This is a genomic window from Poseidonocella sp. HB161398 (assembly GCF_005870025.1).
GTDB lineage: Bacteria > Pseudomonadota > Alphaproteobacteria > Rhodobacterales > Rhodobacteraceae > Mangrovicoccus.
Genome location: NZ_VATA01000053.1, coordinates 1 through 43,218, shown reverse-complemented (window position 1 = coordinate 43,218; position 43,218 = coordinate 1). Strand labels below are relative to the sequence as shown.

The window sequence follows — 43,218 nt, the reverse complement described above, 5'->3', positions numbered from 1 at the left end:
ACCGCGCTCGGCATACCCGTCACTGTGGCCGTAGGATAAGTCCGTCCGGGGAAAGGGGAACCGCGCTCAGCCCCCGATTTGTGCAACAAGGCCCACTCAGGAACGTTTCGGCAGAGTTTATCACGGACAAGAAGCTTTCACCTACTGAAAGCGAATGTTCGATTGCAGAGAATTCCGTGAAGTTTCCGCCGAGTGTACTGGTCTTGTCGGCAACTTCGCTTGTGCTTAGCTCTTCCACCCTGTCATTTAGAGACTTTTGAATGGAGTTCATATTCGTCCGCAGGAGGAAGAATTGAGCCATATCGCCCAGTGTGACCGATCCCATCTTAAATCCTCATCAGCCAGTCAAGCATCTCGTCAATGGTCTCCACGACCCGAGCATTTGCGGCATAGGCCTGTTCGATAATAAGCAGGCGTTGCATTTCCGCGTCTGTGTCCACCCCGCCGGCCAGTTCCAGCTGCTTGAGGCTGTCATACTGCACCTGCGAAAACACCAGAACTTGCTCGGCAAGTTCCAGTGAACTGCCGATATGGGAGTTCAGGTCAGCGGCAAGGGTCGCGGCCGTGCGGGCGGTGCCGCTGAATGCGCCGGAACTCGGGATCGCCTGGTCGGTCAGCGCGCCTGAAAGCCGGATCAAAAGGGCCGATCGCCCCTCGGGACCTTGGCTCGCTGCCCCCAACCCGTCACGGAGTCGCCAGACCTGTCCCCCCTGAGCCGGGTCCACAAGCGCATTCATCTCGATCCGCTGCGCCAGCCCGGTTTCGTCCGCGGAATTGAACTTCGCCCCGCCATCAGTCAGCAAGCCCGGCGCCGTAGCCGCAAGCGTGACATCGACCGACGGGTCCTCGAACCGCTCGATCAGGTCGCGTGCGAACCCATCCAGCTTGGCCTGGAGCTCCACGGAGGAGTCATCCCTGACGTCGAACAGCCCCTGAAGCGTTCCTCCGGCGATGGCGCTCGACGAACTGCCGGTATCGACTGCCCTGCCGTCGATTTCGAGCCCGGAAAGCGTTCCGCCGGAAAGCGTCATATGGGCCGTTATCGTCGCGGTTTCGGAAAAGCTGACGGCAACTGCCTTGCCGTCGAGAAGAAACTGTCCGCCGCGCGTCATCAGGGCAATCGCGCCGTTCGGACGGTCGATCTCCGTCACCGGCACGATCTTGCCAACCTGGTCAACCAGAGCCTGCCGCTGATCCAGCATGGCAGACACGTCATGATCCAGAACGACATGGCGCTGGATCGACTTGTTGAGCTTCTCGATCTGCTGCAGCGCGGAATTTAGAGACTCGACCTGGGTGCCGATATCTGAGTCGGCACGCATGCGTTCGGTCTGGACCGCTCTTCCCAGCGTGTTCAGATGCTCCGCCACCGAGGCAAGGTTGCTCGTGACTGCCAGAAGCTGAGGCGCGCTCTCCGGGGCACGGGTCGCCTCGGCCAGCGAAGCTTCGAGCTGGGCGATCCGGTCCGATAGCGACCCGGCTTCGTCCGGAAGGCCCACGGCGCGCTGCATGCGGGTGAAGAAGGTCTCGCCGGTCGAGGCATAGGCCAGTTCCGCCTCGAGCTTGCGCCGGTCCGAGATGAGGATCTTGTCGACCATGCGGGTGATGCCCAGGACCTGGACGCCGCCCTCGTCCCCGGCCGACCGCGGGGCGAGGACGGCCTGGCGGACGCCGTAGCCCTCGGTCATGGCGTTCGAGATGTTCGAGGCGGCCACATCGGCCAGGCGGGAGCTCGAGGTCAACCCCGAGAGGGCATTCGATAACGCACCTGATAAACTCATGATCTAAGGGCCCTTCCGGCTGGCCTGTTCAGCGCTTGATATTGGTGGTTTCCTGCAGCATCTCGTCCACGGTCTGGATGACCTTGGCGTTGGAGGTATAGGCCCGCTGCGTCTGGATCAGGTCGGTCAGCTCGTTGGCGACGTCAGTCGCGGATTCCTCGCGGGCGTAGCTGACGATGTCGCCGGTCGGGCCGTCGCCGGCATCCCAGAGGAAGTAGGACCCGCTTTCGTTCGAGATCTGGTAGGTCTGGTTGTCGAGCGAGACCAGGCCGTTCGGGTTCGGCATGTCGACCAGCGGGATCTGGTAGATCTGGCGGGTGATGCCGATGTCGTAGAGCGCGTGGACATACCCGTTCGCATCGACCTCGACCTGGATCATGTTGCCGACCGCGGAGCCGTCCTTGGAGATGTTGACCGGGGCGAAATTGTCCGCGAGCTGGGTGATCCCGTCTGCATCGTTCAGCTGCCCGATCGTCACTTCGATCGGCCCGCCCGCGACGGGGATCTCGATCGTGCCATTCGTGGCGTCATAGGTCCCGCCGGTCACCGTGGTCACAGAGGCAAGCGTGCCGCCGGCCGTGCGCGTGTCGTTGAAGGTCATCACGTATTCGCCGATGACCGTCGAAGACGGGATCGTCGCGGAATCGGTGATGACCATCGACCATTCATTCGAGGCCAGCCCGCCTGAGGCCGCGGTGGGACGGAACTCGAAATTCAGCGATTCAGACGTGCCGAGGTTATCGAAATACTCGATATTGAGGACCTCGTAATCCTCGGTCGGATCGATGCTCGCGAGCTCCGTCGAGGTGGCCGGCAGGTTGAGGCCCAGGGACATCTCCGTGGTCGGCTCGCCGCCAAACTGGTTGACGTTGATCTTGATCGGCTCGAGCCCGTCATGCGTGTCGCGCGGATAGGTCGGGATCGTGCCGTCGGGATCGGCGGGCCAGCCCAGAAGAACCAGCCCCGTCTCGCTTTTGAGATAGCCCTCCTCGTCCGTCCGGTAGGAGCCGGTGGTCGAGAGCATCATCGGGAACTCGCCATTGTCGACCTTCACCGCGGTTTCGGTCGTGACCGGCAGCATGCCGCGGCCGCGCACGGCCAGGTCGGTCGAATTGCTGGTGGTGATCAGCGGGCCCGCCTCGTCGATCAGCCGCCGCGTCGTGACCCGCACCCCGCCTGCCGAATAGCTGCCCCCGGTGCCCGAAATGACCATCGAATGGAAGTCCGCATCGGCGCGCTTGTAGCCATAGGTGCTGGAATTGGCGATATTGTCGGAGATCGTCGCGAGCTTTGTCGCGTTCGCGTTTAGCCCCATGACTCCCGCATTCAGGGAGGAGGAAATCGTCATCGGCTGCGCCTTTCTGCTTCAGCTGGAACTGTCCCCCTGAACCTATCAATCTTGAGCTTAATGCCGCGCTAACGGATACAATTGGACCGATAATCCGGTCAGATATCATTCCGCAGGAGGGTGATCACGATGCGGTTGTTGCGCAGTGCCATCGGGTTCGGGACGGCGTGCTTGCGATCGGCGAAGCCGGTCACTTTCTGTATCCGCTTCGCCGGAAAGCCGTAGCGCTCGATCATCTCGCGCGCGACCTGCGCGCGGGCCATGGAGATCTCCCAGACCGGGTTGTCGGCCACGACCAGGGGCCGGGATGCCAGATGCGCGGATACCGAAATGTCGTTGCTCGCGATCCGCGACGCCTCGAGGATATGGCGGACCGCGACGCGCAGCTCGTTGGTGGGATCGTTGCTGCCCGGCCAGAAGAGCTGCACCTCCGGCGTCTCGAAGATCTCGAAGACGAGGCCCTCCTCGGTCAGCCGGCTGATGACATGGCGCATCTTCTGCAGCTGCGCCATGCTCTCGCCGCCGCGGGCCTGGAGCTGCTCCAGCAGGTCCTTGGCATCCTGGAGCCGCGCCTCGCGCGAGCCCTCCTGCACCGGTTTCGCGCTGGTATCGACGCCGAGCGCGCCGCGCGACTGATTCTCCGTGGTCGGCCGTTCCAGCGAGGCGCCGGAGCCGGTCTGGGGCATCACGTCCTCGGAGAACACGCTGTCGCCCCAGAACTGGCCGTCACCGCCGCCCGAGACCTTGTTGATGGGTATCGTCGGCGAGAAATAGTCCGCCAGGCCCTTGCGCTGCTTCTCCGTTGTGGCGTTGAGCAGCCACATCAGCAGGAAGAACGCCATCATCGCGGTGACGAAATCCGCATAGGCGACCTTCCAGGCACCGCCGTGATGGCCATGCCCGCCGACGACCTTCTTTTTCTTGATGATGATCGGTGCGAGATTTTCGGTCGACATGTTTAGAACCTGACGCTGTCGCCCGACTGACTATCAGCGAGCAATAAATGCAGGCTTAACCAACACGCGGCGTCAGGTCCGGCAGCAGGCCCCGGACATGCGAAGGCCAGGCCCGTTTCCGGACCCGGCCCTGGATGTTCGCCCTGGCGGCTATCAGCTGCCGGAGGTCGAAGAGGTGGTCGAGGTGGTGGTGCTCGACGAGGAACCGCTGCCGCCCAGGCCGATCAGGGCTGCAGCAACAGCTGCGGCTGCGGTGCTGATGCCGACCTTGGCTTCGCCGCTGAGCTCGTCACCGGCACCCGCCTGGGTCACGGCGATGCTCGCCGCTGCGCCGTTGGCGGACTGGGCTTGGGCAAGGCAGGGCGCAGCCATCGCTGCGAGAAGGGCAAGTGCTGAAAGCTTCGACATGACGTACTCCAATCAATAGGACCTGTTTGAGGATAAACTAACACAAAAGTAATTCGAGTAAACGATTGCTTGCCGGAGGTTTCGGCTCATCGCGGCGTTTTGGGCGAACTTGTTGCCGCAGGGACGCTCATGACAGCCCGACCTGCGCGCCGAGCCGGTCGAGCCTGTTCGGACTGCTCAAGTTTTGGGTCCTTTTTGCCATGATTTCAGCGAAAGCATGCCGGTCTTCCTCCGGCAGGCTGGCGCCGAGCCCGGCAAGATATGATTCGCTCAGCTCCGCACGCTCGGCGAGGTCGAGTTTCAGGAGCGGCACGCCGAGCTCCAGCAGGGCGGCGGGGGCGCGGTGGGTGACATTGCCCGCGACGCACCATTCCGCGGCCATTTCCGGGCCCTGCGCCGGATCCGGCGCGGCAGCAAGTTCGGGGCGTTCCGCCACTCTCTGGCGGATCACGTCGCAGCTGGCGATGGTCTCGCGCGTGAAGCCGGCCCGTTCCAGCTGCCGCGAGAGGGCGATCTCGCCCAGGATCACCGTGGCCGGGCGCAGCTCCGTCGGGCGGTAGCGTTCCCAGAAGCGGCGGAAGCGCGGATCGCGGACGCAGCGGCCGGAGAAGGACAGGCAGAAGGAGGTCTGGTGCGGGCGCAGCTCGGTGCTCTCGGTCGCGCTGCAGATGTCGCTGGGACTCTCGAGCAGCCTGCGGACGAAGCCGTCGAGCCCGGACGAGACGCAGAACACGCTGTCATTGATGAGGACGAGCCGTTCCAGATCGGGGGCGATGCGCCGGACGAGGTGGATGCCGCAGCGGTAGCTTCCGAAATCCCGGCCGAAATTGCGCCGCTCGACATAGCAGTCGACCGGCAGGCGGACGCCGCCCGAGGCGAGGGACCCGGCATTGACGGAGATGACATAGGCGCCCTGGCGGCGCAGTGCGAGGATCAGGCCCAGCGTGTCGGCTCGCGGGCGGCCGTCCTGGTAGAGCGCGACGAGCGCCACGGGACCGCCGCGATAGGGCTCCTGCCAGAGCGGCACGGCCGCCTGCCCGGTTCCCCGCAGGCGGCGCAGCAGGTCACGCAGCACGAAGGCAGGCAGCAGGAGCAGCCGCATGAGCCAGAGACGCACCGTACAATCCTCATGAATAACTTAACCTTTTGTTAACATAAGGCGAGCACCTGGTCCAGCCGCGCAAAGCGGCGCGCTCTCTCTGCGCGTGCGTCCTTTTAGCCGTGGGCCGAGCGCAGGTTTATTTGCTACCGCTAGGCCGAGAATAAGATGGAGTGCCGCTGTGCATGTAGAGAAGACCGATCTCCCAGGGGTGTTGCACCTGGTGCCGAAACGGTTCGGCGACAGCCGTGGATTCTTTTCCGAGGTCTATAACAAGAAGACGGCCGTGGAGATCGGAATTCCCATGGAATTCGTGCAGGATAACCACTCGCTCTCGCGCGAGGTCGGTGTCGTGCGCGGCCTGCATTTCCAAGCGCCCCCCCACGCCCAGGACAAGCTCGTCCGCGTCGGCGCGGGCCGGGTGCTCGACGTCGCCGTGGACATCCGCAAGGGCAGCCCGACCTACGGCAAATGGGTCGGCGTGGAACTCTCCGCCGAGCGCGGAAACCAGCTGTTTATCCCGGCCGGCTTCCTGCACGGCTTTGCCACGCTCGAGCCGGATTCCGAGCTGCTCTACAAGTGCTCCGACGTCTACGCGCCCGACTGCGACGGCGCGGTTCGCTTCGACGATCCCGATATCGGCATCGACTGGGGAATGGACATCTCCGCGGCCATCCTGTCCGACAAGGATGCCAAGGCGCCGTATCTCAAGGACTTTGACAGTCCGTTTGTCTACGAAGGTTGAAGGTAATGAAAATTCTGGTAACCGGCGGTGCCGGGTTCATCGGTTCTGCAGTTGTCCGCCTGGCCGTCGCCCGCGGCCATTCCGTTGTGAATGTCGACGCCCTCACCTATGCCGCCTGCCTCGACAACGTCGCTTCGGTGGCCGACAGCCCGCTCTATGCCTTCGAGCAGGCTGACATCTGCGACGGCGCGGCGCTCAAGCGCATCTTCGACACCCATAAGCCCGACGCGGTCATGCACCTGGCGGCGGAATCCCATGTCGACCGCTCGATCGACGGCCCGCGCGCCTTCATCGAGACCAACATCATGGGCACCTACGAGATGCTGCAGGCGGCCCGCGCCTACTGGACCGAAGCCGGCAAGCCCGAGAGCTTCCGCTTCCACCACATCTCGACCGACGAAGTCTTCGGCTCGCTGCCGCATGATCCCGAGGTGAAATTCACCGAGGACACGCCCTACGACCCGCGCTCGCCCTATTCGTCCTCGAAAGCCTCCTCGGACCACCTGGTCCGCGCCTGGCACGAGACCTACGGGCTGCCGGTCGTGCTGACCAACTGCTCGAACAACTACGGCCCCTTCCACTTCCCCGAGAAGCTGGTGCCGGTCATCATCCTCAACGCGCTGGCCGGAAAGCCGCTGCCGATCTATGGCGACGGCTCGAATGTCCGCGACTGGCTGTTCGTCGAGGACCATGCCGACGCGCTGCTCCTCGTCGTCGAGAAGGGCGAGCTGGGCCGCTCCTACAATATCGGCGGCGAGAACGAGAAATCGAACCTCGACCTGGTCAAGACGCTCTGCGCGATCCTCGACCAGAAGCAGCCGAAGGCCTCGGGCTCCTATTCCGACCAGATCACCTTCGTCACCGACCGCCCGGGCCATGACGCGCGCTACGCGATCGACCCGAGCCGCATCCGCGAGGAGCTGGGCTGGAGCCCGTCGGTCACCGTCGAGGAAGGCCTGGAAAAGACCGTGCAGTGGTATCTCGACAACGAGACCTGGTGGCGTGCCCTGCAGGACCGCCAGGGCGTCGGCGAGCGCCTCGGCAAGGCCGGCTGAGGAACACCCATGAAACTCCTTGTCTTCGGCCGCAACGGCCAGCTCGCGACGGAAGTCCAGCGCCGCGCAGGCGGACATGTCCTTGACGTGCAGGGCAGCGACAGCGCGGACTTCACCGATCCGGCCGCCTGCGCCGCGATCGTCGAGGCCAGCGATGCCGATGCGGTGATCAACACCTCGGCCTACACGGCAGTCGACAAGGCCGAGAGCGACGAGGACACCGCGCGGCTGGTGAATGCCGAGACCCCGGCGCGGCTCGCTGCCGCGGCGGCGGCCAAGGGCATTCCCTTCGTCCATGTCTCGACCGACTACGTCTTCGACGGCACGGGCGAGACGCCCTTCGCGACCGGCCACCCGACGGCGCCGCTCGGCGCCTACGGGCGCACCAAGCTGGCCGGCGAAGAGGCGATCCGCGCCGCTGGCGGGACGCATGCGATCCTGCGCACTTCCTGGGTGGTCTCCTCGCATGGCAACAACTTCGTCAAGACCATGCTGCGGCTCGGCCGCGAGCGGGACCGGCTGACCATCGTCGCCGACCAGGTCGGCGGGCCGACCCCGGCTGCCGCACTGGCCGATGCCTGCCTGGCCGCCGCCGAGCAGCTGGCCGCGGATCCCTCGAAGACCGGCACCTACCATGTCTCCGGCGGTCCCGATGTCAGCTGGGCCGATTTCGCCCGCGAGATCTTCTCGCAGGCGGGGATCACCTGCGAGGTGGCGGACATCCCCTCCTCGGACTTCCCCACGCCGGCAAAGCGGCCGCTGAATTCGCGCATGGACAACAGCGCGACCGAAGCCGCCTTCGGCCTGAAACGGCCGGACTGGAAAGCCGGGCTTGCCGACATCCTGGCGGATCTGGCCGAGCAAGACGCGTGATCGGATGTCCCGGAGTCTGAGATATGCTGCCGGGACCTTCCGCCCCATCGCGGAGAACCTGACCCACGGGTTCGCGGCGCAGCACGCGCTGGAATTCTACCGGGCGAAGGCGGTCTACACCTTCATCCCGAAGAATGCCTGCTCGACGCTGCGCTTCGCGCTGGCGCGCGCCAACGGCGCGGTCAGCTCGCCGGTGCAGATCGACTGGATCCACCACAACAACTACACGTTCCAGGCGGACCAGCGCTCGCTGCAGCAGGCGGACTTCACCTTCACCGTGCTGCGCTGCCCGTTCCGGCGGCTGGTCTCGGTCTTCCTCGACAAGATCGTCAACCGCTACCACAATTTCTGGTTCGCCTTCCCGCAGGAAGACGGGCCGATCATCCCCGGCGACGTCACCTTCCGGATGTTCGTCGACCGGCTCGCCCGCTCCAAGCTGAGCGCCGACATCCACTGGCGTCCCCAGGTCGATTTCCTCGTCTACGAGGAATACGACCGCTGGATTCCGCTGGAGGGCTTCTCCTCGCACCTGCCCGCCCTGTCGCAGCGCCTCGGCCAGGAGATCCTCGACACCCGCGCGCTTCTGCGCCACGACACCAGCCGCTTCGAGCCCGCCCCGGACGGCCGCTATGCAGACACCCCGATCCGCGAGATCGAGGCGATGCAGGCCAGGGGCATCGCGCCCCGGGGCCGCCAGCTCTACGACGAGACCCTCGCCGGACTCGTCGCCCATCTCTATCACGCCGACCTTTCCCTCTATGTCGAGAAATTCGGCACCGAGAGCGTTCTCTTCCCCCGCTTTGCCGGGGGAGCAATCGACCAGTAGGAGTAAATTCAGTGACCCAGCGCAAAGGCATCATCCTCGCAGGCGGTTCCGGCACCCGGCTCTACCCGATCACCCGCGGGGTGTCGAAGCAGCTCTTGCCGATCTACGACAAGCCGATGATCTACTTCCCGATTTCCGTGCTGATGCTGGCCGGCATCCGCGAGATCGCGATGATCACCACGCCGCAGGACCAGGAGCAGTTCAAGCGCACGCTGGGCGATGGCAGCCAGTGGGGCATCAAGCTGGAATACATCGTCCAGGCCAGCCCCGACGGCCTCGCGCAGGCCTATATCCTGGCCGAGGACTTCCTTGACGGCGCTCCCTCCGCGATGTGCCTGGGCGACAACATCTTCTTCGGCCACGGCCTGCCGAAGCTCTTGGCCTCGGCCGACAGCAAGGATGTCGGGGGCACCGTCTTCGGCTACCGCGTCGCCGATCCGGAGCGCTATGGCGTGGTCAAGTTCGACGGCGACGGCAAGGCCGAGCAGATCATCGAGAAGCCCGAAGTGCCGCCCTCCAACTACGCGGTCACCGGCCTCTACTTCCTCGACGGCACCGCGCCCGAGCGCGCCAAGCAGGTGAAGCCCTCGCCGCGCGGCGAGCTGGAGATCACCACGCTGCTGGAAATGTACCTGCATGACGGCACGCTGAGCGTGGAGACCATGGGCCGCGGCTATGCCTGGCTCGACACCGGCACCCATGGCTCGCTGCTTGATGCGGGCAACTTCGTGCGGACCCTGACCGTGCGCCAGGGCCAGCAGGTCGGCTGCCTCGAGGAAATCGCCTACGAGCAGGGCTGGATCGACCGCGAGCAGCTCACCGAGGCCGGAAACGTCTACAAGAAGAACGATTACGGCAAGTACCTGCTCACCCTCGCCAAGGAGTGAGCCACACGGTTGCCTCGAGCGACGGCGCGCCCCATGTCTTCGGACGGGCGCGCCAAATGCGCTTTGGAGGTGATTGACATGCGATACCTGGTCCTCTCTGCGGCGCTGGCCGCTGCCCCCATGGCGATGGCCCAGACCCAACCCGATCCCGAGACGGAGTTCCGTCTCGAGGAGATGGACGGCGCCCCCTACGAGGGCGACGTGACCCTGGTCTTCCCCGAGGAGGAACGGATCGCCGGACAGGGCCCCTGCAACCGCTTCATGGGCCGCGTGGTCTGGGACGGCGAGTCCATGTCCATCGGTCCGCTCGTCGCGACGATGATGGCGTGCCCCAATCTCGATGCCGAGAAGACCCTGCTGAAGGCGCTCGAAGCGGTCGAGACCGGCGTGCTGACCGGCGACGAGCTCCTGCTGACCACTTCCGAGGGCGGCACGCTGCTCTACCGCGCGGACGCCGCGCCCGAGTGATCCCGGCCGAGCAGCGCGACCAGCCGCTCCCGCGAGGCGGGGAAGGGCCGGCCGCTCCATTGCGGCGTCACGTGCTTCTTCAGGAAATGCCCCGTGGTCGAGAGCGCCTGCGCGATCTCGCCATCCGGGGCGGGCCCCTGCCCCTTCAGGCAGTCCGGCAGCGGCAGCAGCCGGTCCGCCCAGTCGCCCGCCGCCTGGCGGCTGACCGCGCGGCCGGTGCGCGGCGAGACGAAGCAGAGCTCCTCGTTGGTGCCGCGCACCGCGCAGCGGTCGAGCTCCAGCCCGTAGCCGAGCGCCTCGAGCAGCGCGAGCTCCCATTGCAGATAGGCCAGCGTCCAGGCCGGGGTCAGCGGCATCACGTCGAGAAGCGCCGTCGTGCGCTCGTAGAAGCCCGGCAGGTTCAGCCGCTCGGGCAGCGCATAGGCCAGGAGCCCGGTCACGGCCGAAAGCCCCGCCAGCGTCATCCGGTCGTTCATCAGGAGCGCGGCGCGGTCCCGCTCCAGCTCGGCGGTGAAGCTGCCCATATGGCCCTCGAGCCGCGCCCGCCAGTGCAGCGCCAGCAGGTTGCCAGGCTGCAGCACCGGCGACATGCGGCGGCTCTGCCCGCCGCGCAGGATGCCTGCATGGCGGCCGTGCCCGGGGGTCAGCACCTCGAGGATCGCCGCATGCTCGCCATGCGGACGGCTTGCGATGAGGATGCCCGGTCCCTGCCATTCCATGGCGACAAGATAGGCGCGCGGCTGCGGGGATGGAAGCGGCTCAGCCCCGCCCGGCCATGATCCGCGCCAGATCGGCCGCGCCGCGCGCGCCGAGCCCGTCGATCACCCCCTGGCGGTCGGCGGCATCGCGGTTCTGGCTGAGCTTCGACTTCGCCAGCACCCGCTCCGGCGCGATCCGCAGGGCGACGATGTTGCCGAGCATCCCTTCGATATAGCCGGCGGGCGCATCGGCCATCTTCCAGGCGGCATCGCCATTGGCCTGCCGCTCGTGCGTCCGGGTCAAGAGCGCCACCGCCTGCCGCTTGGCCTGCGGCTCATGCGAGAAGGAGATCCGGCCATGGACATGCACGGCCTGGTAGTTCCAGGTCGGCACCACTTGGTGGTGCTCTGCCTTGCCGGGATAGTCATTGGCCGAGACATAGCCGTCGGCGCCGCGGAAGATGGCCAGCACCTCCTGCCCCTCGGCGATCAGCCGGTGCATGTCATTGGCCAGCGCCGCATGGCCGATCAGCGTCCCGTCCGGCGCGGCCAGGAGCGGCAGGTGGTTCGCCGCCAGCCCCTCCGCCGTCATCGCCACCACCGCGGCCAGCGGCGCGCCCGCCAGCACCTCGGCAATGGCGGCAGGGTCGCGTTCCTCGAAATGCGGCGGGATGTACATGGCGCCCCTCAGGCCAGCGAGGGGTCGTCGAGCAAGCAGCGGCCGTCGCGGCTCTCCAGCTCGATCACCCACAGATCGCGGTCGCGCCCGGTCTCGCGGGCGATCCGCGCGTCGATCTCGAATTCCGGCTCCTGCATGGTGCGGACCCAGTCGCGCCGGTCCGCCATCAGGTCGTACTGCCGTTCCCAGAGCTCCGCCGTGCCGTCGAGCCGGGCGACCTTGACCCAGACCGCCCCGGCCGTGGCATCGCCCTTCTGGACGACATAGGCCGGGATGTTCTCCAGCCCCAGGCGGGTCATGTAGGCGCCGACCCAGACCCCGGTGGCCAGACGGCTCACAGGTCGCCGTCGCGGAAGTCGAGCCCCATCTCGCCATAGCGCTCGGCCTCGTCCAGCCAGTTCGGCCGCACCTTCACCTGCAGGAAGAGATGCACCCGGCGCTCCAGGAATTCCTCCAGGTCGACCCGCGCCGCCTGGGAGATCGCCTTGATCGTCTCGCCGCCCTTGCCGAGCAGGATTCCCTTGTGGCCGTCGCGGGCGACATAGATCACCTGGTCGATCCGGGTGGAGCCGTCCTTGCGGTCCTCCCAGGACTCGGTCTCGACGGTCAGCTGGTAGGGCAGCTCCTGGTGGAGCCGCAGCGTCAGCTTCTCGCGCGTGACCTCGGCGGCGATCATGCGCATCGGCAGATCGGCGATCTGGTCCTCGGGATAGAGCCAGGGGCCCTTCGGCAGCTCGGCGGCCAGCCAGTGGCGCAGGTCGTCGACGCCATAGCCCTTCTCGGCCGAGATCATGAAGGTCTTGGCGAAGGCGAAGCGCTCGTTCAGCTTCTGGGTCAGCGACAGCAGCACCGGCGCCTCGACCCGGTCGATCTTGTTGATGGCCAGCGCGACCGGCTGCGCGGTGCCGCGCTCCGCCAGCGACTCGAGGATGCGCTCCACCCCCTCGGTGACGCCGCGATGCGCCTCGACCAGAAGGACGATCAGGTCGGCATCCGCCGCCCCGCCCCAGGCCGCGGCGACCATCGCGCGGTCAAGCCGGCGGCGCGGGCGGAACAGGCCCGGCGTGTCGACGAAGACGATCTGGCTGTCGCCTTCCATCGCGACGCCGCGGATCCGCGCGCGGGTGGTCTGCACCTTGTGGGTGACGATCGAGACCTTGGCCCCGACCATGCGGTTGAGCAGCGTGGACTTGCCGGCATTGGGCTCGCCGATCAGGGCGACGAAACCGGCCCTCTGGCTGGTCATGACTTCGATCCTTTCAGCCGCGCCAGCAGATCGCGCGCGGCGGCCTGTTCGGCCTGGCGCTTCGATCCGGCACTGGCCGTCGCAGTCTCGCCCGAGTCGAGCCTTACGGCAATCCTGAACTGGGGCGCGTGGTCCGGTCCTTCGCGGCCGGTAATCTCGTAATGCGGCGGGGTCTGGCCGCGGGCCTGGGCCCATTCCTGCAGCGCCGTCTTGGGATCGCGGGCATCGGCCTTGACCGAAGTGATCCGCCCGCCCCAGAGCCGCAGCACCAGCTCGTGCGCGGCGCGGAAGCCGGCGTCGAGATAGACCGCGGCGATCACCGCTTCCAGCGCATCGGCCAGCAGCGCGTCCTTGCGCCGCCCGCCCGAGAGCATCTCGGACCGGCCCAGCCGCAGCACCTTGCCCAGCTCGATCTCGCGGGCGACATCGGCGCAGGTCTCCTTGCGCACCAGCGCGTTGAAGCGCGGCGCCAGCACGCCCTCGGCCGCCTTGGCATCGGCGCCGAGCAGCGCCTCGGCCATCACGAGCCCCAGCACCCGGTCGCCCAGGAACTCCAGCCGCTCGTTATTCGGCTGGGTCTGGGACGAGACCGAGGCATGGGTCAGCGCTTCCTTCAGAAGGGCGGGCTGGGAGAACTGGTGCCCGATGCGGGCGGAGAAGGCTTTGGTATCCTGGGACTGGCTCACTCGAGCGCCTTGAAGAAACGGTCCTTGCGCCAGGTCCAGAAGTAGAAGATGGACCGGCCCGCGGAGGAGAACATCACCCGGTCGGCACGGCCGACCAGGTTCTCGAAGGGGACGAAGCCGACGCCATGCGCGGTCTGCGGCACGCGGCTGTCATTGGAGTTGTCGCGGTTGTCGCCCATGAAGAAGAAATAGCCGTCCGGCACGGTATAGACGCCGGTATTGTCCAGCGACGTGGTGCGCGTGTCGAGGATATAGTGGCTGCGGCCGCCCGGCAGGGTCTCGCGCAGGCGGGTCTTGACGCAATCCGCGCCCATCCCGACCATGCCGTTCGAGCAGATCGGCACGCCGCCCATCGGGCCCTGCGGCTCGAAGGTCTCGACGAAAGTGCCCGCATCCTCGGTCTTCACTTCCTCGCCATTGATCCAGAGGCGGCCGTTCTTCATCTGGATCTGGTCGCCCGGCAGGCCGATCAGCCGCTTGATGAAGTCCTGGCCGGTCACCGGATGGCGGAAGACGACGATGTCGCCGCGCTCGGGCTCTTTGGCCATGATGCGGCCGTCGATGAAGGAGCACATCGAGGCGAAGGGGCAGGAATACTGCGAATAGCCATAGGCCATCTTGTTGACGAAGAGGAAATCGCCGATCAGCAGCGTGTCCTTCATCGAGCCCGAGGGAATCCAGAAGGGCTGGAAGAACAGGGTGCGGAACACGCCTGCGATCAGGAGGGCGTAGACGATTGTCTTGACGGTTTCGACAATCCCGCCGTCCTTCGATTTAGCTGCCATGGCGGTCTGTCCTCTCCGCATTATCCCGGCGCTTCTTGCGCACCGGGCAGTGCACTGTCAAGTTGCCGCGCCCGGCAGGTCAAGCGGGCGTGACCCCCAGGACAACCGCTTGGCCCGGCGTCAGCTTTCCAGGGGACGCGCCTCGATCACGACGAAGGCCTGCGCCCAGGGATGGTCGTCGGTCAGGGTGACATGCACCACCGCCTCGTGGCCCGGCGGGGTCATCGCGGCCAGCCGCTCCGCCGCCCAGCCGGTCAGCTCCATCACCGGCTGCCCGGTGGAGAGGTTGCGCACCGCCATGTCCTTCCAGGAGATGCCCATGGCGAGCCCGGTGCCGAGCGCCTTGGAGCAGGCCTCTTTCGCCGCCCATCGCTTGGCATAGGTGCCGACGACATCGCGGCGCCGCTCGGACTTGGCACGCTCGGTCTCGGTGAAGACGCGGGTCTTGAACCGGTCGCCATGGCGCTCCAGCACCCCGGCGATCCGCTCGATATTCGCCAGATCCGTGCCGATGCCCAGGATCATGCCCGTTCGGCCGCGACGCGGCGCGCCACCGCGCGGAAGAGCAGGTAGCCGACGATCAGAAGCGTCGCGGAATAGATCGCGATGGTCCCGAGGAATTTCAGCAGCAGCCCCGGCGGCAGCGAGCCCGGGGTCGCCCCGGCCAGCAAGAGCCCGATCACCCCGAGCCCGAGGAAAGTCAGCGTGCCCCAGATCGCCATCGACACGGCGCTGCGGCGGCACAGCGCATCGCCCGGCGGCACCCCGCCCGAGCGGCGGCCGCAGAGATTGCCCTCGATCCCGACCGCGGCGGCGATTGTCAGCACGCCGATGGCGGCCTGCGGCAGGCCGAAGCCCGCCAGATGGCGCAGCGTGCCGTTGAGGATGGCGATGACGATCGACAGGCCGATCAGCGAAAGGGCGAAGCGCAGCGGCTGGAAGGAATAGCTCATCTCCGGGCCTCAGGCGCGCGCGGCGTCCATCAGGCGGCGCATCTCGCGGATGGCGCCCTCGAGCCCGGCGAAGATCGCCTCGCCGATCAGGAAATGGCCGATATTCAGCTCGCGCATCTCCGGGAAGGCCGCGACCGGCGCGACCGTGTCATAGGTCAGCCCGTGCCCGGCATGGACCTCGAGCCCCAGCGCATGGGCATGGGCGGACATCGCGCGCAGGCGTTCCAGCTCGGCATCGCGCTCGGCGAAGCGGCCCTCGGCATGGGCGTCGCAATAGCCGCCGGTATGCAGCTCCACCACCGCCGCGCCGATCCGGGCGGAGGCCTCGATCTGGGCGGCATCGGCGGCGATGAACATCGACACGCGCGACCCGGCCTCGCGCAGCGGCGCGATGTAGTCCCCCAGCCGTGCCTCGTCGCCGGCCACGTCGAGCCCGCCCTCGGTCGTGCGCTCCTCGCGCCGCTCGGGCACCAGGCAGACGGCATGCGGGTGGATGCGCAGCGCGATCGCCTGCATCTCGGCCGTCGCGGCCATCTCGAAATTCAGGGGCACCGACAGTCCCGCGGCCAGCCGTTCGATATCGGCGTCGCGGATATGGCGGCGATCCTCGCGCAGATGCGCGGTGATGCCATCCGCCCCGGCCGCCTCGGCCAGCTTGGCCGCGCGCAGCGGATCGGGCACCGCCCCGCCGCGGGCATTGCGCACCGTGGCCACGTGATCGATATTCACCCCGAGGCGCAGACGCTCTGTGGCCATGACGGAATCCCCTTGCTTGTGCCGCCTTGCGGGTAGCGCGGGAGCAAGGGCGGAGGCAAGCGCCAAGGCCGCCGCAGCGGCCCCTGCCCCCCGGCTACTTCACCATGGCGCCCGAGCGGATCTTCAGCCGGGCCTGCAGCTTCTGCTTGAGCAGCCGCGACCGGCGCCGCTGGTAGGCGTCGATCACCGGATGGGCCAGCGCATAGGCCGCGCTTGCCACGATCAGCCCGTTGATCGCCCCGCCCAGCATGTAGGGCACGAAGATCTCGTGATTGAATTCGGCAAGGTTTTCCCAATGCGCCTCGGTGCCATTGAAGATCGACATCATGTTCCACCAAAGTTCGCCGCTGGCTTTCTTGAAGGCCAGCATCAGAACGTGGAAATGGAAAAGCGACTCCCGCCCGAGGAGAAAATTGCCGGTGAACATGCTTCCGGCGGCAATCAACGGAAACGTCACTGGATTGCCGATGAAAGTTGAAAAAATTGCAGCGACCACATTTCCGCGCAAAAGCCAGGCGATGAAACCGGCCATGAAGAAATGCAGACCGAAAAGCGGCGTGAAGCTGATGAAGATGCCCGCCGCCATTCCGCGCGCGATCCGGTGCGGCGGGTCGGGCAGGCGCTTCAGCCTGTGGTACATGTAGTTGAACGCCCGGCCCCATCCGCCCGGCGGATAGACCGCCTCGAGGATGATCCGTCCCGTTCCGCGTTTTTCCCGGCGCTTGAACACCAAACTTCACCCTACGCCTTGACCGCCCGGAAGGCGGATCACCCCAAGCCGTTCATTTCCTTGTGCTTCGCGCCGCCGCTGCGAAGCCCTCATCCGCACCGGAAGGCGCGGCTCAGGAGATTTCCCCGGATTCCCGTTGCCGACGGACCTCTGCCACGTTGGTATCTGCCTCGAGAGCGGTCATCACGCGATGAAGATGTTCCACGTTGCTGACCTCGACTTCAAGCATGGCCCTGTAAAAATCCGGTTTCCGCGCGACGAATTCCACATTGGATATGTTGGCCTTCTGCTCGCCGATCAAGGTGCAGACCCGGCCCAGGACCCCGGCATCGTTGGACATCGTGATCTCCAGCTCGACGCCGAAGGCGGCCGAATGGCGCCCGGGCTGCCAGTGGAGGTCGACCCAGCGGTCCATCTGGTCCTCGTAATCCGCCAGCCGGGGGCAGTCGATCGCATGCACGACCACGCCTGTGCCCGGCTGGGTGATGCCCACGATCCGCTCGCCCGGGACCGGACGGCAGCAATTGCCCCGCGCCCAGCTCTGGTCCTCGTCGAGGCCCAGGACCGCGCGGCGCATCTCGACCAGCTCGCCCTCGGCCTCGGCCAGTTCGGGATAGACGGCGGTGACGACCTTGCGCGCGGTGATCTCGCCCGAGCCCAGCCGCGACAGCAGCTCCTCGTGGTCGCTGCCCAGGCCGAGATTGCGCGCGGCGGTCATCAGCGACTTGTCGGTGGCCTTCTTGTCGATATTGGCGAAGGCGCCGCGCACCAGTTCGCGGCCGAGCTTGATGAAGCGGTCCCGCTGCGCCTCGCGCAGCGCACGGCGGATGGCGGATTTCGCCTTGCCGGTCACCGCGATGTCGATCCAGGTCACCTGCGGGCTCTGTCCCTCGGCGGTGATGATCTCCACCGACTGGCCGTTCCTCAGCCGCGTCCACAGCGGCACGCGCGCGCCGTCGACGCGGGCGCCGACGCAGGCCAGGCCGATGCGGGTATGGATGGCGAAGGCGAAATCCAGCGGCGTGGCGCCCTTGGGAAGCTTGATGACCTCGCCCTTCGGGGTGAAGCAGAACACCTTGTCGGCGTACATTTCCAGCTTCACCGTCTCGAAGAACTCGGCGACATCGGTCCCGGCCTCGAAATACTCGGCCAGCCCGCCGACCCAGGCGGCCGGATCGACCGAATAGGGGTTCTCCATCGGCTCGCCGTCCTTGTAGGACCAGTGCGCGGCGACGCCCTTCTCGGCGACCTCGTGCATCTCGCGGGTGCGGATCTGCACCTCGACGCGCTTGCCGTCACGGCCCAGAACGGTGGTGTGCAGGCTGCGGTAGCCGTTCACCTTGGGCTCGGAAATGTAGTCCTTGAACCGCCCCGGCACCGCGCGCCAGCGGCGGTGGATCGCGCCGAGCGCGTGGTAGCAGTCCATCCGGGTCTCGGTGATGACGCGGAAGCCGAAGATGTCGGACAGCCGGTTGAAGGTCTCCTCCGTGTCGCGCTGGCCCATCTTGCGCCAGATCGAGTAGGGACGCTTGGCGCGGCCGTAGACCGTCGCCATGATGCCTTCCTTGGTCATCTCGCCCGAGATGTCGTAGCGGATCTTCTCGACCTCGTTCTCCGCGGTGCCCTTCAGCCGCGCCATCCGGCGCAGCACCGACAGGCGGGCATCGGGGTTGAGCACCTGGAAGGAGAGGTCCTCCAGCTCGTCGCGCATCCACTGCATGCCCATCCGGCCGGCCAGCGGCGCGTAGATGTCCATGGTCTCGCGCGCCTTCTTGACCTGCTTCTCCTGCGGCAGCGACTTGATCGTGCGCATGTTGTGGAGGCGGTCGAAGAGCTTGACCAGGATGACGCGCATGTCCTTCGACATGGCGACGAAGAGCTTGCGGAAGTTCTCGGCCTGCTTGGTCTCGGTGGAGTTGAGCTGGAAATTCGTCAGCTTGGTGACGCCGTCGACCAGATCCGCGATCTCGGCCCCGAAGAGCCGGACGATGTCGTCGCGGGTGGCGGTGGTGTCCTCGACCGTGTCGTGCAGCAGCGCGGTGATCAGCGTGGCGTCGTCGAGCCTCTGCTCCGCCAGGAGGCCCGCCACCGCGACGGGATGCACGATATAGGGCTCGCCCGAGCGGCGGAACTGCCCCTCATGGGCGTCCAGAGCATAGGCATAGGCCGCGCGCAGGCGCGACTCGTCGGCGCGCGGGTTGTAGGACCGGACCCGCGCGACCAGATCGTCCACCGGCATCAGCGGCTCGTGCCGTGCCGGCGGCGTGCTGACCAGGTTATCGCTCAGATTGGGCTTCCATCAATGCGCGCAGGAGCTTCTCGTCGGTCATGTCGTCGTCATCGGGCTTGTCGTTCTCGACGCCCATGAGCAGCGACATCGCGTCGTCCTCCGGCTCGTCCACCTCGATCTGGGTCTGGTGGCTCGCGATCATCCGCTCGCGGAGCTCCTCGGCGCTCTGCGTTTCCTCGGCGATCTCGCGCAGCGAGACGACCGGGTTCTTGTCGTTGTCGCGATCGACGGTCAGCGGCGATCCGCTGCTGAGCTCCCGCGCCCGGTGGGCGGCGAGCATCACCAGTTCGAACCGGTTCGGCACTTTGTCCACGCAGTCTTCGACAGTGACTCGAGCCATGTGATTCGTCCTTGATCCTCGTTTAGGGAAGCATGCCTTATAAGGAGGTTCTGTCCGGATCACAAGGCTGCGGGTGACACGCCGATTTTACCTCCCGTCGCAATTTTACCTCCCGCCCAGGGTGCAGGCTCTGCGTCCCTTGCACGCAAGGCAGATTGGTGTTCACTTGATTTTAATGCATTATTGGGACCTATCGCAGTCATGCGCAAATTCTCGCTGGGAAATAAGCTCCCTCTGGACTATCATTTTTATTACGGGGTATTTTATTGCCGCCCTGGGCGAACGCGGCGGAATGTCAAATCCGGTTGCGGCAAGCTTGCTTTTCACTAAGTTTGCAGCGTTGGCCTGACGCTTCCAGCAACAGCTCAGGCGACACATTTGGGAAGGGACTTGAATGTTTTATAGAGACGAACGGCTCGCGCTGTTCATAGATGGTTCGAACTTGTATGCCGCCGCCAAAGCGCTGGGGTTCGACATCGACTACAAACTGCTGCGGCAGGAATTCATGCGACGGGGGAAACTCCTGCGTGCATTCTATTATACTGCGCTCCTGGAAAACGACGAGTATTCGCCGATCCGCCCCCTTGTCGACTGGCTGCACTACAACGGCTTCACGATGGTCACCAAGGCGGCGAAGGAATACATCGACAGCCAGGGCCGCCGCAAGGTGAAGGGCAACATGGACATCGAGCTGACGGTCGATGCCCTCGAGCTGGCCCCCTATGTGGACCATGTGGTCCTGTTTTCCGGTGACGGCGACTTCAAGCCGCTGATCGAGGCCCTGCAGCGCAAGGGGAAGCGCGTGTCGGTGGTTTCGACGATCCGGTCACAGCCACCGATGATCTCCGACGACCTGCGTCGCCAGGCGGACAACTTCATCGAACTCGACGAACTGCGCGACGTTATCGGACGTCCGCCGCGGGACGCCCGGCCTTCCGACAATGCGACTGTCTCGGAAAGCTCCGAAGCCTGAACAGCCAGGGCCGCGGGCTGGTGACAAGTCCGCGGCCCCGGCCTATGTTCCGGTCAGTGATGCCATGAGCCAGTGACCGGAAACCCCATGCAGACGCCGCCCCTCAAACTCTACCTCGCTGCGCCGCGCGGATTCTGCGCCGGCGTCGACCGCGCCATCAAGATCGTCGAGCAGGCGCTCGAGAAATGGGGCGCGCCGGTCTATGTCCGCCACGAGATCGTCCATAACCGCTATGTCGTCGACGGGCTGCGCGCCAAGGGCGCCGTCTTCGTCGAAGAGCTCGACGAATGCCCCGACGACCGCCCGGTGGTGTTCTCCGCCCATGGCGTGCCGAAATCCGTGCCCGCCGCCGCCGCCAAGCGGCAGATGCTCTATGTCGACGCCACCTGCCCGCTGGTCAGCAAGGTCCATATCGAGGCCGAGCGCCATGCCGAGGAAGGCCTGCAGATCATCATGATCGGCCATGAGGGCCATCCCGAGACGATCGGCACGATGGGCCAGCTCCCCGAGGGCGAGGTGCTGCTGGTGCAGACCGTCGCCGATGTGGCCGGGGTCGCGCCGCGCGATCCCGAGCGGCTGGCCTTCGTCACCCAGACGACGCTCTCGGTCGATGACACGGTCGATATCGTCGCCGCGCTGCGCGCGCGCTTCCCGGCGATCATCGGGCCGCACAAGGAAGACATCTGCTACGCCACCACCAACCGCCAGGAGGCGGTGAAGGCGGTGGCGCCCAAGGTCGATGCGCTGCTGGTCGTCGGCGCGCCGAATTCGTCGAATTCCAAGCGGCTGGTCGATGTCGCGCGCCGCGCGGGCTGCAGCTATTCGCAGCTGGTCGAGGGCGCGGACCAGATCGACTGGCGCGCGATCGAAGGCGCCCGCGCGATCGGCATCACCGCCGGCGCCTCGGCGCCCGAAGTGCTGGTCAACGAGGTCGTAGACGCCTTCCGCGCGCGCTACGACGTGACCCTCGAAGGGGTGGAGACCGCCACCGAGACGGTGGAGTTCAAGATCCCGAGGGTGCTGCGGGAGCCTGCATGAAGGACACCTACGGCACCAGGTTCGACCAGATCCCGCCCCTGGCGCTCTGGCTGGGCCTGGCCGGACTTGCCCCCTTCCTCTGGGGGCTGCTGACCGGGCTCTCGCCCGCGCTCTTCGATTTCGGGCTGGACGTGCTGGGGCCGCGCTTCGTCGGGCTGCACCTGCAGGTCTCCTACGGCACGGTGATCCTCTGCTTCCTCTCGGGCGCGCTCTGGGGCTTTGCCTCGCGCAGCGCCGGGCCCTGGCGCAATACCGGCCTGGCGCTCAGCGCCCTGCCCGCGCTCTGGGCCTTCCTCTTCGTCGGCGGCGGTGCCGAGCGCGCGGCCGTGGTGCTGATCGCGGGCTTCGTGCTGCAGCTCGGGCTCGACATGCTCTTCGACCGCCAGGGGCTGACCCCGCCCTGGTGGATGCGGCTGCGCAACCTGCTGACCCTGCCCGCCGTCGCCTGCCTGACCGCCGGGCTGCTGGCGTGACGGGGGCCGACGCCCGCACCCTCGCCCTTTATGACGCGCAGGCGCGCGACTATGCCGAGCGCTTCGGCGGCACGCGGCCGTTTCCGCGGCTGGAGGCCTTCCTCGACCGTGTGCGCCCCGGCGGCCGCGTGCTCGATCTGGGCTGCGGGCCCGGCCATGCCGCCGCGCGGATGCGCGAGCGCGGCTTCCTGCCCCTGCCACTCGACGCCTCTTCGGGCATGGCCGCCGAGGCGAAGCGGCGCTACGGGCTCGATGTGACCGTCGCCGGGTTCTCCGCCATCGCGGAGCTCGGCCGGTTCGACGGGATCTGGGCGCATTTCAGCCTGCTCCATGCCGAGGCGGCGGCCCTGCCCGGCCATATTGCCGATATCCATGCCGCCCTGGCGCCCGGCGCGCCCTTCCTGATCGCGATGAAGACCGGGACGGGCACGGCGCGCGACAGCCTCGGGCGGCGCTATGCCTATGTCACCGAGAAGGCGCTGGCCGATCTGCTCCGCGACAGCGGGTTTTCCGGGCTGGAGATTGACACCGGCGCGGATGAGGGGTTTGACGGCACCCTCTCCAATTTCGCGATCGTGACAGCCCATGCCTGACCTCTTTGCCTATACCGACGGTGCCTGCAGCGGAAATCCCGGACCGGGCGGCTGGGGGGCGATCCTGATCGCCCGCGACGGCGATGCGGTGGTCAAGGAGCGCGAGCTCAATGGCGGCGAGGCGGAGACCACCAACAACCGCATGGAGCTCCTGGCGGCGATCTCGGCGCTGGAGGCGCTGAGCCGTCCGAGCAAGCTGACTGTCGTCACCGACAGCGCCTATGTGAAGAACGGCATCACCCAGTGGATCGAAGGCTGGAAGCGCAAGGGCTGGAAGACGGCCTCGAAGGCACCGGTCAAGAATGTCGACCTGTGGCAGCGGCTCGACACGGCACGGCAGCGCCATGACGTCACCTGGGACTGGGTGAAGGGCCATGCCGGACATCCCGAGAACGAGCGCGCCGATGCGCTGGCCCGGGCCGGGATGAAGCCGTTCAAGCCCTGACTTTCCCGCCCTGACCGGCCGTTGCGGGGGCCGGAAACGAAGAGACCCCGGCTCAAGGCCGGGGTCCCGCGGGTCTTGTGGCTGAGGCCGGAGATCACTCCTCGGCGTCGGCCTTTTCCTTGGCCAGCTCTTCGCCGGTGGCCTGGTCGACCATCTTCATCGCGAGGCGCACCTTGCCGCGGTCGTCGAAGCCCAGCAGCTTGACCCAGACTTCCTGGCCCTCTTTCAGGACGTCGGACGGGTGGTTCAGGCGGCGGTTCTCGATCTGGGAGACATGCACCAGGCCGTCGCGCTTGCCGAAGAAGTTCACGAAGGCGCCGAAATCGACGATCTTCACGACCTTGCCCTTGTAGACCTTGCCCTCTTCCGGCTCTGCCACGATCGAGTAGATCATGTCATAGGCCTTCTGGATGGCCTCGCCATTGGCGGAGGCGATCTTGATCACGCCGTCGTCGTTGATGTCGACCTTGGCGCCGGAGGTTTCCACGATCTCGCGGATCACCTTGCCGCCCGAGCCGATCACTTCGCGGATCTTGTCGGTCGGGATCTGCATGGTCTCGATGCGCGGGGCATGGGCCGAGAATTCCTGGCGGCCTTCCGACAGCGCCTTGCCCATTTCGCCGAGGATGTGCATCCGGCCGTCCTTCGCCTGGGCGAGGGCCTGCTCCATGATCTCGGGGGTGATGCCCGCGACCTTGATGTCCATCTGCAGCGAGGTGATGCCGTCTGCCGTGCCCGCGACCTTGAAGTCCATGTCGCCGAGGTGGTCCTCGTCGCCCAGGATGTCGGTGAGAACGGCGAACTGGCCGTCATCCTCGAGGATCAGGCCCATGGCGACGCCGGCCACCGGCGCCTTCAGCGGAACGCCCGCATCCATCATCGACAGCGAGCCGCCGCAGACGGAGGCCATCGAGGAGGAGCCGTTCGACTCGGTGATCTCGGAGACCACGCGGATCGTGTAGGGGAAGTCGGTCGCGGCCGGCAGGACGGCCTGCAGCGCGCGCCAGGCCAGCTTGCCATGGCCGATCTCGCGGCGGCCCGGGGAACCGACGCGGCCCACTTCGCCGACGGAATACGGCGGGAAGTTGTAGTGCAGCAGGAAGTTCGAGCGCGAATTGCCGTGCAGCGCGTCGATGATCTGCTCGTCCTCGCCGGTGCCCAGCGTGGTCACGACCAGGCCCTGGGTCTCGCCGCGGGTGAACAGCGCGGACCCGTGGGTCCGGGGCAGGATGCCGACCTCGGAGACGATCGGGCGGACCGTGGAGCGGTCGCGGCCGTCGATCCGGGCGCCGCCGGCGATGATGTCGCCGCGCAGGATCGAGGATTCGAGCTTCTTGAAGGCGGAGCCGAGATTGGCGTCGGCCAGCTGCTCTTCGGTCAGCGCGGCCTTGATCGCGTCGCGGGCAGCGGAGATCGCGGCGGTGCGCTCCTGCTTGTCCTTGATCGCGAAGGCGGCGCGCATCTGGGTCTCGCCCGCGGCCTTCACGGCGGCGTAGAGATCGGAATAGTCCGGCGCCTGGAAGTCGAAGGGCTCTTTCGCGGCGTCCTCGGCCAGCGAGATGATCGCGTCGATCACCGGCTGCATGGCGTCATGGCCGAATTTCACGGCGCCCAGCATCTCGGCTTCCGAAAGCTCGTAGGCTTCGGACTCGACCATCATCACGGCTTTCTTGGTGCCGGCGACGACCAGGTCCAGACGCTGGTCCGGCTTGGTGCGCAGGTGGTCCATGTCGTCCACGGCCGGGTTCAGCACGTATTCGCCATCGACGAAGCCGACGCGCGCTGCGCCGACCGGGCCCATGAACGGCACGCCCGAAATCGTCAGCGCCGCCGAGGCCGCGATCATCGCGACGATATCGGGGTCGTTGACCAGGTCATGGCTCAGGACGGTGCACATCACGAGCACTTCGTGCTTGAACCCCGGGACGAAAAGCGGGCGCATCGGACGGTCGATCAGCCGCGCGGTCAGCGTCTCCTTCTCGGAGGGACGCGCTTCGCGCTTGAAGAACCCGCCGGGGATCTTGCCTGCTGCGTAGTATTTTTCCTGGTAGTGCACGGTGAGCGGGAAGAAGTCCTGCCCTTCCTTCGCGGCCTTCGCGAAGGTCACGTTCGCCATCACGCTGGTTTCGCCCAGGGTGGCGATGACGGTGCCGTCCGCCTGACGGGCGACCTTGCCCGTTTCCAGCGTGAGCGTCTCCTCGCCCCACTGGATCGATTTCTTCACTTCGTTGAACATCGGCTATCCTGTCTGGAATCCATAGGCCCTCCTATCGATCCCGTTTCATGTATGGCGGCCCCATTGCCGCCGACCCCTGTCATCTTCCCACAACGCCGGGGTCTTTGCGTCACGTCTCAGATTGCGCTGCAATACAGGAGAACGGCCTTCGCGGAAAGCCAAAAGGTGTTAACGCCGCCCCTCGGCGCGCGGGGCGGCGGCGGGCCGCCGGGGCCCGGAACGCAACCGGCGCCCGGGCTTTTCAGCCGCGGGCGCCGGGTGGCGGCGGGAACGCAGCGCGCGTTCCCGCTATGTCGTCAGCGGCCCGGCTCAGATGCAGGCGCTGTTGCGGAAGACATGCTCGACCAGCTTCTCGCGGCGCAGGCCGCGGGCGTCGAGCTCTTCGTCGGACATGCGCTGGAGACGCTCCAGTTCCTTGAAGCGCGGATTGGCTTCTGCCATCCACACCAGGCCGCGGCCGAAGGCTGCGAAGAAGCTTGCGATGCCCGCGAAAAGACCGGGGCGGTGAGAAATCGTTGCTGCGTGTGCCATCTGGAACTCCGTGAGTTTGCAACTATCGGGGTTCCTCCCTTGCCACCCAACTTAGGCCAAGGCGCGGTTTGCAACCACCTCCAAGCCGGCAGTGCCGCGTTGCAGCATACGCATGGGCGCAAGATTCTATCGCGCCAGAACCCGGTTCACGACCTTTGCGTACCGGGCCGCGACCGCCTCCCGGGCCAGATGGGCGCCGCCGGCGACCACATGGCGCCCCCGCGCCCAGACATCGGCCACCGCGACCTCGCGCCCGAAGATCCAGCGATCGAGCATCTGGTCGCCCGACACCCCCAGCCCCAGCGGATCGCCGAGCCCCACCAGATCGGCCGCGGCGCCCGCCGCGATGCCCGGTGCCTCGCCGCCGAGCGCCTGCGCCCCGCCCGCCAGCGCCCCGGCGAAAAGCTGCGCCCCGGTCGACCCCGGCGCCGTGGCCAGCGCGTTGCGCTCGCGGCGGATCAGGCGCTGGCCGTATTCCAGCACGCGCAGCTCTTCGGCCAGATCGATGCGGACATTCGAATCCGTGCCGATGCCGAAGCGCCCGCCCGCCGCCAGGAAGTCCGGGCCCGGGAAAATGCCGTCGCCCAGATTGGCCTCGGTCACCGGGCAGAGCCCCGCCACTGCGCCGCTTTCCGCCAGCGCCCGGGTCTCCGCCGCGATCAGGTGGGTGGCATGGATCAGGCACCAGCGCGGGCCGATCTCCACCTCGCCCATCAGGTACTCCACCGGGCGGCGGCCCGAGAAGGCGAGGCAGTCCTCGACCTCCTTCACCTGCTCGGCGACATGGATATGCACGGGCCGGTCCGGCAGGGCCGCCGCCAGGGCATGCAGATCCTCCGCCGTGGCCGCGCGCAGCGAATGCGGCGCATAGCCCACCACATCGCCGTCGCGGCGCATCCCGTCGCAGGCCTCGACCAGCCGCAGAAAGGCGTCGCGGCCATGCAGGAAGCGCCGCTGCCCCTCGACCGCCGGGGCGGGGCCGAAGCCGCCATGGGCATAGAAGACCGGAAGATGGGTCAGCGCGATGCCAGTCTCCGCGGCGGCGGCGAAGATCCGCGCCGACATCTCGGCCGGGTCGTCATAGGCCTGCCCGTCCGGGGCGTGATGCAGGTAGTGGAACTCGCCCGCGCGGGTATAGCCCGCCTCCAGCATCTCGACCTGCGCCATGGCGGCGATCGCCTGCGCCTCGTCCGGGTCGAGCGACAGGGCAAAGCGGTACATCATCTCGCGCCAGGTCCAGAAGCTGTCCCGCCCCGGCCCGCGCGCCTCGGTCAGCCCGGAAAAGCCGCGCTGGAACGCATGGCTGTGCAGGTTGGCCATGCCCGGAATCAGGCAGGCGACGCGCTGCCCCTCGCCGCCCGCGCCCGGCGCGACCGAGGCGATCCGCGCGCCCTCCAGCACCACCGCCACGTTTTCCGCCCATCCATCGGGCAGAAGCGCCCGCTCCGCGATGATTTTCATGCTCTGTCTCCGCCTGTCGGTCCGCAGGGGCTTTCCTGCCCGCCTTTCGATATGTATATACTTTTGCAGACAACAGGGAAAGCCGGAACGGACGCGATGCGCAGAATTTGGACTAATGCCCGTGTGATCACAGGGCTTTCGGACAGCCTGGACCCCGAAGAGCTGGAGATCCTGACCGAGTCGGGCCGCGTTCTGGAGGTCGGGACCGGCCTGCCGCGCGACGGCGCCGAGGTGACGGATTGCGGCGGCGCGCTGCTGACGCCGGGGCTGGTCGACTGCCATACCCATCTGGTCCATGGCGGCGACCGCGCCTTCGAATGGGAAATGCGGCTCGACGGCGCCTCCTACGAGGAGATCGCGCGGGCAGGCGGCGGCATCGCCTCCACCATGCGCGCCACGCGGGCGCTGCCGGTCGAGGCGCTGGTCGAGACCGCTCTGCCCCGGCTCGACCACCTGCTGGCCGAAGGCGTCTCCACCGTCGAGATCAAGTCGGGCTACGGGCTGGAGATCGAGGCCGAGCTGAACATGCTGCGCGCCGCGCGGCGGCTGGCCGAGCTGCGTCCGGTGCGTGTGATCACAAGCTGGCTTGCCGCCCATGCGCTGCCGCCCGAATACAAGGGCCGCGGCGCCGACTATATTGCCGAAGTCGCCATTCCCGGGCTGGAGCAGGCCCATGCCGAAGGCCTGGCCGATGCGGTGGACGGGTTCTGCGAGGGCATCGCCTTCTCGGCCGCCGAGCTGGAGCCGCTCTTCGCCCGCGCCGCCGAGCTGGGCCTTCCGGTCAAGCTCCATGCCGAGCAGCTGACCCATCAGGGCGGCACCGCCTTCGCCGCCGGGCATGGCGCGCTGTCGGTCGACCATCTGGAATACGCCACGCAGGAGGACGCCGCCGCCATGGCCGCGGCCGGCTCGGTCGCGGTGCTGCTGCCCGGCGCCTACTACATGCTGCGCGAGGAACAGGTTCCGCCGGTGCAGGCCTTCCGCGAGGCCGGGGTGAAGATGGCGCTGGCCACCGACTGCAACCCCGGCACCTCGCCGATGACTTCGCTGCTGATGACCATGAACATGGGCGCGACGCTCTACCGGATGACGGTGCGCGAATGCTTCGCCGCCACCACCCGCAACGCCGCCCAGGCGCTCGGCCTCGCCGGCGAAACGGGTGTGATCACAAAAGGCGCCTCGGCCGATTTCGCGCTCTGGCGCGCGGAAAGCGTCGCCCAGATCGCCAACCGCATCGGCTTCAACCCGCTGAAAGCGCGGGTCTTCAAGGGAGAACTCGTCTGATGGCCGTCACGCTCACCCCCGGCAGGGTCGATCTGAAGACCCTGGCCGATATCTACTGGTCGGGCACTGCCGCGACGCTGGATCCGGCCGCCCTGCCCGCCATCGAGGCCGCCGCGGCGCGCATCGCGCAGGTCGCCGCGGGCAAGGACCCAGTCTACGGGATCAATACCGGCTTCGGCAAGCTCGCCTCGATCCGCATCGCCGCGGAGGATGTCGAGACCCTGCAGCGCAACCTGATCCTCAGCCATTGCTGCGGCGTCGGCCAGCCGCTGGCCCCGGCGATCGTCCGGCTGATCCTGACGCTGAAGCTGATGTCGCTCGGCCGCGGCGCCTCCGGCGTCCGGCTGGAGCTGGTGCGGCTCCTCGAGGGCATGCTCTGGGCGGGCGTCCTGCCGGTGATCCCCGAGAAGGGCTCCGTCGGCGCCTCTGGCGACCTCGCGCCGCTGGCGCATATGGCCGCCGTGATGATCGGCGAGGGCGAGGCCTTTCTCGATGGCGAGCGGATGGCCGGGGCCGAGGCGCTGAGCCGCGCCGGGCTTGCCCCGGTGGTGCTGACCGCCAAGGAGGGGCTGGCGCTGATCAACGGCACGCAGGTCTCGACCGCGCTGGCGCTGGCCGGGCTCTTCCGCGCCACCCGCGCCGTGCAGGCGGCTGTGATCACAGGCGCGATGTCGACCGATGCGGCGATGGGCTCCACCGCGCCGACCCGGCCGGAAATCCACGCGCTGCGCGGCCATCAGGGGCAGATCGACGTCGCCGCCAGCTTGCGTGCGCTGCTCGATGGGTCCGAGATCCGCGAAAGCCACCGCGAGGATGACGAGCGGGTGCAGGATCCCTACTGCCTGCGCTGCCATCCGCAGGTCACCGGCGCCTGCCTCGACCTGCTGCGCCAGGTCTCGGTCACGCTGGAGATCGAGGCCAATGCCGCCACCGACAATCCGCTGGTGCTGTCCGACGGCTCGGTGGTCTCGGGCGGGAACTTCCATGCCGAGCCGGTGGCCTTCGCCGCCGACCAGATCGCGCTGGCCGTGGCCGAGATCGGCGCCATCTCCCAGCGGCGCATCGCCATGCTGGTCGATCCGGCGCTGAATTACGGCCTGCCGGGCTTCCTGACACCGGCGCCGGGGCTGAATTCCGGCCTGATGATCGCCGAAGTGACGACTGCCGCGCTGATGAGCGAGAACAAGCAGCTGTCGCATCCGGCCAGCGTGGACTCCACCCCGACCTCCGCCAACCAGGAAGACCATGTCTCGATGGCCTGCCACGGCGCGCGGCGGCTTTTGCAGATGACCGAGAACCTCAACTGGATCCTCGGGGTCGAGGCGATGACCAGCGCGCAGGGCATCGCCTTCCGCGCGCCTCTGGCCACCTCGCCCGCGCTGGCAAATGTGATCACAGCCCTGCGGGACGAGGTGCCCGAGCTCGGCCCAGACCGCTTCATGGCGCCCGATCTGGACGCCGCCGGCCGCCTGATCGCCGATGCCGTCCTGGTCGATGCCTGCGGGCTGGCCCTGCCGGAGGTGTTCTGATGCATCCCGTCACCGTCACCCGGGGCGATAGCCCGCTGGTCCTCGGCTTTCCCCATACCGGCACCCATGTGCCCGACGCGATCCGCGCGCAGATGAACGGCGAAGGCCGGCTGCTGCGCGACACCGACTGGCATATCGAGTCCCTCTACCGCGACCTGGTGCCGGGCGTGACCGCGGTGCAGGCGAATTTCCACCGCTACGTGATCGACGCCAACCGCGATCCGGCGGGGGTCAGCCTCTATCCCGGCCAGACCACGACGACGCTGGTGCCCACGACCACCTTCGACAATGCGCCGATCTGGGAGACCGCGCCCGGCGAGGCCGAGATCGCCGAACGCCGCGACACCTGGCATGCCGCCTATCACGCCGCGCTCGAGGCCGAGCTGCAGCGGGTGAAGGCGATCCACGGCGTCGCGATCCTCTATGACTGCCACTCGATCCGCTCGGTCATCCCCTGGCTCTTCGAGGGCGTGCTGCCGGATTTCAACATCGGCGACAACATGGGCGAGACCTGCGATCCGCGCATCACGGCCGCGGTCCGCGCGCGCTGCGACGCGTCCGGGCGGACTGTGATCACAAATGGCCGCTTCAAGGGCGGCTGGACCACGCGGCATTACGGCCGCCCCGGCGAGGGCCTCCACGCCGTGCAGATGGAGCTGGCGCAGTCCTCCCATCTGGCGTCCGAGGACCCGCCCTTCGGCCTCGACGCACAGAAGGCCGAGCGCCTCCGCGCCACGCTCAAGGACATTCTGCAAGACCTGATCGACCTCGCGCCGTCTCTCGCGCGCTGAAAGGACATCCGATGACCAATCCCCGCCACAATATCCGCGACGTCTTCCCGCCCACCGGCACCGAGCTGAACGCCAAGTCCTGGCTGACCGAGGCGCCGCTCCGGATGCTGATGAACAACCTCCATCCGGACGTGGCCGAGAAGCCGCACGAGCTGGTCGTCTATGGCGGCATCGGCCGCGCGGCCCGGACCTGGGACGATTTCGACACGATCGTGGAAAGCCTGAAGGACCTGGAGGCGGACGAGACGCTGATCGTCCAGTCGGGCAAGCCGATCGCCATCATCCGCACCCATGCCGACGCGCCGCGCGTGCTGATCGCCAACTCGAACCTGGTGCCGGAATGGGCCACCTGGGAGCATTTCAACGAGCTCGATCGCAAGGGCCTGATGATGTACGGCCAGATGACGGCCGGGTCCTGGATCTATATCGGCGCGCAGGGCATCGTGCAGGGCACCTACGAGACCTTCGCCGAGGCCGGGCGGCAGCATTACGGCGGCGACCTGAAGGGCAAGTGGATCCTGACCGGCGGCCTCGGCGGCATGGGCGGCGCGCAGCCCTTGGCCGCGGTCATGGCCGGGGCCTGCTGCCTGGCGGTCGAATGCGACGAGACCCGCGCCGATTTCCGCATCCGCACCCGCTATTGCGACGAGAAGACCCGCGATCTCGACGAGGCGCTGGCGATGATCGAGCGCTGGACCCAAGCGGGCGAGGCGAAATCCGTCGCGCTGATCGGCAACGCGGCCGATGTCTTCCCCGAGATCCTGCGCCGGATGGAGGCGGGCGAGCCGCTGCCGAACGGGCGGCCGGACATCGTCACCGACCAGACCTCGGCGCATGACCCGTTCCGCGGCTACCTGCCCGCGGGCTGGTCCGTCGCCGAATGGCGCGCCCGCCAGGAATCCGAGCCAGAGGCAGTGGCGAAAGCGGCGAAACAGTCGATGAAGGCGCATGTCGCGGCGATGGTCGGCTTCTGGAATGCCGGCGTGCCGACGCTGGATTACGGCAACAACATCCGCCAGATGGCCAAGGAAGAGGGGCTGGAGAACGCCTTCGCCTTCCCCGGTTTCGTGCCCGCCTATATCCGCCCGCTCTTCTGCAAGGGCATCGGCCCGTTCCGCTGGGCGGCGCTTTCGGGGGACCCGGAGGACATCTACAAGACCGACCAGGCGATGAAGGAGCTCTTCCCCGAGAACGAGGGGCTGCACCGCTGGCTGGACATGGCGCGCGAGCGGATCGCCTTCCAGGGCCTGCCGGCGCGGATCTGCTGGATCGGGCTGGGCGACCGGCACCGGGCGGGGCTGAAATTCAACGAGATGGTCGCCTCGGGCGAGCTGAAGGCGCCGGTGGTGATCGGCCGCGACCATCTGGATTCCGGCTCCGTGGCCTCGCCGAACCGCGAGACCGAGGCGATGCGCGACGGCTCGGACGCCGTGTCGGACTGGCCTTTGCTGAACGCGCTGGTCAACACCGCCTCGGGGGCGACCTGGGTGTCGCTGCACCATGGCGGCGGGGTCGGCATGGGATTTTCGCAGCATGCCGGCGTGGTGATCTGCGCCGATGGCACGCCCGAGGCCGCCAAGCGTCTGGAGCGGGTGCTGTGGAACGACCCGGCCTCGGGCGTCTGGCGCCACGCGGATGCGGGCTATCCGGAGGCGATCGACTGCGCCCGCGCCAACGGCCTGCGCCTGCCGCGGATCCTCGGGTGAGCGGCTGGGAGCCCTGGAAGAACGGCGGCGGGCGGACGCGGACGCTCGCCAGCTTCCCGCAAGGGGCCGGGCTCGACAGCTTCCTGTGGCGGATCAGCCTGGCGGAGATCGCGCGCTCGGGCCCGTTCTCGGCCTTTCCGGGGGTGGAGCGGCTCTTCACCCCGGTCGCGGGCGGTCCCGTGCGGCTGGTGATCGACGGGCGAGAGGTCCTCGCCCGTCCCGGCATCGCGCCGCTGCGCTTCGACGGCGCGGCGGAGGTCCATGCCGAGCTGGCCGGCGGGCCGATGACGGTGCTGAACCTGATGTGCCGCCCGCCCTTCCGCGCCGAGGTCTCGCGCGGCGCGCTGCCGCCCGGGGCGAGCTGGCAAGGCGCGCTCTGCCTCGAGACGCTGGACCTGGCGGAGACCGCCTCCGGCCCGGCGCTCGGGATCGGGCTCTACGGCTGAGGCCCCGGAACCCGGGCGCCTCCCGGCACGTTGGCGCGGCGACAGCCAGAACGGAGAGCGACATGACCTCGATCTACGATGCCATCACCGCCGATCACGACACCCACCGCAAGCTGCTGGACACCATCGCCGGAACCTCGGGCGACACCGCCGAGCGCCGCGAGGCCTGGGCCGCCTTCTACAAGGACATCAAGTCCCATTCGGCCGCCGAGGAGGAGACCTTCTATTCCAGGCTGATGTCGAAGACCTGGGGACAGGATGCGGCGCGCCATTCGGTGCAGGAACATGCCGAGATGGACGAGATCCTCGAAGAGCTGAACGGGATGGACATGTCCTCGCCCGGCTGGCTGGCCCGGTTCAAGACGCTGAAGCACGATTACGAGCATCACATGGAGGAAGAGGAGGACGAGGTCTTCGCCCGCGCCCGCGAGGTGATCGGACGCGAGCATGACGACCGGTTCGGCCGCGACTTCCTGGCCCGCAAGGAGAAGGAAGAAGGGCTCGTCGCCGAGAAGCGCGAGGACCACCTGGCCGACTGAGCCGGGCTCAGAGCGGGGCGAGCGGCACCGCCTCGAGCGTGTCCTTGAGCAGCCGCGCGCTCTGCGCCAGCGCCTCGGTCTCGGCCTCCGAGAGCATGGGCACCAGCTCTGACAGCACGCCCTGCGCGCCCAGCACCCGCGGCAGCGACAGCGGCACGCCGGAGACGCCCGCGACCGAAGGCGTCATTACCGAGACCGACTGCACCGAGTGGTCGTCATCGGCAAGCGCCTCGACCAGCCGCGCCAGCCCGCCGCCGATGCCGAACCAGGTGGCGCCCTTGCCCTCGATGATCCGGTAGGCGGCGCGGCGCACCGCCTCGTCGATTCCGGCGCGCACCGCGTCGGTCAGAGGGCGGCCGAGCTGATCGGCGGCGGCGTCGAGGGTCAGCGAGCCGACCCGCGCCGAGGACCAGGCCAGCACCTCGCTGTCGCCATGCTCGCCCAGCACATAGGCATGGACCGAGCGCGGCGAGAGCCCCAGATGGCGCGCCAGCAGGTCGCGGAACCGCGCGGTGTCCAGAACCGTGCCCGAGCCGATCACCCGCCCCGGCGGCAGGCCGGTCAGCCGCTGGGTGATGCCGGTCATCACGTCGACCGGGTTCGAGGCGATGAGCAAGAGCGCGTCGGGCGCCGCCGCCATGCACTCGCCCAGCACCGCGCGGAACACCTCGGCATTGCGCGCCAGGAGGTCGAGCCGCGACTCGCCCGGCTTCTGCCCCACCCCGGCGGCGACGATCACGATCCCCGCCCCCGCCAGATCCGCCGCCGTCCCCGCCCGGACCTGGGTGGCCGAGCCGAAGGGCATGGCATGCGAGATGTCCTCTGCATGGGCGCGGGCCAGCGCGGCGTTGCGGTCGACCAGCACGATCTCCCGCACCTGGCCCTGCAGCGCGATCGCGTAGGCGGCGGTGGCGCCGACCGCGCCCGCTCCGATGATGCCGAGTTTCATCGCTTGTCCTCCCTGGCGGATACCGGGCGATGATACCGCTACCAGCCGCCGCTCCGGCTGCGGCAAGCCCGCGCGGCGGCGGGATCAGCCGCGCTCAGCCGCCATGCGGGCCGAACTCGGCGACGAGCTGGTGGAGATGGCCGGGATAGCTGAGCCGCACCCAGGTCACCCAGTCGCCCTCGATCCGGGTCAGGCGGAGGATCTCCAGGCAGGCCTCGCCCGGGGTCAGCTCCAGCTTCTGCGCCAGCTCCGGCCCGGCATTGATCGCGCGGACATGGTGGCGGGCCTGGCTCCAGGGGATGGTGTGCAACAGCCAGCCGCCGGGCGAGTGCCGCGAGAAGTCCTGGTCGAGGATGCCCGGCGCGCGGCCGGGATTGACCAGCCGGTCCTCCAGGCAGAAGGGCTGGCCGTCGGCGCGGTGCAGCCCCTCGAGCCAGATCACGTCCGAGCCCTCCGGCGCCCCGACAATGGCGGCATCGGCCGGGCAGAGCCCGCGCTCCTCGCGCTGCAGCAGCTCGAAGCCGTGCTTCTGGCCGAGGGCGCGGATCTCCTCCTCGATATCGGCGATCTCCATCACCGCCGACTGGCGGCGCGGCTGGGCGACATAGGTGCCGCGCTTCTTGCGGCGGATCAGGAATCCTTCCTGGCTCAGCCGGGTCAGCACCTTGTTCATGGTCATGCGCGACACGCCGAAGGCGACGGCCAGATCGGTCTCCACCGGCAGCTGGTGCCCCGGCCGCCACTCCCCCGACACGATGCGCCCGCGCAGCTCTTCGGTGATGCTCTCGTGGCGCGTCTGTCGTTTCTGGGTGGTCATGTCGTCTCCGTGCTGCGCGATCCGTCCGGGACGGATGCCCCTGGAACCAGATCAAACACCGGCCCAGCTGTCCAGACGCGCCTGCTGGCGGCGGCCGCGGGCGATCAGCCAGTCGCGCAGCCGCGCCGCGCCCGGCCGGCCGAGCGCCGCAGTGCCCCAGCTCAGCCGGTAGGGCGCCGCGACCTGGAGCGGCAGGCGGAAGGGGATCACCAGCCGCCCGGAAGCGAGCTCCTCCTCCATCATCGAGAGCTGGCCCAGCACCACGCCGCGCCCGGCCGCGGCGGCGTCGATGGCCGTCGCGGTCAGCGCGAAGCTCAGCACCGGCTGCAGCCCGGGGGGCAGCACGACGCCATGCAGGGCGGCCCAGCTGCGCCATCCCGGCGTGCCGAGCGGGGCGAAGCGCGGGCCCCAGGCGATGTCGAGCACCGGGAGGCGGAACAGATCCTCCGGCCGCTCCAGCCCCTCGGCCAGCTCCGGCGCGCAGGCCGGGACGGCGAGATCGGTGAACAGCTCGGCATGGCGGCCATGGCGCGGCGCGGCGCCGAAGACCATGCGCAGCAGCGGCTCGTCCTCGCCCGGCTCCTCCTCGCTGGCAATTAGACGCACCGGCAGCTCCGGCGCCTCGCGTGCCCAATCATAGAGCGTCCTGCCCAGCCATTTCGCAGTCGGCGTCGGCAGGCCCGAGACCACCAGCGGCGCATCCTCGCGCGCCGCGGCCAAGAGCTGTCCGGCGCCGGAAAGGATCTCCATCCCGCGGCTCAGCTCCGCCAGGTAGAGCCGCCCCCAGCCGGTCAGGGCCAGGCCGCGGCCGCGGCGCTCGACGAGCTGGACGCCCAGATGCGCCTCCAGCCGCTTGAGCTGCTGGCTGACCGCGCCGGGGCTGACCGACAGCTCGGCCGCGGCCGCCGCGACGCTGCCCGTCCGCCCGACCGCCTCGAAGGCTTCCATGGCGCGGAAGAGCGGCAGGCGGGACATCAGGCCGTCGAGGGGGTGAAGCGCGCCGTCAGCCGGTGGAGCTGCCCGGGATAGAGGAAGCGCACGGCAGTCACCGGCTCGCCCTGCTTCCAGGTGCGCCGCGAGATCGCCAGGCAGGGCGCGCCCTGCGCGATCTCCAGCCGCGCGGCCTCGTCCGCGTCGGCCGCCACGGCCGAGATCTCGTTCTCGGCGGCGCTCCAGGGCACGTGGTCGAGCAGCCAGATGCCCGGCGGCGCGTCGGTGAAGGGCTCCGCCTCGGCCTCGGGCACGCAGTCGAGGAAGATCAGCCGCTCCTCCAGCGAGAAGGGCCGCCCGTCGGAGCGGTGCAGGCAGAGCACGTCGAGCACCCGCGCCGCTTCGGGGACGGCATGGCGCAGCGCTTCGGCCCCGGTCACCGGCCGGTAGGCGCGGGCGAGGATCTCGTGGCGGTAGCTGCCGCCCATCGCCTCGACATCGTCGCGCACGTCGTGGATCTCCAGCACCGAAAGCTGGGTCTTCTGCGGCAGCACCACCGAACCGACCCGGCGGCGGCGCAGGATCAGCCCGGCCTGGGCGAGCTGGGTCATCACCTTGTTCACGGTCATCCGCGAGCAGCCGTAGCTGTCGCTGAGCTCCAGCTCGGAGGGCACCTGGTGCCCCGGCGGCCATTCCCCGGACAGGATCTTCGACTCGATATCGCCGAGGATGGTGTCGTGCAGCGACTTCGGAGCTTCGGGGGCCTGGTCCATCACCGCAGCATCTGCGCCCCGCGGTCCAGGTAGGTGTCGAGGAACTGCTCCAGCCGCGGGTGGCGCGGCGCGGCGAAGACGGTTTCCGGCGTGTCGTGGAACAGGAGCTGCCCGTGGTCGAGGAAGCAGACATTGTTGCCGACCGAGGCAGCGAAGCCGATCTCGTGGGTGACGACGACCATGGTCATCCCCTCGGAGGCCAGCGCCCGCATCACGTTCAGCACCTCGCCGGTCAGCTCGGGATCGAGCGCCGAGGTCGGCTCGTCGAAGAGCATGATCGTCGGCTCCAGCGCCAGCGCGCGGGCGATGGCGACGCGCTGTTGCTGGCCGCCCGAGAGCTGGCTGGGATAGTGCCCGGCGCGGGCCTCGAGCCCGACCTTGACGAGCTGCGCCATCGCGCGCTCCTCGGCCTCCTTGCGGCTGAGCCTGCGCACCCGGCGCAGCGCCATCGAGACATTGCCGAGCGCGGTCATGTGCGGCCAGAGATTGAACTGCTGGAACACCATGCCGATCTTCGAGCGGGTTTTCCTCAGCTCGCCCGGGGTCTGGCGGCGGCGCTTGCCGTCCTTCTCGGAGAAGCCCAGCGGCTCGCCCTCGATCTCGATCATCCCCGCGCTCGCCTCCTCGAGGAAGGCCATGCAGCGCAGGAGCGTCGACTTGCCGGAGCCCGAAGGGCCGATCAGGCAGGACACCTGGCCGCGCGGCACCTCGAGGTTGATGTCCTTCAGCACCAGCGTTTCGCCGAAGCGTTTCGACACGTTGCGGACGGAAATGGCAGGCTGGGTCATGTCAGGCACTATAGGTTGAGAGGCGGCGCTCGGCGAGGCGGCCCAGGAAGTTGGCGAGTTCCACGAGCGCCCAGTAGACCAGCGCCAGCACGACGATCGACTCGACGAAGGCATATTGCTGCGAGCCGATGGCCTGCACGGTCATGGTCATCTCGGGGACGGTGATCAGCGACAGGAGCGCGGTCTCCTTCAGCAGGATCACCGCCATGTTCATCGACGGCGGCAGCACCAGCAGCGCCATCTCGGGCAGCTGGACATGCAGGATGGTCTGCAGCCGGGTCAGGCCGACGCAATCGGCCGCCTCGGAATGGCCCGGCGGCACCGACTGGAAGCCCGCGCGGAAGATCTCGGCGTAATAGGCGGCGCCATAGACCGAGAGGCCGAGCAGGCCCGCCGCGATCGGGTCGAGCCGGAGGCCGATATACGGGCCGCCGAAATACAGCAGGAAGATCTGCACCAGGAAGGGCGTGCCGCGCAGCACCTCGACCGGCACCGAGAGCGCCAGGTCGGCCAGCCGGCCGCCATAGCGGCGCGCGGTCGCGACGAGGAAGCCCAGCACCGCGCCGAAGAGCGTGCCGACGATCCAGATCAGGATGGTGACGCCGAGCCCGGCGAGGATCTGCGGGCCCTTGGCGAGGATGACGGCGAAATCGAAGCTCATGGGCGGTCACATGCGGAAAGGTCGGGGAAGCGCCCGGCGGGCGCCACGGCGGAAGGCCGGGTCATGCCTGCGGTCCTCATTTGGCCGGCAGTCCCGGCAGGGCGATCTCGGCGCGGCGCCCGGCGATCGCGACGATCCAGTTGATCGCCAGGTAGATCAGCCCGGCAGAGGCGAAGATCGGCAGCGGCATGTAGGTCGAGGCGGCGAGGTTCTGCGCCATCTTGGTCAGCTCGATCAGCCCCACGACGGAGACCAGCGAGGAGGATTTCAGGATCAGGATCGCCTCGTTCACCAGCGCCGGGAAGGTCAGGCGCAGCGCGATCGGCGTGCGGATCCAGATGAAGCTCTGGACGGGCGAGAGCCCGGCCATCTCGGCCGACTCGATCAGCCCGCGCGGCACGCCCTCGAAGCCGCCGCGGAGGTTCTCGGCCTGGTAGGCCGCAGTGCACAGCGACAGGCCGATCAGCGCGGTCGTCAGGCTCGACAGGCTCAGCCCGATGGCCGGCAGAAGGTTGAAGATCAGCAGGAGCTGCACCAGGAGCGGCACGCCCCGGAAGAAGGAGATGAAGATCCGCGCGAACCACACCAGCGGCGCCGCCCCCGACATCCGCATCGCCGACAGGCCGATGGCGAAGGCGAGGCCGAGGAAGATGGAGGTCACGCTGACGAAGATCGTCATCAGCGACGCTTGCAGCAGCAGCTCGAACAGGGTCCAGGTCATGGGCGCGGCACCGTCAATTCGCGGCGCGGCAGGGAGGAGAGAAGGAAAGCCCTGCCGCGCCGCTGCTGGAGATCAGATATTCGGCTCGGTCACGTATTCGGGCATGTCGAAGGTGGTGCCGAACCACTTCTCCTGCAGGGCCTCCATGCGTCCGTCAGCGCGCATCGCCAGCAGGATCTCGTCGATCTTGTCCATCAGCGAGGCGTATTCCGGCTCGATCCGGCCCGGATAGCCGAAATAGGTCGGGGTGCCGAAGGCCGGCTTCACAACCTTGAAGACCTCGGGGCGCTGGCTGGCGACGAAGGCGATGTTCGGCAGGGAGTTTGCCACGGCCTCGATCCGCCCGGCCGCCAGGTCGGCATAGGACTCGTTGAAGGACACGTATTCCTTGATGTCGGAGGGCGGAGTCGGCAGCGTCTCGGCAAAGGCCTGCAGCTGCGCCAGCTGCGCGGTGCCGGTGCCGGAGCCCACCGGCTTGCCCGCGATGTCCTCGGGGGTCTCGATCTCGCATTTCGCGCAGGCCAGCAGCGCGACGGTCGCCTCGGCGATCGGCGAGGAGAAGCGGTAGCGCGCCATGCGGTCCTTGGTGATGGTCGCCGGGCCCGCGACGACGTCGAACCGGCCCGCTTCGAGACCCGGCAGCACGCCGGTCCAGTCGAGGGTGATCCATTCCAGCTTCACGCCCATGTCCTTGGCGATCTCGGCGAAGACATCGACATTCAGGCCGGTATGGGTGCCCGCGTCAATATAGTCGAACGGCGCGAAGGCGGTCTCGGTGCCGACCTTCAGGACGCCTGCCGCCATGACCCGCTCCAGCGCGTCCTCGGCCTGCGCCGCGACCGCGGAACCGAGCGCCATGGCCGCCCCGGCCAGAGCCGCGAAAATCTGTTTACGCATGTCCTTGCTCCCTGTGCGCCCCCCGCGGGGCATCTCGCTTGTCCAGCGGCCGCGGCGCCCCGCTTGCACGGGAGGCCCGACCGGCCCTCCCTTTTGTTTATACAATTCATGGAAGGCGACATAGGGCAAATTTCCCCGCGCTTGTTTCCCGGACGAATGCCCTAAAATTCATCGGCTTTTTTCCGCCCGGCCCAATTCCGCGCCACTCAAATTTCCGCCATCGCGCGGGATCGCCCTGCCCGCGCCGCGATGCCGTGCTAGCATATCCGCCATGTCCAGAGCCGACTCTCCTCTTCCTCCGGAAGCCGAGGCGCAGATCCGCGCCTTCATCCGCCGCAATTTCAGCCTGCGCGGGACGCTGTCGCTGCACCGCCATGCGCTCGGCTGGGATCTGCTGCGCGCGCCGGCCAATGTGCTGCTGGCCGGGCTGGCCTTCCTTGTGCGGGTGGTGATCTGGCTCCTGCACAGGATCGGGATGAAGCGCGCGGGCAGCCGGCTGGGACGGCTGCGCCTAGCCTTCCCCACCGCGCTGTCGCGCGAGATCGACCGGCGGCTGCGCGACGAGCTGCTCGCGCCGCTGGGCCTGCTGCCCGAGGAGACCGCGCTGCGCAGCTATGCCGAAGTGCGCGCCGCGACCGGCGAGATGACCGCGACGGCCGGGGCAATCGGCACCGGCGCGGCCTTCAAGACCCTGACGCCGGGAGTGATTTCGCTCTCGCCGCTGATCGCCGGGGTGATCGCGCAATCCGCCGCCATCGCCGCCTTCCCGCTCGGCGGCATGGCCGGGGCCTGGTGGTACGGGGTCTTCCCCGCCCGCCCCGATCCGCAGCTCATCGCCCTCTGCGCGGTCGGGCTCCTGACACTCTTCGCGCTGGTCTCCACCTTCGCCGGGCTGGTCACCGATCCGCTGCAGGCGCTTTTCGGCATCCACCGCTGGCGGCTCCGCCGTCTGGTCGCCGTGCTCTCGATGCCCGGACGCAACCTGCCGACGCCCGAACACGGCATGGCCAGGGCGGGAGATCTGGCCGACATGGCCCTCAACCTGAAGCGGTTCTGGACCGGCTGAGCGGACAAAAAAGGTCACAGGGGTTGCCAGACCGGCGACTCAGACCCTATATAGGCGCCACACAGACCTGTTCGAGCGCGCTAGCCGGGCTTGACGGTCGCCGGGGCGATATCGGCGCGCATGCGCTGCCTCCGGTTACAAATCAGTCAGGCCAGACCCGTTCCCCGGCAGGCGCCAGCCAGGCCCGGAGAGCGTTTTTGCCTTTGCCTGGCGCACGCAAGAAAAAGGAGACACCCATGCCCATGACCGACGAAGAGCTCGAACGCCGCATCGAAGAGCTCAACAACTCCGGGATGACCCTTGCCGCGAAAGCGCTGATGCGCGAGCTGAACTACCGCCAGAAGCGCGCCGCTGCCGCTTGAGGCACCGGACTTGCCGCGCCGCCGAGGCGCAGGCACCAGAGGAAAGGCGGGCAGATGGCCCGCCTTTTTCCGTTCCGGGGCAGTTTGCCATTCGCTTTCGGCCCCGCAGCCGCTAAGCCGGGAGGCATATCCGGGAGGTTCCGATGGCCCATGATCCGCTGTTCCTGCTTGCCGCCGCCGCCTGCCTGGCCGTTGTCGTGATCCTGATGATCGGCATCGGCGGGTTCTCGCGCGGGGGCGAGTTCAACCGCAAGCACGGCAACCGGCTGATGCGCTACCGGCTGGCAGCCCAGGCCGTGGCCGTGCTCCTGATCCTCCTTTTCGTCGCAGTCAGGGGAGGCATCGGGCACTGATGGTCGTTCTCAACAAGATCTACACCCGCACCGGAGATGGCGGGGACACCGCGCTCGGCAATGGCAGCCGCGTGCCCAAGCATGCGCTGCGGGTCGAGGCCTATGGCACGGTCGACGAGACCAATGCCGCGATCGGGCTGGCGCGGCTGCATGCCGAGGGGATGATGGCCTCCGAGCTGGCGGCGATCCAGAACGACCTCTTCGATCTCGGCGCCGATCTCTGCCGGCCGGAGATGGCGAAGGATGCCGAGGCGGACTATCCGCCGCTGCGCATGGTGCCTTCCCAGGTCGCGCGGCTCGAGGCGGAAATCGACCGGATGAATGCCGAGCTGGCGCCGCTGCGCTCTTTCATCCTGCCGGGCGGAAGCGCATTGGCCGCGCATCTGCATCTCTGCCGCACGGTCTCGCGCCGGGCCGAGCGGCTGACCGCCGCGCTCGCCGCCGGGGAGGAGGTGAACCCCTCCGCGCTGAAATATCTCAACCGGCTCTCGGACTGGTTCTTCGTCGCCGCCCGCGCCGCGAACGGCAACGGGGCGGACGACATCCTGTGGCAGCCCGGCGCCAACCGCTGAGCCTTTCGCAATGGGGGAATCACGCCGCGGCAGCGGCTTGGCCCCCGTTAGCGCAATCCCGACGAAACCTTGCCGGAGCCTTTCCGGAATTTTTCCGCTGCCTGCCCGAACGTGACGTTTTGTTGGCATCCTGGGACGAATTTACGCTGTTTCTCTGCGTTGCAGCTCTATAACACGTGCCCAACGCACCCCGGAGCCAACCCGGGGGAGGACAGATCAGGAGGCTATGCGATGAAGATCCTCGTGCCCGTCAAGCGGGTGATCGACTACAACGTGAAGGTCCGCGTGAAGGCGGATGGCAGCGGTGTCGACCTCGCCAACGTCAAGATGTCGATGAACCCGTTCGACGAAATCGCCGTCGAGGAAGCCATCCGGCTCAAGGAGAAGGGCGTCGCCACCGAGATCGTCGCCGTCTCCGTCGGCGTGAAGCAGGCGCAGGAGACGCTGCGCACCGCGCTTGCCATGGGCGCCGACCGGGCGATCCTGGTCGAGGCGGCCGAGGACGTCCACCAGGACATCGAGCCGCTCGCCGTCGCCAAGATCCTCGCGAAGATCGTCGAAGAGGAGCAGCCGCAGCTGGTTCTGGCCGGCAAGCAGGCGATCGACAACGACATGAACGCCACCGGGCAGATGCTCTCGGCGCTGCTCGGCTGGTCGCAGGCGACCTTCGCCTCG

The 43,218-nt window shown here is 67.8% G+C and carries 49 protein-coding genes and 1 pseudogene; 22 read left to right on the top strand and 28 right to left on the bottom strand.

Annotated elements, in window-relative coordinates; genetic code table 11:
* Positions 1-326 precede the first annotated feature (326 nt).
* The 5 genes from flgK to FGX59_RS27970 all read right to left on the bottom strand — a co-directional run bounded on the left by flgK (position 327) and on the right by FGX59_RS27970 (position 5,610).
* Positions 327-1,781, bottom strand: a complete 1,455-nt coding sequence (gene flgK / locus FGX59_RS27990; protein ID WP_138470563.1) for a flagellar hook-associated protein FlgK — start codon at positions 1,779-1,781, stop codon at positions 327-329.
* Positions 1,782-1,809: 28 nt separating this feature from the next.
* Positions 1,810-3,129, bottom strand: coding sequence for a flagellar hook protein FlgE (locus FGX59_RS27985; RefSeq protein ID WP_138470561.1), 1,320 nt, complete (start codon positions 3,127-3,129; stop codon positions 1,810-1,812).
* A gap of 98 nt (positions 3,130-3,227) precedes the next feature.
* On the bottom strand, positions 3,228-4,085 hold the full coding sequence (locus tag FGX59_RS27980) for a flagellar motor protein MotB (protein ID WP_138470558.1): 858 nt from the start codon (positions 4,083-4,085) through the stop codon (positions 3,228-3,230).
* 153 nt (positions 4,086-4,238) lie between these two features.
* Positions 4,239-4,493 (bottom strand): hypothetical protein, encoded by a 255-nt coding sequence (locus FGX59_RS27975; RefSeq protein WP_138470556.1) that lies wholly within the window; start codon positions 4,491-4,493, stop codon positions 4,239-4,241.
* Between the two features lie 127 nt (positions 4,494-4,620).
* Positions 4,621-5,610 carry a hypothetical protein gene (locus FGX59_RS27970; protein ID WP_138470554.1) on the bottom strand — a complete coding sequence of 330 codons (990 nt, stop codon included), beginning with the start codon at positions 5,608-5,610 and terminating at the stop codon, positions 4,621-4,623.
* A 163-nt stretch (positions 5,611-5,773) separates the two neighbouring features.
* Between FGX59_RS27970 and rfbC the strand changes: the two genes are divergently transcribed.
* From rfbC to FGX59_RS27940, 6 genes are all read left to right on the top strand, one after another.
* Positions 5,774-6,337 carry a dTDP-4-dehydrorhamnose 3,5-epimerase gene (gene rfbC, locus FGX59_RS27965; protein WP_138470552.1) on the top strand — a complete coding sequence of 188 codons (564 nt, stop codon included), beginning with the start codon at positions 5,774-5,776 and terminating at the stop codon, positions 6,335-6,337.
* Between the two features lie 5 nt (positions 6,338-6,342).
* Positions 6,343-7,392, top strand: coding sequence for a dTDP-glucose 4,6-dehydratase (gene rfbB, locus FGX59_RS27960; RefSeq protein WP_138470550.1), 1,050 nt, complete (start codon positions 6,343-6,345; stop codon positions 7,390-7,392).
* A 9-nt stretch (positions 7,393-7,401) separates the two neighbouring features.
* Positions 7,402-8,265 carry a dTDP-4-dehydrorhamnose reductase gene (gene rfbD, locus FGX59_RS27955; RefSeq protein WP_138470548.1) on the top strand — a complete coding sequence of 288 codons (864 nt, stop codon included), beginning with the start codon at positions 7,402-7,404 and terminating at the stop codon, positions 8,263-8,265.
* 4 nt (positions 8,266-8,269) lie between these two features.
* A complete protein-coding gene (locus tag FGX59_RS27950; protein ID WP_138470546.1) occupies positions 8,270-9,091 on the top strand; it encodes a sulfotransferase family 2 domain-containing protein in 822 nt (273 codons plus the stop codon).
* Positions 9,092-9,102: 11 nt separating this feature from the next.
* Positions 9,103-9,978 (top strand): glucose-1-phosphate thymidylyltransferase RfbA, encoded by an 876-nt coding sequence (gene rfbA, locus FGX59_RS27945; protein WP_138470544.1) that lies wholly within the window; start codon positions 9,103-9,105, stop codon positions 9,976-9,978.
* Between the two features lie 78 nt (positions 9,979-10,056).
* On the top strand, positions 10,057-10,446 hold the full coding sequence (locus tag FGX59_RS27940) for an META domain-containing protein (RefSeq protein WP_171060865.1): 390 nt from the start codon (positions 10,057-10,059) through the stop codon (positions 10,444-10,446).
* On the opposite strand, the gene recO is transcribed toward FGX59_RS27940, so the two are convergent.
* The 12 genes from recO to rpoZ form a co-directional block, all read right to left on the bottom strand.
* A complete protein-coding gene (gene recO, locus FGX59_RS27935) occupies positions 10,419-11,165 on the bottom strand; it encodes a DNA repair protein RecO (protein WP_138470540.1) in 747 nt (248 codons plus the stop codon). The two genes, FGX59_RS27940 and recO, sit on opposite strands and share 28 nt — an antisense overlap.
* A 40-nt stretch (positions 11,166-11,205) precedes the next feature.
* On the bottom strand, positions 11,206-11,823 hold the full coding sequence (locus FGX59_RS27930; RefSeq protein WP_138470538.1) for an FMN-binding negative transcriptional regulator: 618 nt from the start codon (positions 11,821-11,823) through the stop codon (positions 11,206-11,208).
* Positions 11,824-11,831: 8 nt separating this feature from the next.
* Complete coding sequence (locus FGX59_RS27925) at positions 11,832-12,161, bottom strand: DUF1491 family protein (RefSeq protein ID WP_138470536.1); 330 nt, start codon at positions 12,159-12,161, stop codon at positions 11,832-11,834.
* Positions 12,158-13,069, bottom strand: coding sequence for a GTPase Era (gene era, locus FGX59_RS27920; RefSeq protein WP_138470534.1), 912 nt, complete (start codon positions 13,067-13,069; stop codon positions 12,158-12,160). Before era ends, FGX59_RS27925 begins: the two co-directional genes overlap by 4 nt.
* Positions 13,066-13,755 (bottom strand): ribonuclease III, encoded by a 690-nt coding sequence (gene rnc, locus FGX59_RS27915; protein ID WP_138470533.1) that lies wholly within the window; start codon positions 13,753-13,755, stop codon positions 13,066-13,068. The genes era and rnc overlap by 4 nt, the downstream gene beginning before the upstream one ends.
* On the bottom strand, positions 13,752-14,540 hold the full coding sequence (lepB, locus tag FGX59_RS27910) for a signal peptidase I (protein WP_138470531.1): 789 nt from the start codon (positions 14,538-14,540) through the stop codon (positions 13,752-13,754). Before lepB ends, rnc begins: the two co-directional genes overlap by 4 nt.
* Positions 14,541-14,660: 120 nt before the next feature.
* Positions 14,661-15,065 (bottom strand): holo-ACP synthase, encoded by a 405-nt coding sequence (gene acpS, locus FGX59_RS27905; protein WP_138470529.1) that lies wholly within the window; start codon positions 15,063-15,065, stop codon positions 14,661-14,663.
* On the bottom strand, positions 15,062-15,493 hold the full coding sequence (locus FGX59_RS27900) for an ABZJ_00895 family protein (RefSeq protein ID WP_138470527.1): 432 nt from the start codon (positions 15,491-15,493) through the stop codon (positions 15,062-15,064). The genes acpS and FGX59_RS27900 overlap by 4 nt, the downstream gene beginning before the upstream one ends.
* A 9-nt stretch (positions 15,494-15,502) precedes the next feature.
* Positions 15,503-16,249, bottom strand: a complete 747-nt coding sequence (locus FGX59_RS27895) for a pyridoxine 5'-phosphate synthase (RefSeq protein ID WP_138470525.1) — start codon at positions 16,247-16,249, stop codon at positions 15,503-15,505.
* Between the two features lie 94 nt (positions 16,250-16,343).
* Positions 16,344-16,979: a DUF2062 domain-containing protein gene (locus FGX59_RS27890; protein ID WP_255471650.1), complete on the bottom strand. Its 636-nt coding sequence runs from the start codon at positions 16,977-16,979 to the stop codon at positions 16,344-16,346.
* A 112-nt stretch (positions 16,980-17,091) separates the two neighbouring features.
* Positions 17,092-19,221, bottom strand: coding sequence for a bifunctional (p)ppGpp synthetase/guanosine-3',5'-bis(diphosphate) 3'-pyrophosphohydrolase (locus FGX59_RS27885; RefSeq protein ID WP_138470523.1), 2,130 nt, complete (start codon positions 19,219-19,221; stop codon positions 17,092-17,094).
* 34 nt (positions 19,222-19,255) lie between these two features.
* Positions 19,256-19,609 carry a DNA-directed RNA polymerase subunit omega gene (rpoZ, locus tag FGX59_RS27880; RefSeq protein WP_108262729.1) on the bottom strand — a complete coding sequence of 118 codons (354 nt, stop codon included), beginning with the start codon at positions 19,607-19,609 and terminating at the stop codon, positions 19,256-19,258.
* 394 nt (positions 19,610-20,003) lie between these two features.
* Here rpoZ and FGX59_RS27875 point away from each other — a divergent pair, with 394 nt between their 5' ends.
* The 5 genes from FGX59_RS27875 to rnhA all read left to right on the top strand — a co-directional run bounded on the left by FGX59_RS27875 (position 20,004) and on the right by rnhA (position 23,131).
* Positions 20,004-20,582, top strand: coding sequence for an NYN domain-containing protein (locus FGX59_RS27875; protein ID WP_138470521.1), 579 nt, complete (start codon positions 20,004-20,006; stop codon positions 20,580-20,582).
* A gap of 87 nt (positions 20,583-20,669) precedes the next feature.
* Complete coding sequence (gene ispH / locus FGX59_RS27870; protein WP_138470519.1) at positions 20,670-21,620, top strand: 4-hydroxy-3-methylbut-2-enyl diphosphate reductase; 951 nt, start codon at positions 20,670-20,672, stop codon at positions 21,618-21,620.
* Positions 21,617-22,093, top strand: coding sequence for a DUF3429 domain-containing protein (locus FGX59_RS27865; RefSeq protein ID WP_138470517.1), 477 nt, complete (start codon positions 21,617-21,619; stop codon positions 22,091-22,093). The genes ispH and FGX59_RS27865 overlap by 4 nt, the downstream gene beginning before the upstream one ends.
* Complete coding sequence (locus tag FGX59_RS27860; protein ID WP_171060864.1) at positions 22,090-22,686, top strand: class I SAM-dependent methyltransferase; 597 nt, start codon at positions 22,090-22,092, stop codon at positions 22,684-22,686. The genes FGX59_RS27865 and FGX59_RS27860 overlap by 4 nt, the downstream gene beginning before the upstream one ends.
* A complete protein-coding gene (rnhA, locus tag FGX59_RS27855) occupies positions 22,679-23,131 on the top strand; it encodes a ribonuclease HI (RefSeq protein WP_138470512.1) in 453 nt (150 codons plus the stop codon). The genes FGX59_RS27860 and rnhA overlap by 8 nt, the downstream gene beginning before the upstream one ends.
* Positions 23,132-23,225: 94 nt before the next feature.
* Here rnhA and pnp read toward each other — a convergent pair whose 3' ends face one another.
* From pnp to FGX59_RS27840, 3 genes are all read right to left on the bottom strand, one after another.
* A complete protein-coding gene (gene pnp / locus FGX59_RS27850) occupies positions 23,226-25,367 on the bottom strand; it encodes a polyribonucleotide nucleotidyltransferase (protein ID WP_138470511.1) in 2,142 nt (713 codons plus the stop codon).
* Positions 25,368-25,676: 309 nt separating this feature from the next.
* Positions 25,677-25,898 carry a DUF1127 domain-containing protein gene (locus tag FGX59_RS27845; RefSeq protein ID WP_240722775.1) on the bottom strand — a complete coding sequence of 74 codons (222 nt, stop codon included), beginning with the start codon at positions 25,896-25,898 and terminating at the stop codon, positions 25,677-25,679.
* Positions 25,899-26,024: 126 nt separating this feature from the next.
* Positions 26,025-27,359 (bottom strand): formimidoylglutamate deiminase, encoded by a 1,335-nt coding sequence (locus FGX59_RS27840; protein ID WP_138470509.1) that lies wholly within the window; start codon positions 27,357-27,359, stop codon positions 26,025-26,027.
* Positions 27,360-27,455: 96 nt separating this feature from the next.
* Between FGX59_RS27840 and hutI the strand changes: the two genes are divergently transcribed.
* The 6 genes from hutI to FGX59_RS27810 all read left to right on the top strand — a co-directional run bounded on the left by hutI (position 27,456) and on the right by FGX59_RS27810 (position 33,654).
* Positions 27,456-28,643 carry an imidazolonepropionase gene (gene hutI / locus FGX59_RS27835; RefSeq protein ID WP_138470506.1) on the top strand — a complete coding sequence of 396 codons (1,188 nt, stop codon included), beginning with the start codon at positions 27,456-27,458 and terminating at the stop codon, positions 28,641-28,643.
* A complete protein-coding gene (gene hutH / locus FGX59_RS27830) occupies positions 28,643-30,172 on the top strand; it encodes a histidine ammonia-lyase (protein ID WP_138470504.1) in 1,530 nt (509 codons plus the stop codon). Before hutI ends, hutH begins: the two co-directional genes overlap by 1 nt.
* Complete coding sequence (hutG, locus tag FGX59_RS27825; RefSeq protein WP_138470502.1) at positions 30,172-30,963, top strand: N-formylglutamate deformylase; 792 nt, start codon at positions 30,172-30,174, stop codon at positions 30,961-30,963. The genes hutH and hutG overlap by 1 nt, the downstream gene beginning before the upstream one ends.
* A gap of 11 nt (positions 30,964-30,974) precedes the next feature.
* Complete coding sequence (gene hutU, locus FGX59_RS27820) at positions 30,975-32,669, top strand: urocanate hydratase (RefSeq protein WP_138470500.1); 1,695 nt, start codon at positions 30,975-30,977, stop codon at positions 32,667-32,669.
* Positions 32,666-33,115, top strand: coding sequence for a HutD family protein (locus tag FGX59_RS27815; protein ID WP_171060863.1), 450 nt, complete (start codon positions 32,666-32,668; stop codon positions 33,113-33,115). Before hutU ends, FGX59_RS27815 begins: the two co-directional genes overlap by 4 nt.
* A gap of 62 nt (positions 33,116-33,177) precedes the next feature.
* The gene (locus FGX59_RS27810) at positions 33,178-33,654 is read left to right on the top strand and encodes a hemerythrin domain-containing protein (protein WP_138470496.1); all 477 of its coding nucleotides are present in this window, start codon (positions 33,178-33,180) and stop codon (positions 33,652-33,654) included.
* A 7-nt stretch (positions 33,655-33,661) separates the two neighbouring features.
* Here FGX59_RS27810 and FGX59_RS27805 read toward each other — a convergent pair whose 3' ends face one another.
* The 8 genes from FGX59_RS27805 to FGX59_RS27770 all read right to left on the bottom strand — a co-directional run bounded on the left by FGX59_RS27805 (position 33,662) and on the right by FGX59_RS27770 (position 40,190).
* The gene (locus FGX59_RS27805; RefSeq protein ID WP_138470494.1) at positions 33,662-34,603 is read right to left on the bottom strand and encodes an L-lactate dehydrogenase; all 942 of its coding nucleotides are present in this window, start codon (positions 34,601-34,603) and stop codon (positions 33,662-33,664) included.
* 94 nt (positions 34,604-34,697) lie between these two features.
* A complete protein-coding gene (locus FGX59_RS27800) occupies positions 34,698-35,420 on the bottom strand; it encodes a UTRA domain-containing protein (RefSeq protein ID WP_138470492.1) in 723 nt (240 codons plus the stop codon).
* Positions 35,421-35,471: 51 nt separating this feature from the next.
* Entirely contained in the window at positions 35,472-36,395 is a 924-nt protein-coding gene (locus tag FGX59_RS27795; protein ID WP_138470490.1) for a LysR family transcriptional regulator, read from the bottom strand.
* Positions 36,395-37,123 (bottom strand): histidine utilization repressor, encoded by a 729-nt coding sequence (gene hutC, locus FGX59_RS27790; RefSeq protein ID WP_138470488.1) that lies wholly within the window; start codon positions 37,121-37,123, stop codon positions 36,395-36,397. The genes FGX59_RS27795 and hutC overlap by 1 nt, the downstream gene beginning before the upstream one ends.
* Positions 37,123-37,911 (bottom strand): amino acid ABC transporter ATP-binding protein, encoded by a 789-nt coding sequence (locus FGX59_RS27785; protein ID WP_138470487.1) that lies wholly within the window; start codon positions 37,909-37,911, stop codon positions 37,123-37,125. Before FGX59_RS27785 ends, hutC begins: the two co-directional genes overlap by 1 nt.
* Position 37,912: 1 nt before the next feature.
* Positions 37,913-38,572 (bottom strand): amino acid ABC transporter permease, encoded by a 660-nt coding sequence (locus FGX59_RS27780; RefSeq protein WP_138470485.1) that lies wholly within the window; start codon positions 38,570-38,572, stop codon positions 37,913-37,915.
* Positions 38,573-38,648: 76 nt separating this feature from the next.
* Positions 38,649-39,293 (bottom strand): amino acid ABC transporter permease, encoded by a 645-nt coding sequence (locus tag FGX59_RS27775; protein WP_138470483.1) that lies wholly within the window; start codon positions 39,291-39,293, stop codon positions 38,649-38,651.
* A gap of 72 nt (positions 39,294-39,365) precedes the next feature.
* Entirely contained in the window at positions 39,366-40,190 is an 825-nt protein-coding gene (locus FGX59_RS27770; protein WP_138470481.1) for a transporter substrate-binding domain-containing protein, read from the bottom strand.
* A gap of 271 nt (positions 40,191-40,461) precedes the next feature.
* Between FGX59_RS27770 and FGX59_RS27765 the strand changes: the two genes are divergently transcribed.
* From FGX59_RS27765 to FGX59_RS27750, 5 genes and pseudogenes are all read left to right on the top strand, one after another.
* Positions 40,462-41,256 carry a DUF6635 family protein gene (locus tag FGX59_RS27765; RefSeq protein ID WP_138470479.1) on the top strand — a complete coding sequence of 265 codons (795 nt, stop codon included), beginning with the start codon at positions 40,462-40,464 and terminating at the stop codon, positions 41,254-41,256.
* Between the two features lie 236 nt (positions 41,257-41,492).
* A complete protein-coding gene (locus tag FGX59_RS39375) occupies positions 41,493-41,618 on the top strand; it encodes a hypothetical protein (RefSeq protein ID WP_255471648.1) in 126 nt (41 codons plus the stop codon).
* A gap of 143 nt (positions 41,619-41,761) precedes the next feature.
* On the top strand, positions 41,762-41,971 hold the full coding sequence (locus tag FGX59_RS27760; RefSeq protein ID WP_138470477.1) for a twin transmembrane helix small protein: 210 nt from the start codon (positions 41,762-41,764) through the stop codon (positions 41,969-41,971).
* Entirely contained in the window at positions 41,971-42,543 is a 573-nt protein-coding gene (locus FGX59_RS27755) for a cob(I)yrinic acid a,c-diamide adenosyltransferase (RefSeq protein ID WP_138470475.1), read from the top strand. The genes FGX59_RS27760 and FGX59_RS27755 overlap by 1 nt, the downstream gene beginning before the upstream one ends.
* A 231-nt stretch (positions 42,544-42,774) precedes the next feature.
* Positions 42,775-43,218, top strand: a pseudogene (locus FGX59_RS27750) (electron transfer flavoprotein subunit beta/FixA family protein); the annotation flags it as partial.

What these genes read in the sequence shown, in the direction of transcription:
- flgK (WP_138470563.1), bottom strand. Translation starts at nt 1,781, where the DNA reads ATGAGTTTATCAGGTGCGTTATCGAATGCCCTCTCGGGGTTGACCTCG.
- FGX59_RS27985 (WP_138470561.1), bottom strand. Translation starts at nt 3,129, where the DNA reads ATGACGATTTCCTCCTCCCTGAATGCGGGAGTCATGGGGCTAAACGCG.
- FGX59_RS27980 (WP_138470558.1), bottom strand. Translation starts at nt 4,085, where the DNA reads ATGTCGACCGAAAATCTCGCACCGATCATCATCAAGAAAAAGAAGGTC.
- FGX59_RS27975 (WP_138470556.1), bottom strand. Translation starts at nt 4,493, where the DNA reads ATGTCGAAGCTTTCAGCACTTGCCCTTCTCGCAGCGATGGCTGCGCCC.
- rfbB (WP_138470550.1), top strand. Translation starts at nt 6,343, where the DNA reads ATGAAAATTCTGGTAACCGGCGGTGCCGGGTTCATCGGTTCTGCAGTT.
- rfbD (WP_138470548.1), top strand. Translation starts at nt 7,402, where the DNA reads ATGAAACTCCTTGTCTTCGGCCGCAACGGCCAGCTCGCGACGGAAGTC.
- FGX59_RS27950 (WP_138470546.1), top strand. Translation starts at nt 8,270, where the DNA reads ATGTCCCGGAGTCTGAGATATGCTGCCGGGACCTTCCGCCCCATCGCG.
- FGX59_RS27940 (WP_171060865.1), top strand. Translation starts at nt 10,057, where the DNA reads ATGCGATACCTGGTCCTCTCTGCGGCGCTGGCCGCTGCCCCCATGGCG.
- recO (WP_138470540.1), bottom strand. Translation starts at nt 11,165, where the DNA reads ATGGAATGGCAGGGACCGGGCATCCTCATCGCAAGCCGTCCGCATGGC.
- FGX59_RS27930 (WP_138470538.1), bottom strand. Translation starts at nt 11,823, where the DNA reads ATGTACATCCCGCCGCATTTCGAGGAACGCGACCCTGCCGCCATTGCC.
- era (WP_138470534.1), bottom strand. Translation starts at nt 13,069, where the DNA reads ATGACCAGCCAGAGGGCCGGTTTCGTCGCCCTGATCGGCGAGCCCAAT.
- lepB (WP_138470531.1), bottom strand. Translation starts at nt 14,540, where the DNA reads ATGGCAGCTAAATCGAAGGACGGCGGGATTGTCGAAACCGTCAAGACA.
- acpS (WP_138470529.1), bottom strand. Translation starts at nt 15,065, where the DNA reads ATGATCCTGGGCATCGGCACGGATCTGGCGAATATCGAGCGGATCGCC.
- FGX59_RS27900 (WP_138470527.1), bottom strand. Translation starts at nt 15,493, where the DNA reads ATGAGCTATTCCTTCCAGCCGCTGCGCTTCGCCCTTTCGCTGATCGGC.
- FGX59_RS27895 (WP_138470525.1), bottom strand. Translation starts at nt 16,249, where the DNA reads ATGGCCACAGAGCGTCTGCGCCTCGGGGTGAATATCGATCACGTGGCC.
- rpoZ (WP_108262729.1), bottom strand. Translation starts at nt 19,609, where the DNA reads ATGGCTCGAGTCACTGTCGAAGACTGCGTGGACAAAGTGCCGAACCGG.
- FGX59_RS27875 (WP_138470521.1), top strand. Translation starts at nt 20,004, where the DNA reads ATGTTTTATAGAGACGAACGGCTCGCGCTGTTCATAGATGGTTCGAAC.
- ispH (WP_138470519.1), top strand. Translation starts at nt 20,670, where the DNA reads ATGCAGACGCCGCCCCTCAAACTCTACCTCGCTGCGCCGCGCGGATTC.
- FGX59_RS27865 (WP_138470517.1), top strand. Translation starts at nt 21,617, where the DNA reads ATGAAGGACACCTACGGCACCAGGTTCGACCAGATCCCGCCCCTGGCG.
- rnhA (WP_138470512.1), top strand. Translation starts at nt 22,679, where the DNA reads ATGCCTGACCTCTTTGCCTATACCGACGGTGCCTGCAGCGGAAATCCC.
- pnp (WP_138470511.1), bottom strand. Translation starts at nt 25,367, where the DNA reads ATGTTCAACGAAGTGAAGAAATCGATCCAGTGGGGCGAGGAGACGCTC.
- FGX59_RS27845 (WP_240722775.1), bottom strand. Translation starts at nt 25,898, where the DNA reads ATGGCACACGCAGCAACGATTTCTCACCGCCCCGGTCTTTTCGCGGGC.
- FGX59_RS27840 (WP_138470509.1), bottom strand. Translation starts at nt 27,359, where the DNA reads ATGAAAATCATCGCGGAGCGGGCGCTTCTGCCCGATGGATGGGCGGAA.
- hutI (WP_138470506.1), top strand. Translation starts at nt 27,456, where the DNA reads ATGCGCAGAATTTGGACTAATGCCCGTGTGATCACAGGGCTTTCGGAC.
- hutH (WP_138470504.1), top strand. Translation starts at nt 28,643, where the DNA reads ATGGCCGTCACGCTCACCCCCGGCAGGGTCGATCTGAAGACCCTGGCC.
- hutG (WP_138470502.1), top strand. Translation starts at nt 30,172, where the DNA reads ATGCATCCCGTCACCGTCACCCGGGGCGATAGCCCGCTGGTCCTCGGC.
- hutU (WP_138470500.1), top strand. Translation starts at nt 30,975, where the DNA reads ATGACCAATCCCCGCCACAATATCCGCGACGTCTTCCCGCCCACCGGC.
- FGX59_RS27810 (WP_138470496.1), top strand. Translation starts at nt 33,178, where the DNA reads ATGACCTCGATCTACGATGCCATCACCGCCGATCACGACACCCACCGC.
- FGX59_RS27805 (WP_138470494.1), bottom strand. Translation starts at nt 34,603, where the DNA reads ATGAAACTCGGCATCATCGGAGCGGGCGCGGTCGGCGCCACCGCCGCC.
- FGX59_RS27800 (WP_138470492.1), bottom strand. Translation starts at nt 35,420, where the DNA reads ATGACCACCCAGAAACGACAGACGCGCCACGAGAGCATCACCGAAGAG.
- FGX59_RS27795 (WP_138470490.1), bottom strand. Translation starts at nt 36,395, where the DNA reads ATGTCCCGCCTGCCGCTCTTCCGCGCCATGGAAGCCTTCGAGGCGGTC.
- hutC (WP_138470488.1), bottom strand. Translation starts at nt 37,123, where the DNA reads ATGGACCAGGCCCCCGAAGCTCCGAAGTCGCTGCACGACACCATCCTC.
- FGX59_RS27785 (WP_138470487.1), bottom strand. Translation starts at nt 37,911, where the DNA reads ATGACCCAGCCTGCCATTTCCGTCCGCAACGTGTCGAAACGCTTCGGC.
- FGX59_RS27780 (WP_138470485.1), bottom strand. Translation starts at nt 38,572, where the DNA reads ATGAGCTTCGATTTCGCCGTCATCCTCGCCAAGGGCCCGCAGATCCTC.
- FGX59_RS27775 (WP_138470483.1), bottom strand. Translation starts at nt 39,293, where the DNA reads ATGACCTGGACCCTGTTCGAGCTGCTGCTGCAAGCGTCGCTGATGACG.
- FGX59_RS27770 (WP_138470481.1), bottom strand. Translation starts at nt 40,190, where the DNA reads ATGCGTAAACAGATTTTCGCGGCTCTGGCCGGGGCGGCCATGGCGCTC.
- FGX59_RS27765 (WP_138470479.1), top strand. Translation starts at nt 40,462, where the DNA reads ATGTCCAGAGCCGACTCTCCTCTTCCTCCGGAAGCCGAGGCGCAGATC.
- FGX59_RS39375 (WP_255471648.1), top strand. Translation starts at nt 41,493, where the DNA reads ATGCCCATGACCGACGAAGAGCTCGAACGCCGCATCGAAGAGCTCAAC.
- FGX59_RS27760 (WP_138470477.1), top strand. Translation starts at nt 41,762, where the DNA reads ATGGCCCATGATCCGCTGTTCCTGCTTGCCGCCGCCGCCTGCCTGGCC.
- FGX59_RS27755 (WP_138470475.1), top strand. Translation starts at nt 41,971, where the DNA reads ATGGTCGTTCTCAACAAGATCTACACCCGCACCGGAGATGGCGGGGAC.